The sequence below is a fragment of the Enterobacter cloacae complex sp. OE43NF genome (assembly GCF_023544405.1).
In the GTDB taxonomy this organism is placed as follows: domain Bacteria; phylum Pseudomonadota; class Gammaproteobacteria; order Enterobacterales; family Enterobacteriaceae; genus Enterobacter; species Enterobacter cloacae.
In genome coordinates this window covers 1-56,980 of sequence record NZ_JAMJFW010000010.1, presented here as the reverse complement: position 1 = coordinate 56,980, position 56,980 = coordinate 1, and the positions used below count along the sequence as shown (strand labels likewise).

56 protein-coding genes and 1 other RNA gene (1 of these 57 cut by a window edge) are annotated in these 56,980 nt (G+C 55.5%); 22 read left to right on the top strand and 35 right to left on the bottom strand.

Annotated features, from left to right (window positions below):
* A protein-coding gene (locus M8370_RS06875; protein WP_038420694.1) for a U32 family peptidase crosses the window boundary here: on the bottom strand, positions 1-187 show its 5' portion. Its footprint begins 692 nt before the window's first position; only the first 187 of its 879 coding nucleotides appear in the window; the start codon lies at positions 185-187; its stop codon lies beyond the left edge, outside the window.
* Between the two features lie 7 nt (positions 188-194).
* A complete protein-coding gene (ubiU, locus tag M8370_RS06870; protein WP_020687338.1) occupies positions 195-1,190 on the bottom strand; it encodes a ubiquinone anaerobic biosynthesis protein UbiU in 996 nt (331 codons plus the stop codon).
* Positions 1,191-1,401: 211 nt separating this feature from the next.
* Between ubiU and ubiT the strand changes: the two genes are divergently transcribed.
* Positions 1,402-1,926 carry a ubiquinone anaerobic biosynthesis accessory factor UbiT gene (gene ubiT / locus M8370_RS06865; RefSeq protein ID WP_038420959.1) on the top strand — a complete coding sequence of 175 codons (525 nt, stop codon included), beginning with the start codon at positions 1,402-1,404 and terminating at the stop codon, positions 1,924-1,926.
* Complete coding sequence (locus M8370_RS06860; RefSeq protein WP_020687336.1) at positions 1,920-2,423, top strand: GNAT family N-acetyltransferase; 504 nt, start codon at positions 1,920-1,922, stop codon at positions 2,421-2,423. The genes ubiT and M8370_RS06860 overlap by 7 nt, the downstream gene beginning before the upstream one ends.
* Here the strand turns inward: M8370_RS06860 and M8370_RS06855 are convergent.
* Positions 2,410-2,739 carry a GIY-YIG nuclease family protein gene (locus M8370_RS06855; RefSeq protein ID WP_020687335.1) on the bottom strand — a complete coding sequence of 110 codons (330 nt, stop codon included), beginning with the start codon at positions 2,737-2,739 and terminating at the stop codon, positions 2,410-2,412. The genes M8370_RS06860 and M8370_RS06855 overlap by 14 nt on opposite strands.
* 14 nt (positions 2,740-2,753) lie before the next feature.
* Here M8370_RS06855 and M8370_RS06850 point away from each other — a divergent pair, with 14 nt between their 5' ends.
* Positions 2,754-3,188: a YhbP family protein gene (locus tag M8370_RS06850; RefSeq protein ID WP_013098903.1), complete on the top strand. Its 435-nt coding sequence runs from the start codon at positions 2,754-2,756 to the stop codon at positions 3,186-3,188.
* Here the strand turns inward: M8370_RS06850 and M8370_RS06845 are convergent.
* Complete coding sequence (locus M8370_RS06845; RefSeq protein WP_013098902.1) at positions 3,168-3,686, bottom strand: type 1 glutamine amidotransferase domain-containing protein; 519 nt, start codon at positions 3,684-3,686, stop codon at positions 3,168-3,170. The two genes, M8370_RS06850 and M8370_RS06845, sit on opposite strands and share 21 nt — an antisense overlap.
* 128 nt (positions 3,687-3,814) lie before the next feature.
* On the opposite strand from M8370_RS06845, the gene M8370_RS06840 reads away from it, so the two are divergent.
* A complete protein-coding gene (locus tag M8370_RS06840) occupies positions 3,815-4,459 on the top strand; it encodes an NAD(P)H-binding protein (RefSeq protein ID WP_013098901.1) in 645 nt (214 codons plus the stop codon).
* Positions 4,460-4,499: 40 nt separating this feature from the next.
* A complete protein-coding gene (locus M8370_RS06835) occupies positions 4,500-5,537 on the top strand; it encodes a permease (RefSeq protein ID WP_045293581.1) in 1,038 nt (345 codons plus the stop codon).
* 49 nt (positions 5,538-5,586) lie between these two features.
* Here M8370_RS06835 and dolP read toward each other — a convergent pair whose 3' ends face one another.
* Genes dolP through M8370_RS06815 form a run of 4 tightly spaced genes read right to left on the bottom strand, consistent with a single transcriptional unit; the run spans position 5,587 to position 9,296 of the window.
* Entirely contained in the window at positions 5,587-6,162 is a 576-nt protein-coding gene (dolP, locus tag M8370_RS06830) for a division/outer membrane stress-associated lipid-binding lipoprotein (RefSeq protein ID WP_038420691.1), read from the bottom strand.
* Between the two features lie 9 nt (positions 6,163-6,171).
* On the bottom strand, positions 6,172-6,762 hold the full coding sequence (diaA, locus tag M8370_RS06825) for a DnaA initiator-associating protein DiaA (protein ID WP_003861754.1): 591 nt from the start codon (positions 6,760-6,762) through the stop codon (positions 6,172-6,174).
* Between the two features lie 21 nt (positions 6,763-6,783).
* The gene (locus M8370_RS06820; RefSeq protein WP_038983599.1) at positions 6,784-7,179 is read right to left on the bottom strand and encodes a YraN family protein; all 396 of its coding nucleotides are present in this window, start codon (positions 7,177-7,179) and stop codon (positions 6,784-6,786) included.
* On the bottom strand, positions 7,137-9,296 hold the full coding sequence (locus M8370_RS06815; RefSeq protein WP_250020698.1) for a penicillin-binding protein activator: 2,160 nt from the start codon (positions 9,294-9,296) through the stop codon (positions 7,137-7,139). The genes M8370_RS06820 and M8370_RS06815 overlap by 43 nt, the downstream gene beginning before the upstream one ends.
* 62 nt (positions 9,297-9,358) lie before the next feature.
* Here M8370_RS06815 and rsmI point away from each other — a divergent pair, with 62 nt between their 5' ends.
* Both rsmI and M8370_RS06805 read left to right on the top strand, forming a co-directional pair.
* Positions 9,359-10,222 carry a 16S rRNA (cytidine(1402)-2'-O)-methyltransferase gene (gene rsmI, locus M8370_RS06810; RefSeq protein WP_250020697.1) on the top strand — a complete coding sequence of 288 codons (864 nt, stop codon included), beginning with the start codon at positions 9,359-9,361 and terminating at the stop codon, positions 10,220-10,222.
* A 5-nt stretch (positions 10,223-10,227) separates the two neighbouring features.
* A complete protein-coding gene (locus tag M8370_RS06805; protein ID WP_250020696.1) occupies positions 10,228-11,208 on the top strand; it encodes a Fic family protein in 981 nt (326 codons plus the stop codon).
* Positions 11,209-11,228: 20 nt separating this feature from the next.
* On the opposite strand, the gene M8370_RS06800 is transcribed toward M8370_RS06805, so the two are convergent.
* The 9 genes from M8370_RS06800 to kbaZ all read right to left on the bottom strand — a co-directional run bounded on the left by M8370_RS06800 (position 11,229) and on the right by kbaZ (position 20,458).
* Positions 11,229-13,118, bottom strand: a complete 1,890-nt coding sequence (locus M8370_RS06800; protein ID WP_250020706.1) for an alpha-galactosidase — start codon at positions 13,116-13,118, stop codon at positions 11,229-11,231.
* Between the two features lie 20 nt (positions 13,119-13,138).
* Complete coding sequence (gene kbaY, locus M8370_RS06795) at positions 13,139-14,011, bottom strand: tagatose-bisphosphate aldolase subunit KbaY (protein ID WP_250020695.1); 873 nt, start codon at positions 14,009-14,011, stop codon at positions 13,139-13,141.
* A 12-nt stretch (positions 14,012-14,023) separates the two neighbouring features.
* Positions 14,024-15,172, bottom strand: coding sequence for an SIS domain-containing protein (locus M8370_RS06790; protein ID WP_023621075.1), 1,149 nt, complete (start codon positions 15,170-15,172; stop codon positions 14,024-14,026).
* A gap of 246 nt (positions 15,173-15,418) precedes the next feature.
* A complete protein-coding gene (nagA, locus tag M8370_RS06785; protein ID WP_250020694.1) occupies positions 15,419-16,552 on the bottom strand; it encodes an N-acetylglucosamine-6-phosphate deacetylase in 1,134 nt (377 codons plus the stop codon).
* Positions 16,549-16,983, bottom strand: coding sequence for a PTS galactosamine/N-acetylgalactosamine transporter subunit IIA (gene agaF, locus M8370_RS06780; protein WP_029883376.1), 435 nt, complete (start codon positions 16,981-16,983; stop codon positions 16,549-16,551). Before agaF ends, nagA begins: the two co-directional genes overlap by 4 nt.
* A gap of 16 nt (positions 16,984-16,999) precedes the next feature.
* Complete coding sequence (agaE, locus tag M8370_RS06775; protein ID WP_013098890.1) at positions 17,000-17,878, bottom strand: PTS N-acetylgalactosamine transporter subunit IID; 879 nt, start codon at positions 17,876-17,878, stop codon at positions 17,000-17,002.
* The gene (gene agaW, locus M8370_RS06770; RefSeq protein WP_250020693.1) at positions 17,868-18,647 is read right to left on the bottom strand and encodes a PTS N-acetylgalactosamine transporter subunit IIC; all 780 of its coding nucleotides are present in this window, start codon (positions 18,645-18,647) and stop codon (positions 17,868-17,870) included. The genes agaE and agaW overlap by 11 nt, the downstream gene beginning before the upstream one ends.
* 10 nt (positions 18,648-18,657) lie before the next feature.
* On the bottom strand, positions 18,658-19,131 hold the full coding sequence (gene agaV, locus M8370_RS06765) for a PTS N-acetylgalactosamine transporter subunit IIB (RefSeq protein WP_013098888.1): 474 nt from the start codon (positions 19,129-19,131) through the stop codon (positions 18,658-18,660).
* 19 nt (positions 19,132-19,150) lie between these two features.
* The gene (gene kbaZ, locus M8370_RS06760) at positions 19,151-20,458 is read right to left on the bottom strand and encodes a tagatose-bisphosphate aldolase subunit KbaZ (RefSeq protein WP_250020705.1); all 1,308 of its coding nucleotides are present in this window, start codon (positions 20,456-20,458) and stop codon (positions 19,151-19,153) included.
* A 239-nt stretch (positions 20,459-20,697) separates the two neighbouring features.
* On the opposite strand from kbaZ, the gene M8370_RS06755 reads away from it, so the two are divergent.
* Complete coding sequence (locus tag M8370_RS06755; RefSeq protein WP_013098886.1) at positions 20,698-21,507, top strand: DeoR family transcriptional regulator; 810 nt, start codon at positions 20,698-20,700, stop codon at positions 21,505-21,507.
* Positions 21,508-21,605: 98 nt separating this feature from the next.
* Here the strand turns inward: M8370_RS06755 and garD are convergent, their stop codons facing one another.
* Complete coding sequence (garD, locus tag M8370_RS06750; protein ID WP_250020692.1) at positions 21,606-23,177, bottom strand: galactarate dehydratase; 1,572 nt, start codon at positions 23,175-23,177, stop codon at positions 21,606-21,608.
* Positions 23,178-23,529: 352 nt separating this feature from the next.
* Between garD and garL the strand changes: the two genes are divergently transcribed.
* The 10 genes from garL to M8370_RS06700 all read left to right on the top strand — a co-directional run bounded on the left by garL (position 23,530) and on the right by M8370_RS06700 (position 36,292).
* Positions 23,530-24,300 carry a 2-dehydro-3-deoxyglucarate aldolase gene (garL, locus tag M8370_RS06745; RefSeq protein WP_013098883.1) on the top strand — a complete coding sequence of 257 codons (771 nt, stop codon included), beginning with the start codon at positions 23,530-23,532 and terminating at the stop codon, positions 24,298-24,300.
* Positions 24,301-24,321: 21 nt separating this feature from the next.
* Positions 24,322-25,212, top strand: a complete 891-nt coding sequence (gene garR, locus M8370_RS06740) for a 2-hydroxy-3-oxopropionate reductase (RefSeq protein WP_013098882.1) — start codon at positions 24,322-24,324, stop codon at positions 25,210-25,212.
* A 59-nt stretch (positions 25,213-25,271) separates the two neighbouring features.
* An RNA gene (gene rnpB / locus M8370_RS06735) (RNase P RNA component class A) lies at positions 25,272-25,650 on the top strand.
* Between the two features lie 797 nt (positions 25,651-26,447).
* Positions 26,448-27,368, top strand: a complete 921-nt coding sequence (gene tdcA / locus M8370_RS06730) for a transcriptional regulator TdcA (RefSeq protein WP_038983586.1) — start codon at positions 26,448-26,450, stop codon at positions 27,366-27,368.
* A 119-nt stretch (positions 27,369-27,487) separates the two neighbouring features.
* Positions 27,488-28,477: a bifunctional threonine ammonia-lyase/L-serine ammonia-lyase TdcB gene (gene tdcB / locus M8370_RS06725; RefSeq protein ID WP_161670284.1), complete on the top strand. Its 990-nt coding sequence runs from the start codon at positions 27,488-27,490 to the stop codon at positions 28,475-28,477.
* A 9-nt stretch (positions 28,478-28,486) separates the two neighbouring features.
* Positions 28,487-29,818: a threonine/serine transporter TdcC gene (gene tdcC / locus M8370_RS06720; protein ID WP_013098878.1), complete on the top strand. Its 1,332-nt coding sequence runs from the start codon at positions 28,487-28,489 to the stop codon at positions 29,816-29,818.
* Between the two features lie 30 nt (positions 29,819-29,848).
* The gene (gene tdcD, locus M8370_RS06715; RefSeq protein ID WP_250020691.1) at positions 29,849-31,057 is read left to right on the top strand and encodes a propionate kinase; all 1,209 of its coding nucleotides are present in this window, start codon (positions 29,849-29,851) and stop codon (positions 31,055-31,057) included.
* 15 nt (positions 31,058-31,072) lie between these two features.
* Complete coding sequence (gene pflB, locus M8370_RS06710; RefSeq protein ID WP_062728975.1) at positions 31,073-33,367, top strand: formate C-acetyltransferase; 2,295 nt, start codon at positions 31,073-31,075, stop codon at positions 33,365-33,367.
* Between the two features lie 270 nt (positions 33,368-33,637).
* Positions 33,638-34,969, top strand: coding sequence for an SLC5/6 family protein (locus tag M8370_RS06705; RefSeq protein ID WP_100168355.1), 1,332 nt, complete (start codon positions 33,638-33,640; stop codon positions 34,967-34,969).
* 21 nt (positions 34,970-34,990) lie between these two features.
* Positions 34,991-36,292: an L-cysteine desulfidase family protein gene (locus tag M8370_RS06700; RefSeq protein WP_250020690.1), complete on the top strand. Its 1,302-nt coding sequence runs from the start codon at positions 34,991-34,993 to the stop codon at positions 36,290-36,292.
* Positions 36,293-36,354: 62 nt separating this feature from the next.
* Here M8370_RS06700 and M8370_RS06695 read toward each other — a convergent pair whose 3' ends face one another.
* Complete coding sequence (locus M8370_RS06695) at positions 36,355-37,056, bottom strand: pirin family protein (protein ID WP_250020689.1); 702 nt, start codon at positions 37,054-37,056, stop codon at positions 36,355-36,357.
* A 104-nt stretch (positions 37,057-37,160) separates the two neighbouring features.
* Between M8370_RS06695 and M8370_RS06690 the strand changes: the two genes are divergently transcribed.
* The gene (locus tag M8370_RS06690) at positions 37,161-38,063 is read left to right on the top strand and encodes a LysR family transcriptional regulator (RefSeq protein WP_014885334.1); all 903 of its coding nucleotides are present in this window, start codon (positions 37,161-37,163) and stop codon (positions 38,061-38,063) included.
* 41 nt (positions 38,064-38,104) lie between these two features.
* Here M8370_RS06690 and M8370_RS06685 read toward each other — a convergent pair whose 3' ends face one another.
* The 11 genes from M8370_RS06685 to M8370_RS06635 all read right to left on the bottom strand — a co-directional run bounded on the left by M8370_RS06685 (position 38,105) and on the right by M8370_RS06635 (position 45,862).
* Positions 38,105-38,470: a DUF805 domain-containing protein gene (locus tag M8370_RS06685; protein WP_013098871.1), complete on the bottom strand. Its 366-nt coding sequence runs from the start codon at positions 38,468-38,470 to the stop codon at positions 38,105-38,107.
* 105 nt (positions 38,471-38,575) lie between these two features.
* A complete protein-coding gene (locus tag M8370_RS06680) occupies positions 38,576-39,562 on the bottom strand; it encodes a glutathione S-transferase family protein (protein WP_020689387.1) in 987 nt (328 codons plus the stop codon).
* A gap of 72 nt (positions 39,563-39,634) precedes the next feature.
* Positions 39,635-40,027: a DoxX family protein gene (locus M8370_RS06675; protein WP_013098869.1), complete on the bottom strand. Its 393-nt coding sequence runs from the start codon at positions 40,025-40,027 to the stop codon at positions 39,635-39,637.
* 687 nt (positions 40,028-40,714) lie between these two features.
* Positions 40,715-41,011, bottom strand: coding sequence for a YqjK-like family protein (locus tag M8370_RS06670; protein WP_013098868.1), 297 nt, complete (start codon positions 41,009-41,011; stop codon positions 40,715-40,717).
* Entirely contained in the window at positions 41,008-41,406 is a 399-nt protein-coding gene (locus M8370_RS06665) for a phage holin family protein (protein ID WP_013098867.1), read from the bottom strand. Before M8370_RS06665 ends, M8370_RS06670 begins: the two co-directional genes overlap by 4 nt.
* A 1-nt stretch (position 41,407) precedes the next feature.
* Positions 41,408-41,713, bottom strand: a complete 306-nt coding sequence (locus M8370_RS06660) for an ElaB/YgaM/YqjD family protein (protein ID WP_013098866.1) — start codon at positions 41,711-41,713, stop codon at positions 41,408-41,410.
* A gap of 29 nt (positions 41,714-41,742) precedes the next feature.
* On the bottom strand, positions 41,743-42,111 hold the full coding sequence (locus tag M8370_RS06655) for a DUF1090 domain-containing protein (protein WP_020689388.1): 369 nt from the start codon (positions 42,109-42,111) through the stop codon (positions 41,743-41,745).
* 142 nt (positions 42,112-42,253) lie between these two features.
* Positions 42,254-42,637 (bottom strand): EnvZ/OmpR regulon moderator MzrA, encoded by a 384-nt coding sequence (gene mzrA, locus M8370_RS06650; RefSeq protein WP_020689389.1) that lies wholly within the window; start codon positions 42,635-42,637, stop codon positions 42,254-42,256.
* Between the two features lie 2 nt (positions 42,638-42,639).
* On the bottom strand, positions 42,640-43,302 hold the full coding sequence (gene yqjA, locus M8370_RS06645) for a DedA family general envelope maintenance protein YqjA (protein ID WP_013098863.1): 663 nt from the start codon (positions 43,300-43,302) through the stop codon (positions 42,640-42,642).
* 343 nt (positions 43,303-43,645) lie between these two features.
* On the bottom strand, positions 43,646-44,422 hold the full coding sequence (exuR, locus tag M8370_RS06640; protein ID WP_013098862.1) for a transcriptional regulator ExuR: 777 nt from the start codon (positions 44,420-44,422) through the stop codon (positions 43,646-43,648).
* 141 nt (positions 44,423-44,563) lie between these two features.
* Entirely contained in the window at positions 44,564-45,862 is a 1,299-nt protein-coding gene (locus M8370_RS06635; protein ID WP_013098861.1) for an MFS transporter, read from the bottom strand.
* A 473-nt stretch (positions 45,863-46,335) separates the two neighbouring features.
* Between M8370_RS06635 and uxaC the strand changes: the two genes are divergently transcribed.
* The gene (gene uxaC, locus M8370_RS06630) at positions 46,336-47,748 is read left to right on the top strand and encodes a glucuronate isomerase (RefSeq protein WP_250020688.1); all 1,413 of its coding nucleotides are present in this window, start codon (positions 46,336-46,338) and stop codon (positions 47,746-47,748) included.
* A 17-nt stretch (positions 47,749-47,765) separates the two neighbouring features.
* Complete coding sequence (locus M8370_RS06625) at positions 47,766-49,253, top strand: UxaA family hydrolase (RefSeq protein WP_250020687.1); 1,488 nt, start codon at positions 47,766-47,768, stop codon at positions 49,251-49,253.
* Between the two features lie 93 nt (positions 49,254-49,346).
* Here the strand turns inward: M8370_RS06625 and sstT are convergent, their stop codons facing one another.
* From sstT to M8370_RS06605, 4 genes are all read right to left on the bottom strand, one after another.
* Positions 49,347-50,588 (bottom strand): serine/threonine transporter SstT, encoded by a 1,242-nt coding sequence (gene sstT, locus M8370_RS06620; protein WP_038985779.1) that lies wholly within the window; start codon positions 50,586-50,588, stop codon positions 49,347-49,349.
* 221 nt (positions 50,589-50,809) lie between these two features.
* Positions 50,810-51,778, bottom strand: a complete 969-nt coding sequence (locus tag M8370_RS06615) for a TerC family protein (protein WP_038985777.1) — start codon at positions 51,776-51,778, stop codon at positions 50,810-50,812.
* A 251-nt stretch (positions 51,779-52,029) separates the two neighbouring features.
* Positions 52,030-53,028: a Gfo/Idh/MocA family protein gene (locus M8370_RS06610; protein ID WP_013098856.1), complete on the bottom strand. Its 999-nt coding sequence runs from the start codon at positions 53,026-53,028 to the stop codon at positions 52,030-52,032.
* Between the two features lie 70 nt (positions 53,029-53,098).
* A complete protein-coding gene (locus M8370_RS06605) occupies positions 53,099-53,602 on the bottom strand; it encodes a YgjP-like metallopeptidase domain-containing protein (RefSeq protein ID WP_045902628.1) in 504 nt (167 codons plus the stop codon).
* A gap of 85 nt (positions 53,603-53,687) precedes the next feature.
* On the opposite strand from M8370_RS06605, the gene rlmG reads away from it, so the two are divergent.
* Positions 53,688-54,824 carry a 23S rRNA (guanine(1835)-N(2))-methyltransferase RlmG gene (rlmG, locus tag M8370_RS06600; protein ID WP_013098854.1) on the top strand — a complete coding sequence of 379 codons (1,137 nt, stop codon included), beginning with the start codon at positions 53,688-53,690 and terminating at the stop codon, positions 54,822-54,824.
* Here the strand turns inward: rlmG and M8370_RS06595 are convergent.
* Positions 54,821-56,842 (bottom strand): NADPH-dependent 2,4-dienoyl-CoA reductase, encoded by a 2,022-nt coding sequence (locus M8370_RS06595; protein ID WP_250020686.1) that lies wholly within the window; start codon positions 56,840-56,842, stop codon positions 54,821-54,823. The genes rlmG and M8370_RS06595 overlap by 4 nt on opposite strands.
* Between the last annotated feature and the right edge of the window lie 138 nt (positions 56,843-56,980).

Below are 56,980 nucleotides of genomic sequence, written 5' to 3'. Positions count from 1 at the left end.
GTTTGCCGCTCCCGGCCAGGCTTTTCGCCATCTCCAGCCAGTCGCCCACTTTGGTGGCACGGCGCTTGCTGCATACCGCTTCGCCAAGGTAAATCACATCGGCGCTGCTGGTCGCGGCCTGTTGATAAAAATCTTCCAGCGTCTCTTTTGGCCAGTAGTAGAGCACCGGTCCTAATGAATATTTCATGGTTATCTCACTGCCATTTACGGTGATACGCGCCAAGCGTGGTTTGGGTGCCTTCAGACATTGCGCCGAGCGTCTCCATCCAGGCCGATTGCGGGGCGTAGTTCTGCGGATCTGCCATGCAGCGGTCAATGGCCTGACGCCAGACTTTCGCCACCTGACTGACGTAGGCCGGGCTGCGCTGGCGACCTTCAATCTTCACCGAGGCAATATTAGCGGCCAGCAGTTCCGGCAGCAGTTCCAGCGTGTTGAGGCTGGTGGGTTCTTCCAGCGCGTGATAACGCTCGCCGTCAACCAGATAGCGGCCTTTGCACAGCGTCGGGTAGCCAGCGTTTTCACCGTCCTGATAGCGGTCAATCAGTACCTCATTCAGGCGAGATTCCAGCCCCTGTGGCGTTTGCTGCCAGCGAACAAAGCGGGCAGGCGAGCAGGCACCAACGGTATTAGGGGATTCACCGGTTAAATACGAGGAGAGATAGCAGCGGCCTTCAGCCATGATGCACAGGCTACCAAAGGCAAAAACTTCCAGCGGCACTGGCGTGACGCGCGCGAGTTGCTTAACCTGATGAATAGAGAGCACGCGCGGTAAAACCACCCGGGCCACGTCAAAGTTTTGATGATAAAAACGTATCGCCTCTTCGTTGGTGGCAGAGGCCTGAACAGAGACATGGCGCTCAATATGAGGATAGCGTTCTGCCGCATACTCTAGCATGGCGAGGTCGGCCAGAATCAGCGCATCGGCACCCAGCTGTGCTGCCATATCCACCGCGCGCTGCCAGCGGGCATAGCCATCAGGATGGGCAAAGGTATTGATGGCAATATGCAATTTGCGGCGGTGCTGATGTACGAAGTTAACGGCTTCCTGAAGCTTTTTCTCCGTAAAGTTGAGGCCAGCAAAATGGCGGGCGTTAGTATCATCTTTCAGCCCGATATAGACCGCATCGGCCCCATTTTCGATGGCCGCCTTAAGCGCCGGAAGGTTTCCGGCAGGGCAGAGCAGCTCCATAATTTATCCTGATGTCGTCGAGAGCAAAAATGTTAACGAGCTGGGATTTTAATTAACCCATACGCGACAATTTTTGATTTAAGGCAGCTAATGGCGTATTGATGGCACCAATAATGAGGTACACCGGACGACGGTTTGTTGATTTACGCCGCTATGTTCTCCTCCGGATATGGCAAAATACCCGGACTATCGCTATCAGGGAGTAAAGCTCGTGCTGGATAAACTGCGTTCACGTCTCGTACAATTTGGTCCATCAATGCTGAGCGTGCCGGTAAAACTGGCGCCGTTCGCGCTTAAACGTCAGGTGCTGGAGCAGCTCCTGAGCTGGCAGTTCCGCCAGGCGCTGCAGGAAGGCGAACTGGCGTTCCTGGAAGGCCGCTGGTTAAGCATTGAAGTGCGTGATATCGGTCTGCGCTGGTTTACCTCCGTCGAGAATGACCAGCTGATTGTGCGCCAGTCCGCCGACGCGGATGTGAGCTTTAGCGCCGACGCCTGCGATCTGCTGATGATCGCCGCGCGTAAGCAGGATCCGGATACCCTCTTTTTCCAGCGCCGTCTGGTCATTGAAGGCGATACGGAACTGGGTCTGTACGTCAAAAATTTAATGGATGCCATTGAGCTGGAGCAGATGCCAAAAGCGCTGCGCGTGATGTTAATGCAAATGGCAGATTTCGTTGAGGCCGGGCTGAAAACCCCGCCTGACAGTAAACACACTTCAGTAGGTGAGCCATGCTGATTCGAGTCGAAATTGGGATTGATGCACCGGGTATCGATGCGTTGTTACGCCGCTCTTTTGCGAGTGACGCAGAAGCCCAACTGGTCCACGATCTCCGCGAAGACGGCCTGATCACGCTGGGGCTGGTTGCCACCGATGACGAAGGTCAGGTGGTGGGCTACGTTGCCTTCAGCCCGGTAACCGTTCAGGGTGAAGAATTACAGTGGGTAGGAATGGCGCCGCTGGCGGTAGATGAACACTATCGTGGACAAGGGCTGGCACGTCAGCTGGTGTATGAAGGGCTGGACTCGCTCAATGAGTTTGGCTATGCCGCGGTGGTGACGCTGGGCGATCCTGCTTTCTATGGTCGCCTGGGCTTCGAGCCGGCGGCGCAGTACGATCTCCGCTGTCGCTGGCCGGGAACCGAAACTGCCTTCCAGGTGCACCGTCTGGCGGATGACGCGCTCAACGGCGTAAATGGCCTCGTGGAGTATCACGACCATTTTAATCGCTTCTAATCAGGCTTTCACACAGCGCCTCAAACGATCCGTCTCCGGTGACGAGGCGCTCTTTCTGGCGCTTCGTTAACTGCTTAATGCGGTATTCCACTCTTAACGCCAGCGATCTGTCACCCACGGGGGCAGAAAAGGCGAGCGTCAATTCTCCTTTCCCCCGCAGCGCTTTTGCCCCTTTTCCCGTTTGATGCTGAAGAAAACGCCGCGCCACATCGGTCGTGATCCCGGTGTAGAGAGCGTTATCGGCGGTACGGACAAGATAGAGAAACCAGCACACGGTAAACAGATTCAGTATGTTAAGGTGAACGCACCATAGCATGAGAGAGAACGAAAATGGAAACTCTGGCTGCCATTAACCGCTGGCTGGCGAAACAGCATGTTGTCACCTGGTGCGTGTATGACGACGGTGAAATGTGGTGCGCGAATGCGTTTTACTATTATGACCCTGAGCGCGTTGCGTTTTATGTGATGAGCGAAGATAAAACGCGCCATGCGCAGATGACCGGTCAGCAGGCGAAGGTGGCAGGGACAGTTAACGGTCAGCCTAAAACGGTGGCACTGATCCGTGGGGTGCAGTTTAAAGGGGAGATCCGTCGTCTGGATGGTGAAGAGAGCGACGCGCGCCGTAAGCACTACACGCGCCGCTTTCCGGTAGCCGCCGCCTTAAAAGCCCCGGTGTGGGAAATCCGCCTTGATGAGCTGAAATTTACCGACAACACGCTGGGCTTTGGCAAAAAGCTGCACTGGCTACGCGCCGAGCAGGCGTAGCGCTTCGCGGTTGAACGCCGGCAGATCGTCCGGGGTTCGGCTGGTGATCAGCTGGTCTTTGTCGTTGACCACCTCCTGATCGTAAAACTCGGCCCCCGCGTTTTTCAGATCGACAACGATCGGTTTCACGGCAGTGAGTTTACGCCCGCGCACCACATCCGCGCTGATAAGCAGTTGCGGACCGTGGCAGATAGCAAAGACCGGTTTTCCGGTGGAGACAAAATCGCGGGTGAACGTTACGAAGCGCTCGTCGCCGCGCAGGGAGTCCGGTGAATGACCGCCGGGTAACAGCAGGGCATCAAAATCAGACGGGCTGACGTTATCGATGGTCTCATCGATGGTCACGCTGGCCTCGCCCTTATGGCCTTTCACCGTTTTTCCCGCCTCTTTCTCAATGGTGATGACCTCATGTCCCGCCTTGCGGAACGCCTCAGCAGGTGAGGTGAATTCTGAATCTTCAAACTCGTCGGTAATCAGGACTGCGATTTTTTTACCCATGCTTCCTCCGTTGTTTTCGCTTCAGACTGTTTTTTTCCCGTTTGTGGTAAATACTTACCGGTAACAGACTTCTAAGTGTGGTTGACCATGCTGAGTTCGCAAACGGACTATTCTGTAAAGGGGATGAAATGAGTCAGGTACTGATTACGGGGGCAACCGGGCTGGTGGGCGATCATCTGCTGCGGCTGCTGATCCAGGATCGCAGGGTGAACTACATTGCGGCCCCGACACGTCGACCGCTGGCGGACATTTCTGGCGTTTTTAATCCTCACGATCCACAGCTGACCGACGCACTGGCGCAGGTGCAGGATCCCATCGATATCGCCTTTTGCTGCCTCGGGACAACGCGGCGTGAGGCGGGCAGTAAAGAGGCGTTTGTTCATGCTGACTATACGCTGGTGGTCGATACGGCGCTAACGGCGAAAAAGCTGGGTGCCACCCATTTTGTGGTGGTCAGCTCGCTGGGCGCCAGCGCCCGTTCGCCGTTCTTTTACAGCAAGGTGAAGGGCGAGATGGAAGAGGCCCTGATTGCCCAGAAGTGGGAGCGGTTGACAATAGTCCGTCCCTCCATGCTGCTGGGGCATCGCGACGAGCGTCGTTTTAACGAGTCGATGTTTGCCCCGTTGTTCCGCATTCTCCCCGGTAACTGGAAATCCATCGAGGCGCGCGATGTGGCGCGTGCGATGCTAAAAGAGGGGCTGTCACCATCGCAGGAGGGAGTGAATATCATCCCTTCGGCGAAACTGCGTGAAATCGCGCAGGGCGAGGCGTAAACTCCCCCGGCTAATTAAATAACACTCTCCGGGGAATGCTATGACTGGTCAGTCTTCATCTCAGGCGGCAACACCTGTCCAATGGTGGAAGCCCGCGCTCTTCTTTCTCGTGGTCATTATCGGCCTCTGGTATGTGAAATGGCAGCCGTACTACGGTAAAGCCTTCACTGCCGCCGAAACGCACAGCATCGGTAAATCTATTCTCGCTCACGCTGATTCCAGCCCGCTTCGCGCGGCGTGGGATTATGCCATGGTCTATTTCCTTGCCGTCTGGAAAGCCGCCGTATTAGGCGTCATTCTGGGCTCGTTGATTCAGGTGCTTATCCCGCGTCACTGGCTGGTGAAAACCCTGGGGCAGCCACGCTTTCAGGGCACCCTGCTGGGGACCATTTTCTCCCTGCCGGGCATGATGTGTTCGTGCTGTGCCGCGCCTGTCGCCGCCGGTATGCGCCGTCAGCGAGTCTCTATGGGCGGTGCGCTGGCGTTCTGGATGGGCAACCCGCTGTTAAACCCGGCAACGCTGGTGTTTATGGGCTTTGTGCTGGGTTGGCATTTCGCCTTTATCCGCCTGGTGGCCGGTCTGCTGACGGTGCTGGTGGTGGCAACGCTGGTGCAGAAATGGGTGAAAGATAACGCCGTTGAACCGGCCGCCATTGAGCTTGATGTCAGCGAGCCACAGGGAAGCTTCTTTGCGCGCTGGGGGAATGCTCTGTGGCAGCTTTTCTGGAGCACCATTCCTGTGTATATCCTGGCGGTGCTGGTGCTCGGGGCCGCACGCGTCTGGCTATTCCCGCATGCCGACGGCGCCATTGACAATACCCTTATGTGGGTCATTGCGATGGCCGTAGCCGGTTGTCTGTTTGTGATCCCAACGGCCGCTGAAATTCCGATTGTGCAGACCATGATGTTGGCCGGCATGGGCACTGCACCGGCACTGGCGTTGCTCATTACCTTGCCTGCCATCAGCCTGCCGTCGCTTATCATGCTGCGTAAGTCATTCCCGGCGAAAGCGCTGTGGCTCACCGCAGGGCTGGTGGCGTTGAGTGGGGTGATTGTGGGGAGTATTGCGCTTCTGTGAAAAAAGCCCGGTGGCGCGAGCGCTCACCGGGCTTACAGTCAGGTGGGAATTACTTAATGTAGGTAAATGCGGTGGTGACGTGTTTCACGCCGCTCACCCGGCTGGCGATATCGGCCGCCGCTTTCCCTTCACGGTCGGTAACCAGACCCAGCAGGAACACTTCGCCGTTTTCGGTCGTCACTTTCACGTTGGATGATTTCACCTGGTCTGAACCCAGCAGCTGGGAACGGACTTTGGTGGTGATCCACGTATCATTGGAGGCGGTACCAAGGCTGATTGGCTGCCCCTGACGGACTTCGTTGAAGACTTCCGCAGTGCCCTCTACGCCCATCGCGATCTGTTTTGCGCGGCTGGAGAGGTCAGTATTTGGCGCCTGGCCTGTCAGCAGCACTTTGCCCTGGTAAGCCGTCACGTTGATGCGCGCTTCTTTCTTAATTTGCTCGTCTTTCGACAGCGCACTGTTGACGCGCAGCTCCAGCGTGCCGTCATCTACCTGGGTGCCAACGGTGCGCGGATCGGTCGCTGCTTTGGTGCCGACGGCAGCGGTACCCACGACAGCCGCAGCGATACATCCCTGCAGCAGTAATGCAGACATAAGGACTGCGAGGGTCGATAAAGCCTTCATGAGAACTCCTTAATCATCCTGGTGAGGGAAAAGCGTGTTATCGATCAAATCACATAAGCAGTTCACCGTGAGCATATGCATCTCCTGAATGCGTGCGCTACGGTGAGACGGAATGCGGATTTCCACATCCTGCGGCCCCAGCAGGCCCGCCAGCTCGCCCCCGTCATAGCCGGTTAAGGCAACGATAGTCATATCGCGGGTAACGGCGGCTTCGACGGCTTTGACAATGTCACGGCTATTGCCGCGCGTGGAGATGGCCAGCAGCACATCGCCCGCATGGCCCAGGGCACGCACCTGCTTAGCGTAAATCTCGTCATGCAGACGATCGTTAGCAATCGCTGTTAAGACCACATTATCGGTATTAAGTGCAATGGCAGGTAAACTGGGGCGTTCTGTTTCAAAACGATTGATCATACTGGCAGCAAAATGCTGTGCGTTGGCAGCGGACGTGCCATTGCCACAACAGAGGATTTTGTTGCCATTGAGCAGGGACTGCACCAGCGTCATGGCGGCGCGAGAGATTGCGTCAGGGAGGGCTTCTGCCGCGGCAATCTGAGTCTGAATGCTTTCTGTGAAGCACACTTTAATTCTTTCGAGCACGTTATCCCTTTTAAATCTTAATTATGCGTCTTCGCCAAAAGCGTTTTTCAGCCATTCGATCTCGTTTCCGGTGAAGGCTAACACATCGAACCGGCAATCCACAGTATCAAAACTCCCATTATGGCGGGCAAGCCACAAGTGGGCAGTCTGTAATAATTTATGTTGTTTGGCGGGCGTCACGCTGGCGGCAGCACCGCCAAAACGGGAAGACTGTCGGTAGCGTACTTCCACAAACACAATGATCTGACCCTCTTTCATGATCAGATCGATTTCGCCGCCACGTCCGCGAACGTTAGCGGCGATAAAGCGCAGTCCTTTGCCCTCAAGCCAGCGACGCGCTTTTAATTCCCAGGCGTCGCCGGTCTCTTTACGGCTTAACTGGCCGGGACGATTTGTCCCTGCTGGTATTTGAGCCATGATAACTTCCTGTTAATCACGCAATCCTGAGTGGCCGTCAGATCGCCGGTATTGCCGTTTAGCTCAAAGCCCGGCACCTGACGCATTTGGGTAAAGTGGTTCGCCAGCGTCCAGGCATCGACGCCCATCGCGTACAGACGCGCCAGTGAGTAGTCGTTACGGACTGCGCTCAGCGCCTGCTGCATCAGGGCCGGATTGCTGCCCGCCAGCATCGGAATTTCGCTGTATTGCAGGCCGTCCATCTCCAGGCGGAAATCCGGGCCTGCGGTGCCTTGTGCGCTGCGAGAGCTGGCGTAGAGCGTGGCGCCGCTCTGGCTGCCGTTACGCATGGCGATCATCGGCTTGATGAAGGCAATCTCTTGTGGCGTAGCGACGATATAGGCCGCATCCACTTTACCGCCACCGCTAATCTGCGCGTCGGTAGGTGGGGCAGGGATGGTCAGACCGCCAATCGTCACGCTCTGCTGCTGTGGCAGGCTTGCACTCACCGGGCTGCCGTTAAGCGCAATACCCGCGCCGCCGTTAACGCCCGCGCGCAGTTCAGAGACGGAGCCGAATTTCTGCTGCAGCACGATGCCGCCGCCCAGCTTCTGCCACTCTTCGGCAAAGGCGTTGGCGACGCGATCGCCCAGCGTACTGCGAGGGATCAGCAGCAGCGGAGACTGTTTCCCCTGCTCGTGAATATGACGCGCCGCATCGCGGGCTTCATCTTCCGGAGAGAGGGCGAAATAGCAGATATTGGCGCGGTTCTGAACCTGTTCAGGCTGGTTGAGCGCCAGCACGTTCAGCGCAGTGTTGCTCTTCATCAACTCTTCGACGTTGTTTTTCAGCAGCGGACCCACAACGATGCTGGCACCGTCCTGTTGCACCTGCGCCAGAACCTGATCGAGCGGTTGAGAACTGGTGTCGTAGATTTTCAGCTCAGCGCCCGGGTTAGCGCTGGTGGTGGCTGCGGCCTGTGGCTGGGGAGCAGGCTGAGCGGCAGGTTGTGCTGCGGGCTCAGTGGTCTGCGGTTGAGGTTGCTCCGCTGTTGCAGGCTCCGTCGCCGGTGCGGATTGTGTCTCTACCGGAGTCGCAGTCGCGGGTGCTGCGGCCGCTGGTGTGGTCGGTGCCGTCACCGGGTTCTGCATCGTCCCCTGCGGCGGCGTTTGTGCTGTGGTCAGGTCGCTGGTTTCCGCGGCGGAAGGGCTGACAACGTCGTTCACGTTTGCCGCCTGAGCTGCCTGCGCCGGAACTGCACTGCCGGTCACTGGCGTGGTACCGTTCTTCGCCGCTTCAAAACCTTGTTGAATGGTGCGGCCAAATACCGCCGCCTGGCCGTTCAACGGCAGAAGCAGGGCGATTTTGCTGGTGGAGGCAGGCTTAAAGTTCTGCACGTTCACCAGCTGTGTCGGCAGCATTTTCGCGCCCGGGTTTTGTGGGTAGCGCGTTTGCCAGTCGGTAATACCGGCTTTCAGCATGTTTGGATCGCTGCGGTTGTTAAACCACATCTGTTGCAGATCCAGCCACCCCTGCAACACGTTTTCATCAGCATTGATGACCAGCGCTTGCGCCTGTTCCTGGGTCATTGAGGCGAGCGCCTGCCAGGTGGCATCAATATTTTTCTGCTTGTCCGCACCGCCGAGCAGCGGCTCCTGGGCGATCAGCGCCCGCAGCAGCGTCAGGGAAGGACGTCCCTGCTCAGCGGTGATACCCGCCTGCCAGAAACGGGCCTGCTGATTTTTATCCAGTGCGCTTACGTCGATGTCGCCAAGGATCTTTTTCGCGGCGGCATAATCTTTCAGCGCGACTTTCAGCTCGGCAGAGAGCAGGCTCTGCTCAAGACGCTGGGCATCGTTAAGCTCGTGCGGAAGCTGGTTGAACAGTTCGGCGGCCTGCTGGGTTTTGCCCTCTTTCAGCAGTGCACGAATGGCGAGTAATTGCCAGTTGATCCTGGTATCATTTGAGCTTTGCGACATTTGTTGCAGATAAAAGCCAGAATCAGCCTGAGCGGATCCCTGCAGATGGGCCGTGCTCTGGTCAGGTGCCTGGGTGCCACAGCCTGCAAAGATCAGGGCTGCCAGCAGAAGCGGCACGCTGCGCGTGGCTTTTTTTCGAAGAAACGTTAACGGTACCATACTGTATCCAGTGATTTTTTTTACGCAATGCTCAATATTAAATCGGCAATACGGACGAAACAATGAAACAACACGAAACGGCAGAGAATTCTCAAGGCCAGCTTTATATTGTACCTACTCCTATCGGGAATTTGTCTGATATTACCCAACGTGCGCTGACCGTATTGCAAGCTGTTGATTTAATTGCCGCTGAAGATACCCGGCATACCGGTTTATTGCTGCAACACTTTGCGATTAACGCTCGTCTCTTCGCCCTGCACGATCATAATGAGCAGCAAAAAGCAGAAACGCTGGTGGCGAAGCTCAAAGAGGGGCAGAACATTGCGCTCGTCTCTGACGCCGGTACGCCGCTGATTAACGATCCGGGCTACCATCTGGTGCGTACCTGCCGTGAAGCCGGGATCCGGGTGGTCCCACTGCCGGGGCCGTGTGCTGCGATTGCTGCGTTGAGCGCAGCGGGCCTGCCGTCCGATCGTTTCTGCTATGAAGGTTTCCTGCCCGCCAAATCCAAAGGCCGCCGTGACGTGTTAAAAGAGCTGGAAGCTGAACCGCGTACGCTGATTTTCTACGAATCCACGCATCGCCTGCTGGAAAGCCTGGAAGATATGGTGACCGTCTGGGGTGAGAGCCGCTACGTGGTGCTGGCGCGCGAGCTGACCAAAACCTGGGAAACCATTCACGGCGCGCCGGTCGGCGAACTGCTGGCGTGGGTAAAAGAGGACGAAAACCGTCGCAAGGGTGAGATGGTGCTGATTGTCGAAGGGCATAAAGCGGAGGAGGACGCACTGCCTTCCGATGCGCTGCGTACTCTGGCACTGCTACAGGCTGAATTGCCGCTTAAGAAAGCGGCGGCACTGGCGGCAGAAATCCACGGCGTGAAGAAGAATGCGCTCTATAAATATGCGCTGGAGCAGCAGGGGGAGTAAGTGATATGAGCCGCTACCAGCCTCCTTTCACGATCACACCATCGATACTCAATCAGGTTGTTGAGATTGGTGAGCTATTAGGGCACTGGGCGGCGCATTCAGGAAGAACCTCTCCGTTACTGCGTAAAGAGAACCGAATCCGCACCATCCAGGCTTCTCTGGCCATTGAACATAACTCTCTGACGACCGGACAAGTAACGGCAATCATGGAGGGTAAACGCGTGCTCGCACCTGAAAAAGATATTCAGGAAGTGCGTAACGCGATTCTGGCTTATGAGAAATTGCCTGAATGGAAGCCCTGGACGCTCAAAGACTTACTCAGTGCACACCGGTTATTAATGCTTGGTCTGGTTGATAACCCTGGCAAGCTCAGAATGGGGGACGTTGGCGTATATCGCGGGAATCAGTTGGTCCATATGGCTCCACCCGCTTCCCAAATTAACCGGCTTATTGCTGATCTGCTTGCTTGGTTAAAACAAACCGAACTCCATCCACTGATTACCAGCTCAGTCTTCCATTACGAATTTGAATTCATCCATCCATTTTCTGATGGGAATGGTCGTATGGGGCGGCTGTGGCAAACGTTGATTCTGAGTCAGTGGCGCTCTGAGCTTGCCTGGCTGCCAGTTGAGACACTGATTCATTTTCAGCAGGATCGCTATTATCAGATTTTGGGAGAGTGTGACCGGACGAGTGATTGCACCGCATTTATAGAGTTTATGCTTCAGAATATGGCTGAAGCGTTGCGGGAGGGCATAGGGGCACCGTCGGTTATGTCGGAAAAAATGTCGGAAGAGATGTCGGAAAAGGAAACGACTATTCTTGAGCTTCTTACCGTTCAACCGCAAATGTCCGCAGCGATGTTAGCATCCATGCTAGGTGTCACTTCCCGCACTGTGGAACGCTATCTCAGCGCCTTGCAAACAAAAGGGAAACTAAAGCGCCTGGGAGCCAGGAAAGGAGGAAGCTGGCAGGTCATGCCTTAACCTGCTCAGCCGATCGCGTTTTATTTTTCTGGCATCGCCTCAAACACCAGCGTTTCCAGCGGTTTGAGGGTAATCACCACCGCGTTTTTATACTCTGCCGGTATCGTGGCGTTACTGCCATAGACCGCTTTCAGGCTAAACGGCGTCGCATCTCCGGTCGGGATTTCGAAATCTTTCGTCAAATCCAGATAATAGCTTTGCGGCTTATCCGACGGGTTTCGTAATCCAAAAATGGCTTTGTCTTTATTCCACGACGCCCAGCCGTAGATCTCAAGCGCCGTTGGGTCTCCGCCAATCCAGTGGGTATCCACCAGCACACTGGCGTTATCCCGGGACCATTTGGCAGCCTGCGCCAGGGTATCCCACTTCGCCTTGTTGAGCATTGAAGGGGTGATATACAGCTCCTGCAACTGGGTGCCGGTGGCGAAGTAGCTCCAGACCTGGTCAGCAAAATCGCTGTCCGTTTGCACCTTCTCCAGACCGTAATACGCATTCTCCGCGCTGACGATCCCGTGATACATCAGGGAGTTCAGCGGGAATAGCGGACCTTTACGCACAATAGAGCGATACGTCTCCGCATCGCGATAGGTCATCCACTGCTGCACCGGTGTGCCGGGGCCGTACAGGTTGATGTCGTCTCCCTGACGCCAGATGGAATCGGCGTAGAACAGCCAGGATGGGCTGGCATTGGTACCGGTCGTCAGGTTAATAAACAGATTCGGATTGGCGCTGCGCATGTTATGCAGCAGTGCAATAGAGGCGTCAAAATCCGAGGCGAACGGGCTGCCCTTAATATGCGAATTGGCATTACCCATCCCGTCGAGCTTGAACGAGGTAATGTGCTCGTTTTTGATAAGCTTAACGATCTGCTCATTAAAATTTTTAAAATAATTCGGGCCTGACAGCGCCAGCTTCCCGTCTACCGTTTCGAAACCGTACTCTTTTGCATGCGAGACGCGCGTATCGCGCGGTTTGTTATATCCGCCCCATGGTGAGAGCCACAGGCCAACAAAGCTGTGCAGGCTGTCTGCTTTCTCCCGTACCTTGCCAAAACCTTTGCTGAAAGCCGGGCCGAACAGCCATCGCCCGGTAAGGTCATCCCAGCCATCGTCAAGCAGGAAAGCATCCAGCGCGACACCCCGCCCGGCAATAAACTCCTTGTTCCATTCGTCCATCCGCCCCAGCACATCCTGCTCGGAGTAAGGTGTAAAGAAGCCGATATCCATCCAGCTGTTGTAGTGTAAGTAAGGTTTATACGGACGCGGACGCACGGCATCGATAAACTGGTTTACGCTACGGCGCAGTTGGCTGGTCTCCGGGAAGGTACCGAAGTAGGTGGTGTAGCTGACCGGTGTTGCCGGCTGAATGGGGGTTTTCAGCTCCACATTGAGGTTAGTCGTCGCTTCATAGGCGTACGTGTTAACGATGGGTTTATCCGGCAGGATAAAGAACGAGTCTGCGATAATCGGCGAGCTGTTAATTGCCCCATCTACGTAAGGTGCCTGAGCCTGCTTTTTGGTCGGGAAGAAGGTGATTTTCGCCACATCCCGTGGCTGCCCGACGGCGGCGATGGTGTAGTCGATGCTGGCGTATTTGCCCTTCACCAGGTTCAACTTCACCGTCACGTTAAAGTCAGGATGGGTGAAGTCGACGACAATTCCACTGTCCTGTTTTTCGACATGTTTGACCTTAAAATCCGCCGTGTGAATTTTAGTCTCGTCCGGCAGCGTCAGAAAGAACAGCTCCTGCGGCGTCAGCGGATGATTAGCCCTGGTGTCCTTCACCACGACCGTCGAGTTCGCGTCATCAAATGACAGGGCAATGTTGTCGTTATTAAGGGTGTAATTCGCTGCTATCGCGCTATGGGAAACACACAGGGCAAGCATGGATAGGGTGAGGATTTTTTTCATCAGGGTAAGATCCTTTTTCATCAGGCTTCTGCCGGAAGCAGCAAGCGGTTTGCCGAGCCACACATGGTAATTTTGCTCCTGACCACCTCTTTCATGGCATCCATTCCGACCCGCATATAAAAACGCGGATCGTTACCCTGTGGGTTTTCAGCAAACCAGGCTTTCACTGCGTCAGAGAAGGCGATTTTCAGCTCGGTCGCCACATTGACTTTGCACACACCCAGCGCGATGGTGCGACGTACATCCTCATCCGGCACATCGCTCGCGCCATGCAGCACCAGCGGCACGGTGACCACTTCGCGGATCTCGGCCAGGCGCTGGATGTCAATTTTAGGGCGTTTGGTATACAGGCCATGTGCGGTGCCGATGGCGACGGCGAGGCTATCCACGCCGGTCAGTTCGACAAAGCGTTTCGCTTCCTGCGGGTCGGTGAGAAATGCACTCTCCGCGTCGACGCTCATGTCATCTTCCACGCCGCCCAGACGGCCCAGCTCAGCCTCGACGCTACAGTCGTTGAGGTGGCAGAAATCGACTACCGATTTCACCAGCTTTACGTTTTGTTCAAACGGATAGTGGCCGCCGTCGATCATCGCGCTACGCACTCCAGCGTTAACCTTGCGACGAATATCGTCGAGGGATTCGTGATGATCGAGATGCAGCGCCAGCGGCATGTCGTAAGTTAATGAATATGCGCTGCACAGGGCGTAGATCTCTTCCAGGGCAATGTGTTTGAACGTGCCCGGTGTGCCTGCGAGGATCACTGGCGATCGCATCTCGCTACACACTTCGAGGATCGCCTGGATCGTCTCTGCGTTGTGGATGTTAAACGCCGGTACGGCGTAGCCTTTTGCCTGTGCGTCCTGCAGAAGATATTTCGTTGAAATAATGCTCATGATGCGATCCTCTTAAGCCTGCCACGGGTGAATAACAACGCCCTGTACCACGCGGTTGACCGTGCCGCTGGCGGATGGCGTATCGGGTGTATTGCCCACGCTGAGGGACTGGGACAGCGCAAAGACCTGGGCGTACATCAGGAAGCAGAACGCCTGTTCCATATCAATAAACGGGCGTGAAGGCGGCAGCAGGATGTGCGGGCCCGCTTCAATCACCGGATTGTTTTCAGCGGCGATGGCGACAACGCGCAGGGCCTGGCGATCGCGACGCAATTCGGCCAGAAGATCCAGATCGTACTGACGCGTATATGGATGGCTGGAGATAAACACCACCACCAGCGTTTCGTTATCTACCAGCGACTTAGGCCCGTGACGGAACCCCGTTGGGGAATCGTAGAATGCCGCCAGCTTGCCCGCGGTCAGTTCCAGTACCTTCAGCGCCGATTCGCGCGCCGCCCCCTGCAGGCCACCGCTTCCCAGGTAGACGATCCGTTTCCAGGGCTCGTTACCAAATACGCCATGGCGGAAATCACCAAGTGAGGTGAGGATCGCCTGACAGCGATCGGCCACGTCGCGGAAGGTGTTGCTGTTGATCGTCTCTGGCGCGAATACGGCCAGGCAGCTTGCCATCATGGTGGTGATACTGCTGGTCATCGCGAAACCGCGATCGTGCGTTTCGGCAGGCATCAGCAGGGCACAGGCGTTATCACTGTCGATAGCGCTCTGATACAGGTTTCCCGCCTCGTTACAGGTGATCGACAGGTGGTAGCACTCCGGCACGAACTGATTGGCCAGCTCAACGGCGGCGACGCTCTCAGGGCTGTTACCGGAACGGGCAAATGAGATCAGCAGCAGCGGATGTGCAGGGCTGAAGTAATCCATCGGGTTTGTGACCAGATCGGTTGTCGGAACGGCGCAGATGTTTTTCCCGGTGTGGCTCGCAAGCCATGGCGCAATGATATCGCCTATAAACGCGGACGTGCCCGCGCCGGTCAGTACGATCCGCAGATCGTGCTTACGCAGCAGTGGCGTCAGGAAACTGTCAATCGAGGAGCGCAAATTATCGATGTTGTGGAGCGAGCGGATCCAGCTGGCAGGCTGCTGGCGGATCTCTTCTTCGGTCCAGGTGCCGGTTGTGGCGGTGGGAGTGATCTGTGGCATAACTCAGTCCTTAGTCGTGTGAATTCCACATCAGACGCTGGCAAATGTGTCGCTATCTTTCGTTTCGTTTCACTTTTTCACTTAAGCAGTTAAATAAAATCTATAGAAAAGAAATCGAAAGTTCAATGAAAGAAAAGAAATAAAACGAAAAGTGTGATCGCGAAAGGAAAGGATAATATTAAGGAAAGGAAAAGAAAGGCCTTACGGTTTGGCGCCGTAAAGCCAAAAGGAGACACAATAAAAGGGCTAAAGGGGGAGAGCCTGGCCCTGAATCCAGATCTGCTGAAGGTGTAAACCGTCATCCAGCGCAATAATATTGGCGCGTTTCCCTGGCGCTAAGGAGCCAAGCTGATGATCAATGCCCAGCAGGCGGGCAGGATGCAGCGAAGCCATATGAATAGCCTCTTCTGCTGTCACACCCGCATGTTCCACCATATGCCTGACGGCGGCATCCAGCGACAGCGTGCTTCCCGCCAGCCCGCCGGAGGCGGTTTTCACTACGCCGTGGTGCATTGTGACCTCTTCGCCACAGAGCATATACCGCCCGTCCGGCATACCTGCCGCCTGCATGGCATCGGTAATCAGCACCACGCGGTCCTTCGCACAGCAGCTGCATATACGCATGGCGCCCGGATGAACATGATGACCGTCGGCAATAAGCTCCAGCCACGCCCGTTTGTCCGTCAGCCCGGCACCGACCATACCCGGCGCTCTGTGATGCAGCCCCGTCATACCGTTAAAGCAGTGCACCAGTCCGTCTGCACCGGCGTCAAAGGCGGCGAGGGTTTGCTCGTACGTGGCGCCACTGTGGCCCAGCATCACACGGATACCCCGCTGCTTCAGGTGGCGAATGGCCTGTAGCGCGCCGGGCTTTTCCGGTGCCAGTGCCACCACCTTCAGCGTGTTTTGCGATACCGCAATCAACGCGTCCAGCTCGGCGATATCCAGTTCACGAAACAGTGCAGGCGGATGCGCCCCTTTGTTCTGCGGCGTAAAGTACGGGCCCTCCAGATAGCTGCCCAGAATCTGCGCGCCAGGGCCGCCTGACTGACAGCGTCGGGCGATCCGCGTGAGTGCGCCGTGAATCGCCTCCAGCGGCGCGGTGACGGTCGTGGGCAAAAATGCCCCGACGCCTTCACGTGCTTTATGAAGAGCCAAAACGTCCAGCGCATCGGGGGCGTCATCCATCACATCCACACCCATGCCACCATGAACGTGAATATCGATGTACGCCGGACAAAGCTGCCCGGCATCGCGAGCGTTAACCCCCGCAAGGACAGGTTCAATCGCCGTGATAACGCCGTTCTCGATACGAAGCTGGTGGTCATCCAGCCAGCCCTGTTCGGTCAGTACCCGCCGCGCGCGCAGTAGCTGACTCATATCCCTTCCTCAGCGGGCGCTTCCTCGCGACAGCGGCCAAGCTCATCTACCAGGCTCGTCAGACCGCGGTGACCACACTCCAGCGCCTGCCGACGAAACGCTTCGCTGCTCAGACCCTCACGTTCGAGCACCATCTCCAGCAGCAATTGCAGGTTGGTGCCGGTGATCACTTCGCTGCCCGGTCTTTTCATAGCGAGCGTAGAAGCAACGCGAAACGGCGTCCCGCCCAGCAGATCGGTAAGGAACACAATATCGTGCCGGGCATCGAGCTCGCTCACCGCCTGCTCAAGCTCCGCGGTCAGCCGCGCGGTGGTGGAGGTTTCCGGAAAATCGATGGCGATAAACTGCGGCTGCTCGCCGAGGATTTGCTTCATAGCCTGCTCAAGCCCGCTGGCAAATCCACCGTGACCCGTCAAAATAATGCCTAACATCGCAACCTCTTTGTTTTTACAGGAAGTGACAGAATTTACCGACAACTCCCAGCACCACGGTGATACCAATCAGCCGCAGCGGGCTCCAGCCACGACGCACTAACCAGAACATGGTCAGGGTGTAGACCAGCGGCAGAAACGCAGGCATTAGCTTATCGATAACGTCAGCCTGCAGTTTAACGACCGCATCCCCGGCTTTGATTTCGAGTGTGGTATTGAGACGAACATAGGTTGCCACCAGCGCACCGATTACCGTCATCCCGACGATGGAAGCCGCATGGCCGACCTTTTTAGTATTGGCTTTGATCAACGGAATGGCTGCGACGCCCATCCGGTAAGCGTAATGCGCCAGGCCAAAACGCAGGCCGAGATGCACCACGTTAAACAGCACGATAAACACCACCGCACCCAGAATCGAACCTTGCAGCGCCAGGCTGGCACCAATACCGCCGCAGATAGGCAACAGGGTCAGCCAGAACATGGCGTCACCAATGCCGCCAAGCGGGGCACCGACGGCAATTTTGGTGCTCTGAATACTGTTTACATCCTGTTTGGAGCGTTCCATCGCCAGAATAATGCCAATAACAAAGGTCACCAGGAACGGGTGGGTATTAAAGAACCCCATGTGACCTTTCATGGCGCGTGCCAGATCGCGCTTGTTGGTATGGATCTTTTTCAACGCAGGCAGTAACCCATAAAGCCAGCCGGAGGCCTGCATACGTTCATAGTTGAATGAGGCCTGCAGCAGCATAGAACGCCAGGCGACGCGGTTGATGTCCTTTTTGGTCAGTTCGGCACCGATGCTCTGGTCTTCGTAGACGTTTTCATTGACGCCGGTCAGCAGCGTCTCTTCGCTTTCAGACACGCCCGGTAATGTTGTGTGATTAGATGCCATCTTCGAATTCCTCTTTCTGGGCTGCAGGTGCTACCGGTTCAGGTGATTTGCGCATCAGGTCTATCAAAGCCATGACCAGCGCGGCAGCGGCAATCGCCAGAACCGGAAGCTTGAGCCAGGCCGCGGCGACAAAACCGATAATGAAGTAGGGGATGTAGACGTTTTTCATCATGATTTTGAGCAGCACGGCAAAGCCAATGGCAGGCATGATGCCGCCCGCGACGCCAAGGCCATCAATCAGGCGCTCCGGCAGCACATCAATGGCGGTTTTCGCGTGCTCCGCACCAAAGTAAATGGGCAGAAATGCGCACAAGAAATAGAAGAGGCCAAGTGCCAGCAGAGCCAGATAGTTAACCCGTTCAATGCCGTTGGTATCTGCATTAGCCGCCATGCGATCGCAGCGGGACATCACGCCGGACATTACCGAGAAGAGGAAGGTAATTCCCATCTGTACCGCGACGGCAAACGGCACGGCGACCCCGACGGCGACATCCGGTTTCACGCCTGTGGTGATGGCAAACGTGGTCCCGACGATGGTGCCGATAATGACGTTTGGCGGCTGTGCGCCCGCGAGCGGTGCCAGACCCATCCAGACCAGCTCTAACGTCCCGCCGGTTAAAATCCCGGTGTGCAGATCGCCAAGGATCAGGCCAACCAGCGGCCCGAGTACGACCGGACGGTGCATGTGTGTTAAGCCATTAAACATATCCAGACCCGCGATAAAGGCGAGAAGCCCCAGCGCGAAAGCCTGCAACAGACTGATTTCCATTGTGAATCCCTCAAAGCAGTTTAAAGAGATCCAAAGCAGTCTCTGTTGGAACGCCCTGAACGAAGCATTCCACCCCGGCCGCTTTCAGGCCGTTGAAGGCGGCGATATCGTCCGCGTCTACAGATACCGTTTTGGCAATTTGTTGTTTGCCACTGGCGTAGTGCATGTTTCCTACGTTGATACGGGTGATGGGCACGCCCCCCTCAACCAGCTTCAGAAAATCAGCGGGAGATTTACAGACCAGCAGAATTTTCTGGCGGTCAGCGGCGCGATGAATGTTGTCGATCACTTTTTGCAATGACCAGAAACGCACGGCGATCCCCTCCGCGAGCACCATTTCCATCAGGTTCTGTTGAACCGGATCCTCTGCCACCTCGTCATTCGCGACCAGTACCAGGTTCGCCCCCGCGAACCCCACCCATTGCACGCCCACCTGACCGTGGATCAGACGTTCATCAATTCGGCATAAGACAATGTTTGGCATAGCTTTTTCCTCTTTTTAATTATGCATGCTGAGTCGTTACGCCTTCGCAGGCGGCGTGGTACTGCTGAAGTATGTCCTGAATGTGGTTGATGATGAGTTCTCGCGGCGTTGACTTGAGAGCCCCCTCGCGAACTTTGCTGTACTGCAACGGCAAATACTGGCTAATCAGCGGCAACGGTAGCGGTTCGTCCGCCAGGTTACGCACCAAACGTTCAAAGGCATCGTCAATCTGGCTGTCCGGCCAGTAGTAGCGTACGCGGTCAGAGTAGCTGTAGCCACGCGCCAGGCGGCGTGCGTTGCTGTCGCCATGGTAGTGGCTTTGCCAGTATTCCGGCCGATCGAGCATCACGTTTTCCAGCACGTGACGCAGGCCCGAGCTGGCTTTCGCTGGCAGCAGCTCTTCTTCTATGGCAGCCAGCGCAAAGAGTGCCTCACGCAGAGCGAAGGTAAGGGCCGGGCCGACTTTTAAAATGGCGAAGTGATCCTTTACCAGCTGGCGAAGCGCCTGTGGCGTCTGGTAGTCGGTAGAGTGCGCTTCAAAAACCAGCGTATCGTAGTCTTCAACCATGGTGCTCAGGGCATGGGCTTTTTGCGGCTGGTAGTCACAGACGTGCGCATGGTCGAACTCCACGCCAGGCTGAACCACCAGGCCAATAATGCGTGGCCAGATGTCACCTAACCCTTCCTTTTCGAACGCATGACGATGCGCCTCAAGCGTCGCGCGAGCCGCGTCCGGCGTGGTGACTTCAAGCTCGGTAAGCGTTTCGTGTGCGCCACCCGGCACAGGGACTTCAGTGCCAATGACATAGACGAGATCGGATTCACCAGACTGTTCACGGCAGGTCTGTTCGGCGACTTTCGCCAGACGTACCGCGCGTTCGGCGACGATCGCGTCGGTCAAAGGAACCGGATCATCCTCGCAGGACATACTGCAGTCGAGGTGGATCTTTTTGAACCCGGCTGCGACATAGCTTTTGATAAGATGGTCAGCATTGGCCATCGCTTGCTGCGCGGGCAGGTGTTGCCAGCGGTTTGGCCCTAAGTGGTCGCCGCCGAGGATCAGCTGTGACGCGGGGAAGCCAAGAGAGTCCGCCAGTTTGCGGACGAACCCGTAAAAGTCGGCGGGCGTCATGCCGGTGTAACCGCCAAACTGATCGACCTGGTTTGAGGTGGCTTCAATCAGCAGCGGCGTTTGTTGCGAATGGGCGTAACGAATTGCAGCTTCAAGTACTAATGGATGTGCGGAACAGACGGCATAAATCCCGTTTGTATTCCCCCGTTTATGTTGTTCCACCATATCAGTCAGATGTTTCACTTTCCTCTCCATTTCGGATGGTGATGGCATTCATCTTTCGTTTTGTTTCATTTGATACTGCATTATGGTGGTATAAAAATAAAACGAAAGATAATAGTTTTCCGATCTGTTTCACAAAAGAAACGCAATGAAAGGTTTCAGCGTCGGGAAGGGGGGGGTAAGAACGGTAGATGGGGCTTGCATTCCCCTAAAAGAAAGGCCTTAATAGGCAAAACGAAATGAAACGAAAGTTTATTTATAAAGGATCGCGTATGAGCAGCACTGATTCCTCCGCGGAAAAGCGCATCACCGGCACCAGTGAAAGGCGAGAGCAGATCATTCAGCGGTTGCGGGCGCAGGGAAGCGTACAGGTTAACGATCTTTCCCATTTATACGGCGTGTCGACGGTAACGATCCGCAACGATCTGGCTTTTCTAGAGAAGCAAGGTATCGCCGTTCGTGCCTATGGCGGCGCGTTGATTTGCGAAGGCAATGTGCCGGGCGTTGAACCCTCCGTTGAAGATAAAAGCTCGCTGAATACTGCCGTGAAGCGCAGCATCGCGAAAGTTGCCGCAGAACTGGTAAAGCCAGGGCATCGCATCATTCTGGATTCGGGTACCACAACGTTTGAAATTGCCCGAATGCTGCGCCAGCACACGGATGTGATTGCCATGACCAATGGCATGAACGTCGCGAACGCTTTGCTGGAAGCGGAAGGAGTGGAACTGCTGATGACAGGCGGGCATCTGCGCCGTCAGTCGCAATCCTTCTATGGCGACCAGGCGGAGCAGTCATTGCAGAATTATCACTTCGATCTTTTGTTCCTGGGCGTTGACGCCATCGATCTTGATCGCGGTGTGAGCACGCACAACGAAGACGAGGCGCGCCTCAACCGCCGGATGTGCGAAGTGGCAGAGCGTATTATTGTCGTGACCGACTCCAGCAAATTTAACCGCTCGAGCCTGCATAAAATCATTGATACACAACGGATTGATATGATTATTGTCGACGAAGGCATTCCGGCGGAGAGCCTGGATGGGTTGCGTAAAAGCGGGATCGATGTGGTGTTGGTGAAAGGGTAGTTTCTCCCCTCACCCTAACCCTCTCCCCACAGGGGAGAGGGGACTGCTCGGTGCGGTTTTTACCCTCTCCACTGTGGAGAGGGCAGGGTGAGGGGCTATCACGTCACCGGTGCCGGGTTAAACACCGCCAGCTGATTGTGCAGCCCCCACTGGTCCGAGAAGGTTTTCTTCCTGCCGCTCGCCACATCCAGAATAAAGTGGAACAGCTTCCAGCCTACCTCTTCTATGCTCTCTTCCCCGGTGGCGATGGTGCCTGCGTTAATGTCCATTAAGTCATACCAGCGGTTAGCCAGCTCAGTGCGGGTCGCCATTTTAATAACAGGCACCGCCATCAGGCCGTACGGCGTACCGCGTCCGGTGGTAAAGACCTGCACCGTAATACCGGAAGCCACCTGCTGGGTGCCGCAAACAAAGTCACTGGCCGGGGTTGCCGCGTAGATCAGGCCGCGTTTCGTTGGACGCTGGCCCGGCGAGAGGACTTCTACAATGGCACTTTGACCGGATTTGGCGATAGAGCCGAGCGCTTTTTCCACCACGTTCGCCAGGCCCCCTTTTTTGTTCCCCGGGGACGGGTTGGCGCTGCGGTCGGTTTTTCCCATATCGAGGTAATTATCGTACCAGGCCATCTCTTCGAGCAGGCGTTTGCCCACCTCTTCGTTGATGGCGCGTGGCGTGAGCAGATGAATGGCATCTCGCACTTCTGTCACTTCAGAGAACATCACCGTGGCCCCGCAGCGAACAAACAGGTCGGAGGCATAACCCACCGCCGGGTTGGCGGTCACGCCGGAAAACGCATCGCTGCCGCCACATTGTGTACCAATCACCAGCTCGGAAGCCGGGCAGGTCTCACGTTGACGCGTATTGAGTTTAGCCAGATGACGCTCTGCAACCTCAAGGATATCGTCAACCATCGAACGGAAACCAACGTGGCGTTCGTCCTGCAGACGTACAATGCTGGCCTCGTCGGCCGGAATGGCTTTTACATCCTCGGTGCCCTGCAGCAGGCGCTCAGGCTGTAGTTTTTCACAACCCAGGCCTATCACCATCACTTCGCCACCAAAGTTCGGGTTCAGAGCGATATTGTGGATAGTTCGGATTGGCACCACGGCCGCAGGGGCATTGATCGCCACGCCGCAGCCGTAAAGGTGATTCAGCCCCACCACGCCATCAACGTTCGGGTACTTTGGCAGCAGATCGCGCTCAATGAGTTTCACCACGTAATCCACCACGCCTGCCACACAGTGAACGCTGGTGGTAATGCCGAGCAGATTCTTGGTTCCAACGCTGCCGTCTGCGTTGCGATAGCCTTCAAAGGTGTACCCTTCCAGCGGTGGCAGCGGCTCCGGGACGCGGGTCGCCAGCGGCAGGGTGTTCAACGGTGGGGCTTCTGGCAGCTCAACCAGAGACTCATCAATCCAGCTGCCTTGCGGAATGGCACGGACGGCATAGCCAATGACTTCACCATAACGCACGATTTCACCCTGGGCCGGGATATCCACCAGCGCCACTTTATGCCCCTGCGGAATATGTTCAATCAGCTCCAGACCATCCGGGAAGCGGGTTCCGGCTTTTAAGCCATTGTCGTTCACAATAATTGCCACATTATCCGTGTCGTGAACTTTTATATAGAACGCCGTCGGCAACGCTTGTCGAATTTCAATGTCGGCCATTGTTCAATATTCTCCAGCAAAGAATCTGATAATAAATACAGCCAATTTTCTTATGGCAAAAATAAAAACGCAGCTTGCGAAAATAGAGCATGTCAGGAGACAGAGCGTGAGAATGTGATCGCGATCGCTCCCGAACCAGTAATGGCTGATTCTGTGCATCAGCGCCCAGTGGTTTGTGCATATGCTCAAAATATTATTGAAAAAGAGCGTAACACTTGAGCATTAAAACAATGTGCTGCCGGGAAGTGGCCATTATACTGAATGACGATTTTATCACGCGGAAATAGAGAATAAATATAACGCTGGTAATAAATATACTGACCAGGGCTGCGGAATTAAAAAGGTAAATACGATGAATAACGCTATCTTCCCAAATAAATTTAAAGCGGCGCTTGCGGCGCACCAGATTCAAATTGGATGCTGGTCCGCACTGGCAAACCCAATCAGTACCGAAGTGCTGGGTCTGGCGGGGTTCGACTGGCTGGTGCTTGATGGCGAGCATGCGCCGAACGATATCAGCACCTTTATTCCGCAGCTGATGGCGCTCAAAGGCAGCCAGAGCGCGCCGGTGGTCCGCGTCCCCACGAACGAGCCGGTGATCATCAAGCGCCTGCTGGATATCGGCTTCTATAACTTCCTGATCCCGTTTGTTGAAACGCAGGAGGAGGCGGCACAGGCCGTGGCGTCAACACGCTATCCGCCAGAAGGGATCCGCGGCGTCTCCGTTTCGCATCGCGCCAACATGTTTGGCACCGTACCGGACTACTTTGCGCAGTCCAACAGCAACATCACCATTCTGGTACAGATTGAGAGTCAGCAGGGTGTCGATAACGTGGATGCCATCGCCGCCACCGAGGGCGTGGACGGCATTTTCGTCGGCCCAAGCGATCTGGCGGCCGCGTTTGGGCACCTGGGCAATGCGGGTCACCCGGATGTGCAGCGCGCCATTCAGCACATCTTTGCCCGCGCCAAAGCGCACGGCAAACCGTGTGGCATTCTGGCGCCGGTTGAAGCAGACGCACGCCGCTATCTGGAGTGGGGCGCGACCTTCGTTGCCGTCGGCAGCGACCTCGGCGTATTCCGTTCTGCGACGCAGAAATTAGCGGACGCTTTTAAAAAATAACCATCTTGAGGAAAACAGATTATGACGCTGAAAGTGGGTTTTATTGGCCTCGGCATTATGGGCAAACCAATGAGTAAAAACCTCATCAAAGCAGGATACTCCCTGGTGGTTTCAGACCATAATTCGCAGGCCGTGGCCGAAGTGATGGCGGCTGGCGCAGAAACCGCCACCACAGCCAAAGCCATTGCAGAGCAGTGCGATGTCATTATCACCATGCTGCCAAACTCTCCACATGTTAAAGAGGTCGCGCTGGGTGAGAACGGCATTATCGACGGCGCGAAGCCGGGCCTGGTGTTGATCGACATGAGCTCCATCGCACCGCTGGCCAGCCGGGAAATCAGCGAGGCGCTGAAAGCGAAAGGCGTCGAGATGCTCGATGCCCCGGTGAGCGGCGGTGAACCGAAAGCCATCGACGGCACGTTGTCGGTCATGGTCGGCGGCGATAAGGCGATTTTCGACAAATACTACGATCTGATGAAAGCGATGGCCGGTTCCGTGGTGCACACCGGGGAGATTGGCGCGGGTAACGTAACCAAGCTGGCAAACCAGGTGATTGTGGCGCTGAATATTGCCGCCATGTCGGAGGCGCTCACTCTGGCCACCAAAGCGGGCGTCAACCCGGATCTGGTTTACCAGGCGATCCGCGGTGGGCTGGCGGGTAGCACGGTGCTGGACGCTAAAGCGCCGATGGTGATGGATCGTAACTTCAAACCCGGTTTCCGTATCGACCTGCACATTAAAGATCTGGCTAACGCGCTGGACACTTCACACGGCGTAGGGGCCCAACTGCCGCTGACCGCCGCCGTCATGGAGATGATGCAGGCGCTACGTGCCGATGGCCTGGGCACCGCTGACCACAGTGCCATTGCGTGCTACTACGAAAAACTGGCGAAGGTGGAAGTCTCCCGTTAATTTCTGCTTCCCTACAACCAAGGGTGACAGCGGCGTGCAAACCCACTATACTGCGCGCCGAAGCTGACCAGACAGTCGCCGCTTCGTCGTCGTCCACCTTCGGGTGGAGACGGGCGGAGGGGAGGAAAGTCCGGGCTCCATAGGGCAGGGTGCCAGGTAACGCCTGGGGGGGAAACCCACGACCAGTGCAACAGAGAGCAAACCGCCGATGGCCCACGCAAGTGGGATCAGGTAAGGGTGAAAGGGTGCGGTAAGAGCGCACCGCGCGGCTGGTAACAGTCCGTGGCACGGTAAACTCCACCCGGAGCAAGGCCAAATAGGGGTTCACATGGTACGGCCCGTACTGAACCCGGGTAGGCTGCTTGAGCCAGTGAGCGATTGCTGGCCTAGATGAATGACTGTCCACGACAGAACCCGGCTTATCGGTCAGCTTCAACTTCTTAGAAAACCCCGCTTCGGCGGGGTTTTTGCTATCTGCGCTAAAAGAGATGAATGACTGTCCACTCCGCTTTCTATGAAAGAACGCGGCTTATCGGTCAGCTTCAACTTCTTAGAGAACCCCGCTTCGGCGGGGTTTTTGCTTAATGGGGCATGTACGCAGGTTAAGCGCAGCGCCACCCGGCCCCTCCCCAAACGACACCAATTCTCATATTTGCGACATTAAGCACATTTCACTGTTTTCTCCATTCATTGCCGCTCTGCTGTCTAATCCCGATCGTTATCACAAAATTTACCGCTAAAAAATCCTGAATTCTGAGTATGATTAATTTGTTATGAATGTTAACTTGATGATCCCGAATGTTTTCTTATTTGATATGCATATTTTGAAATTAAAAACATTCACCCTAAGAATGTGTGACGTATTCCACTCTTTCCCGAATCTCTGTCAAATTACGCCCGTAAATTTCAAAAAACTGAAAGAATGTTTCACATGAATAATGGTTATTTATTGTTCTTTAATTGCCTGAAAGATAGTCTTTATTGATTTTTTAAACGCAGCAAAATTTATCCGGGTTATCGCCATAAAATAAATTTATTACCACCATTTTTGTTGATCAATATCAGCGTAATAGCGTATTTGGTTGGTTGTATTTTATTGATTTAAAAGGTTTTTGATGGGGTTGTGTAGTTCCTGGTAAGGGTGCGAAAAGGCAAATTGTGAGTAACAGCACATACCCCCTGAAACAATATTGAGTAGAATCCACCCCGTCATAGGGAAATAAGCGCAGAATATTATGAACACTATTATTCTACCGAAAACACAGCACCTCGTGGTATTTCAGGAAGTCATTAAAAGTGGCTCCATAGGTTCTGCAGCAAGACAACTGGGTCTGACGCAACCCGCCGTCAGCAAAATTATCAGTGACATCGAATCTTACTTCGGTGTGGAAGTGATGGTGCGTAAAAACACGGGCGTAAAACTGACGGCGGCGGGCCAGGTTCTGCTCTCGTACTCAGAGTCGATCACCCGTGAGATGAAAAACATGGTGAGCGAGATTAACAGCCTCAGTTTCAGCACCGTCATGGACGTCTCGTTTGGTTATCCCTCGCTGATTGGCTTCACGTTCCTCTCTGAAATGATCAAAAAATTCAAGGAAGTATTCCCGAAAGCGCGGGTCTCCATGTATGAAGCGCAGCTCTCTTCTTTCCTTCCGGCCATTCGTGACGGGCGGTTGGACTTTGCCATCGGCACGCTGAGTGATGAAATGCTGCTGCAGGATCTGCATGTCGAGCCGCTGTTCGAGTCTGAATTTGTGCTGGTGGCCAGCAAATCACGAACGTGCACCGCCCCGACGACACTGGCATCGCTCACCCATGAGCAGTGGGTGATGCCGCAAACCGACATGGGCTACTACAAAGAACTTCTGACCACCCTGCAAGACAACCACATCAGTATTGAAAACATCGTCCAGACCGATTCCGTCGTCACCATTTATAACCTTGTCCTCAATGCCGACTACCTGACGGTGATCCCCCGCGACATGATTGCGCCGTTCGGTTCAGACCAGTTTATTGTGCTACCAGTGGAAGATGAATTACCGGTAGCACGCTATGCCGCCGTGTGGTCAAAAAATTACAGAATTAAAAAATCAGCGTCAGTGTTAGTTGAGCTGGCGAAACAATATGCGTCACTGACCAGTGAACGACGACGATGAATAATTAATTTCCAAATAAGTACTGCCTATTTTTTGAAAAACACCCCAGAGCTTATTTTAGCTGTGCTCTGATACCCTGACTTTGCCCGAAAAGAATGAATTATTATAACGAGGATATTATGCATATTACCTACGATCTCCCGGTAACCATTGAAGATATTCAGGATGCCAGAAAACGACTGACAGGAAAGATATATAAAACCGGCATGCCGCGCTCGAATTATCTCAGCGAACGCTGTAAGGGTGAAATCTTTCTGAAGTTTGAAAATATGCAGCGTACCGGCTCCTTCAAAATTCGCGGCGCGTTTAATAAATTAAGCTCGCTGACCGATGCTGAAAGACGTAAAGGGGTTGTGGCCTGCTCTGCGGGAAACCATGCGCAGGGCGTCTCCCTTTCCTGTGCCATGCTCGGCATCGACGGCAAAGTGGTGATGCCGATGGGCGCGCCAAAATCCAAAGTTGCCGCCACGCGTGACTACTCGGCGGAAGTGGTGCTGCACGGCGAGAACTTCAACGACACGATCGCCAAAGTGAGCGAAATCGTTGAGATGGAGGGGCGTATTTTTATCCCGCCTTACGATGACCCGAAAGTGATCGCCGGCCAGGGCACGATCGGCCTCGAAATTCTCGAAGATTTATACGATGTGGATAACGTCATTGTGCCGATCGGCGGTGGCGGGTTAATTGCTGGCATCGCAACGGCAATAAAATCGATTAACCCGACCATTAATATTATCGGCGTGCAGTCTGAAAATGTTCACGGTATGGCGGCGTCGTATCAGGCAGGTGAAATTATTAACCATCGGGTTACCGGCACATTAGCAGACGGCTGCGACGTTTCTCGTCCGGGTAAATTAACCTTCGAAATTGTTCGTGAATTAGTCGACGACATTGTGCTGGTCAGCGAAGACGATATTCGTAACAGCATGATTGCGTTAATTCAGCGAAACAAAGTGGTGACCGAAGGGGCGGGGGCGCTGGCCTGCGCGGCGTTATTGAGCGGCAAGCTCGACCATTATATTCAGGGGCGCAAAACCGTCTGCATTATTTCCGGCGGCAATATCGATCTCTCTCGTGTTTCCCAAATTACCGGCTTCGTTGACGCATAAGGATGACCTATGAGCAACACTGAAAGCATTATCGTTGGCCAGACAAAAACGTCCTCCTGGCGTAAGTCAGACACCACCTGGACGCTGGGATTGTTTGGTACCGCCATTGGCGCAGGCGTGCTGTTCTTCCCTATACGTGCAGGTTTCGGTGGCTTGATCCCTATCCTGCTGATGCTGCTTCTCGCGTTCCCGATTGCGTTCTACTGCCACCGCGCGCTGGCGCGTCTGTGCCTGTCCGGTAGCAACGTTTCCGGCAATATTACCGAAACGGTGGAGGAGCATTTTGGTAAAACAGGCGGAGTGGTCATCACGTTCCTCTACTTCTTCGCCATTTGCCCGCTGCTGTGGATTTACGGCGTCACCATTACCAACACCTTTATGACCTTCTGGGAAAACCAGCTCCAGATGCCGGCGCTAAACCGCGGCGTAGTGGCGCTGTTCCTGCTGCTGCTGATGGCCTTTGTGATCTGGTTCGGTAAAGACCTGATGGTGAAGGTCATGAGCTATCTGGTGTTCCCGTTTATCGCCAGTCTGGTGCTGATTTCCCTGTCGCTGATCCCTTACTGGAACTCGGCGGTGATCGACCAGGTTAACCTGAGCGATATCGCCTTCACCGGCCATGACGGCATACTGGTGACGGTGTGGCTGGGGATCTCCATCATGGTCTTCTCCTTTAACTTCTCGCCGATTGTCTCCTCGTTTGTGGTCTCCAAGCGCGAAGAGTACGAACCGGAGTTCGGTAAAGACTTCACCGAGCAGAAATGTTCCAGAATCATCGGCCGCGCCAGCCTGCTGATGGTCGCCGTGGTGATGTTCTTCGCCTTTAGCTGCCTGTTTACGCTCTCTCCGCAGAACATGGCTGATGCCAAAGCGCAGAACATTCCGGTGCTCTCTTATCTGGCGAACCATTTTGCGTCGATGTCAGGCACCAAATCGACGTTTGCGACGGTGCTGGAATACGGCGCCTCTATCATCGCGCTGGTCGCAATCTTCAAATCTTTCTTCGGCCACTATCTGGGCACGCTGGAAGGGCTGAACGGCCTGATCCTGAAGTTCGGGTACAAGGGCGATAAGAAGAAGGTCTCGGTGGGCAAACTGAACACCATCAGCATGGTCTTCATCATGGGCTCCACCTGGGTTGTCGCGTATGCCAACCCGAACATTCTGGACCTTATTGAGGCCATGGGAGCACCCATCATCGCTTCTCTGCTGTGTCTGTTGCCGATGTATGCCATCCGCAAAGCCCCGGCAATGGCGAAGTATAAGGGCAGACCTGAGAACATCTTCGTCACCGTTGTCGGCCTGCTGACCATCCTGAATATCGTTTACAAACTGTTCTAAATCAATGCTCAGGAAGAGCGGAGTCACACCATGATTGAGTTTCCGGTTGTACTGGTTATTAACTGCGGTTCGTCCTCTGTTAAGTTTTCAGTGCTCGATGCCAGCAGCTGCGATGCCCTGATGACGGGCATTGCCGACGGTATCAACACTGAAAAAGCCTTTATTTCCGTGAACGGGGGTGAGCCAGCCACACTGGCTCACCATGACTACGAAGGGGCGCTGGCTGCCATCGCCCTGGAGCTGGAGAAGCGTGACCTGATGAGCAGCGTGGCCTTAATTGGCCACCGCATAGCCCACGGCGGTGAACGCTTCAGCGAGTCGACCCTTATCACGGAGCAGGTTATCAACGAGATCCGCCAGGTTTCTTCTCTGGCACCACTGCACAACTACGCCAACTTAAGCGGTGTAGAAGCGGCGGAACGCCTGTTCCCTAACGTTCAGCAGGTGGCGGTGTTTGACACCAGTTTCCATCAGACGCTGCCGCCGCAGGCGTATCTTTACGGGTTGCCGTACCGCTATTTTGAGGAGCTGGGCGTGCGGCGCTACGGTTTTCACGGCACTTCCCACCGCTACGTTGCCGGGCAGGCGCATGCGCTTCTCGGACTTTCACCGGACGACAGCGGGTTAGTGATTGCCCACCTGGGTAATGGCGCGTCGATTTGCGCGGTTCGTAATGTCAAAAGCGTCGATACCTCGATGGGGATGACGCCGCTGGAAGGGCTGATGATGGGCACGCGCTGTGGCGACGTGGATTTTGGCGCGATGGCGTGGATTGCCCAGCAAACCGGCCAGTCGTTCGAGGATCTGGAGCGTGTGGTTAACAAAGAATCTGGCTTGCTGGGGATCTCCGGGATTTCCGCCGATCTCAGGACGCTGGAAAAAGCCTGGCGCGAGGGAAATCCGCGGGCGCAGCTGGCGATAAACACTTTTGTGCACCGCATTGCACGGCATATCGCCGGGCACGCGGCGTCGCTGCATCGCCTGGACGGGGTGGTGTTTACCGGAGGGATTGGCGAGAACTCTACGCTCATCCGCAGGCTGGTAGCAGAACACCTCAAGGTCTTTGGCATCATCCTCGACGAGACCCGCAACGCCCTGCCTGGCAGCGCGGGTGAACGCATCATCAGCGCCGATACGTCCCGCGTGGCGTGTGCGGTGATCCCTACCAATGAAGAAAAAATGATCGCGCTGGACGCCCTCCGTCTTGGGAAGGTTACCCCGGCTGCGGCTTACGCCTGACAGAGCGAGAATCTCATGAAAGTAACGATTGATACGCGCGTTGCGCCTTACAGCGACGCATGGGCCGGGTTTCGCGGTGAAGAATGGAAAGACGCCGTTAACGTGCGCGATTTTATTCAGCATAACTACACCCCTTATGAAGGCGACGAAACTTTCCTCGCGCAGGCGACGCCAGCAACGACGGCGCTGTGGCAAAAGGTGATGGTGGGGATTCGCCAGGAAAATGCCACCCACGCCCCGGTGGATTTCGATACCAACATCGCCACCACCATTACCGCTCACGGACCGGGCTATATCGACCGTGAGCTGGAGACCATCGTCGGCCTGCAAACCGATAAGCCGCTCAAGCGCGCCCTGCATCCGTATGGTGGGATCAACATGATCCGCAGTTCGTTCGAAGCCTACGGCCGCGAGATGGATCCGCAGTTCGAATACCTGTTTACCGACCTGCGTAAAACCCATAACCAGGGCGTGTTTGACGTCTACTCGCCGGAGATGATGCGTTGCCGTAAATCGGGTGTACTGACCGGGCTGCCGGACGGCTACGGACGCGGGCGCATCATCGGCGACTACCGCCGCGTGGCGCTGTACGGCATCAGCTATCTGGTGCGTGAGCGTGAACTGCAGTTCGCGGATCTGCAGCCGAGACTGGAACGCGGCGAGGATCTGGAGGCGACGATCCGCCTGCGCGAAGAGCTGGCGGAGCATAAGCGTGCGCTGCTGCAGATCCAGCAGATGGCGGCGAACTACGGCTTTGATATCTCGCGTCCGGCGATGAACGCGCAGGAAGCGGTGCAGTGGCTGTACTTTGCCTACCTGGCCGCGGTGAAATCCCAGAACGGTGGGGCGATGTCGCTGGGGCGCACCGCGTCATTCCTCGATATCTACATTGAGCGCGACATGCAGGCCGGGCGGCTGAATGAAGTTCAGGCACAGGAGCTGATCGACCACTTCATCATGAAGATCCGCATGGTGCGCTTCCTGCGTACGCCGGAGTTCGACACGCTCTTCTCTGGCGATCCGATCTGGGCGACAGAGGTGATTGGCGGGATGGGGCTGGACGGCCGCACGCTAGTGACCAAAAACAGCTTCCGCTACCTGCACACGCTGCACACCATGGGGCCTGCGCCAGAGCCAAACCTGACGATCCTGTGGTCTGAACAACTGCCGATCGCGTTCAAGAAATACGCCGCGCAGGTCTCGATTGTCACCTCGTCGCTGCAGTATGAGAACGACGATCTGATGCGTGCCGACTTCAACAGCGACGACTACGCTATTGCCTGCTGCGTCAGCCCGATGGTGATCGGCAAGCAGATGCAGTTCTTTGGTGCCCGCGCCAACCTGGCGAAAACGTTGCTGTATGCGATCAACGGCGGGGTGGATGAGAAGCTGAAGATCCAGGTCGGGCCGAAAACCGCGCCGCTGCTGGACGAGGTGCTGGACTACGACACCGTGATGGCGAGCCTGGATCACTTTATGGACTGGCTGGCGGTACAGTACATCAGCGCGCTGAATCTCATTCACTACATGCATGATAAGTACAGCTACGAAGCCTCGCTGATGGCGCTGCACGATCGGGACGTCTACCGCACCATGGCCTGCGGTATCGCCGGACTGTCGGTGGCCGCCGATTCCCTGTCGGCCATTAAATATGCGACGGTGAAACCGGTGCGCGACCATACCGGTCTGGCGGTCGATTTTGTCATTGAAGGGGATTATCCGCAGTACGGTAACAACGACGATCGCGTGGACAGCATCGCCTGTGACCTGGTGGAGCGCTTTATGAAGAAAATTCAGGCGTTACCAACCTATCGTAACGCGGTGCCGACCCAGTCGATCCTGACCATCACCTCGAACGTGGTGTACGGCCAGAAGACCGGCAACACGCCAGACGGACGCCGGGGCGGCACGCCGTTTGCGCCGGGTGCCAACCCAATGCACGGACGTGACAGAAAAGGGGCAGTGGCGTCGTTAACCTCGGTTGCCAAGTTGCCGTTCACCTACGCCAAGGATGGGATCTCTTACACCTTCTCCATCGTGCCGCAGGCGCTGGGCAAGGATGAGCTGGTACGCAAAACCAACCTTGTGGGGCTGCTGGACGGGTATTTCCACCACGAAACAGCCATCGAGGGCGGGCAGCATCTGAACGTCAACGTCATGAACCGGGAAATGCTGCTGGACGCCATTGCGCACCCGGAAAATTACCCGAACCTGACGATCCGCGTTTCGGGGTATGCGGTGCGGTTTAATGCCCTGACGCGTGAGCAGCAGCAGGATGTGATTTCAAGGACGTTTACGCAGGTAATGTAATCCAGGCTAAGGCGGGCCTCCCCTTTGGGGAGGCTTTTAATTTCGTGAATGCCATCACGTTTAGAAAATATCCACCTTATTGAGTATTTCAAAAGCAAATCTTCCTCCAGTATTAGAAAAGCCCTATTTATTTTGTGACTTTTTTCTCCCTCTCTCCGGCTATGATTTTCTCTCACTAACAACAAGCACCTGCACTCTCTGACTCGCCATCGCTGGCGAACGGAAACCTATAAAAATTAATCAGTTACCCTACAAAAAAGCGAGTGCCTTATGGATACGGCTACAAACAGCAGTGTGATTGTGAATGATTCCCCCGCGGCAAGGCGGGCGAGAATGCGTGAGAGCGAATGGCGCGAGGCGATCAAGTTCGACAGTACCGATACGGGCTGGGTCATCATGAGTATCGGGATGGCCATCGGCGCGGGGATTGTTTTTCTCCCGGTGCAGGTCGGATTAATGGGGCTGTGGGTCTTTTTGCTCTCGTCCGTGATTGGATATCCGGCGATGTATTTATTCCAGCGCCTGTTTATTAATACGCTGGCGGAATCACCGGAATGCAAAGATTATCCGAGCGTCATTAGCGGATATCTCGGGAAAAACTGGGGCATCTTATTAGGCGCACTCTATTTTGTGATGCTGGTCATCTGGATGTTTGTCTATTCCACCGCCATTACCAACGACAGCGCCTCTTATTTGCAGACCTTTGGCGTTACCGACGGGCTACTCTCAGAAAACCCGTTCTACGGGTTAGTGCTGATCTGTATTCTGGTGGCCATCTCTTCCCGCGGTGAAAAGCTGCTGTTTAAAGTCTCCAGCCTGATGGTGTTGACCAAGCTATTTGTGGTTGCCGCGCTGGGCTTGTCGATGATTGGCCTCTGGCATTTAGCCAACGTAGGCATGCTGCCGCCGATGGGGCTGCTGATTAAAAATGCCATCATTACGCTTCCCTTTACCTTAACCTCAATTCTGTTTATTCAGACCTTAAGCCCGATGGTGATCTCCTACCGTTCACGGGAAAAGTCCGTTGAGGTGGCGCGTCATAAAGCGCTGCGGGCCATGAATATCGCCTTTGGCGTGCTGTTTGTGACGGTATTCTTCTACGCCGTCTCCTTCACACTGGCGATGGGGCACGATGAAGCGGTAAAAGCCTATGAGCAGAACATCTCTGCCCTGGCGATTGCGGCGCAGTTTATCAGCGGAGAGGGTGCGGGCTGGGTCAAAATCGTCAGCGTGATCCTCAATATCTTTGCTGTTATGACGGCCTTCTTCGGCGTCTATCTTGGCTTTCGCGAGGCCACGCAGGGCATCGTGATGAACATTCTGCGTCGCAAAATGCCGGCAGAGAAAATCAATGAAAACACCGTCCAGCGTGGGATTATGCTGTTCGCCATCCTGCTGGCCTGGAGCGCGATTGTATTAAACGCGCCGGTGCTGAGCTTCACGTCTATTTGCAGCCCCATCTTCGGCATGGTGGGCTGTCTGATCCCTGCATGGCTGGTCTACAAGGTACCCGCCCTGCATAAATATAAAGGCGTATCACTGGTGATTATCATCATTACCGGGCTGCTGCTTTGTGTTTCTCCTTTCCTCGCATTCTCCTGAGGAGCAATTAAGGTCGTAACGATGTCTGAGCAAACTAACCCTTTATGGAATCATTTTATTCGCGCGGTGCAGGAAGAGGTTAAACCTGCGTTGGGGTGCACTGAACCCATCTCTCTGGCGCTGGCCTGTGCGATAGCCGCTGAGCACCTGCCCGGTGAGGTAACGCGCATTGAAGCATGGGTATCGCCCAATCTGATGAAAAACGGGCTTGGCGTAACGGTACCCGGCACCGGCATGGTCGGGCTACCCATTGCGGCGGCGCTGGGAGCGACGGGCGGGAATGCCCGCGCCGGGCTGGAGGTGCTAAAAGAGGCGTCAGCCGATGCGCTGGAACGCGCCAAAGCCCTGCTCAATGCGGGTCAGGTCCAGGTGAAACTGCAGGTGCCGTGCGAGGAAATCCTCTATTCGCGCGCCTGTGTTTATGCCGGAGAGGCCTCGGCCATGGTGACCATCGCAGGCGGGCATACTCGCGTGGTGGAGGTGGTCTGTGAGGGCGAAACACGCTTCATCCGTGATGAACAGCCGGGAGAGGCGGGTGACGATCCGCTGGAGGTGTTCTCTCACACCACGCTGTCGGCGATCCTCACGTTCGTGGAGCAGGTTCCGTGTGAGGCGATCCGCTTTATTCTGCAGGCGGGGCAGCTTAACGATGCCCTTTCTCGTGAAGGGCTGAGCGGAAAATGGGGGCTGCATATTGGCGCGACGCTGAATAAGCAGCGTACGCGCGGATGGATGGCGAAGGATGTTGGCTCGGACATTGTTATCCGCACCAGCGCGGCCTCTGACGCCCGAATGGGCGGTGCTACGCTTCCGGCAATGAGCAATTCAGGATCCGGCAATCAGGGGATCACCGCCACCATGCCGGTAGTGGTTGTGGCGGAGCACGTTCAGGCTGATGAGGAACGGCTGGCCAGAGCGCTGATGCTGTCCCATCTTTCGGCGATCTATATCCACGCCCAGCTTCCCCGCCTGTCGGCGCTGTGCGCTGCGACAACGGCAGCGATGGGGGCGGCAGCCGGCATGGCCTGGCTGATGGGGGGAAACTATCAAACGATCGCGATGGCCATCAGCAGCATGATCGGTGACGTCAGCGGGATGATTTGCGACGGTGCATCCAACAGCTGCGCGATGAAAGTCTCAACCAGCGTCAGCAGTGCCTGGAAAGCGGTGATGATGGCGCTGGATGAGTCTGCCGTGACGGGAAATGAAGGGATTGTGGCGCACGATGTGGAACAGTCTATCTCGAACCTGTGCGCGTTAGCGTGCCGCTCAATGCAGGCAACGGACCGGCAGATTATTGAGATTATGGCGAGTAAGGTGTAGCGAGTTCAGGGGCTCGATCGGTTCCCTCTCCCTGTGGGAGAGGGTTAGGGTGAGGGCATTCTCTACACCGGCAAATCAATCAGCAGCGCACGCAGCGGCGTATCGGCCACCAGCGTAATATTCGCTTCATCACGAATAAATGCCCCGTCGCCGCAGGTGAGCGCCTCTTTCTCTTCCGTGTGCGTTACCGCATGCACCGTACCGTGAATCGATTGCAGGTAGGCGCGCGGGCCATGAAGCTGAAAGCTCGCCTGTTCACCTTTCTTCAGTTCGATATGGTGCAGCCACACCTGCTGACGCAGTTGCAGGCTGCCTTTGCTCCCGTCCGGAGAAGCGATAAGCTGTTGCTTTTCGCTCTGCAGATCGATTTTTTGCACCAGCGGATTTTCCCGCTCAGGGCAGGCATCCAGCCACAGCTGCATGCGGGTCAGCGTTTTGTCTTTGCTGAGGTTATGCTCGCTATAGCTAATGCCAGGCTGCGTGGAAATTAACAGCGCTTCGCCAGCCTTTGCCTGGACATGATTGCCCTCGCTATCGCGGTATTCTGCCTCGCCTTCCAGGATCAGGTTCAGGATATCGACTTTCGGATACGTACGCGGCTGGAAGGAGGCGCCCGGGGCGAGTACTTCCTGATTTAACACGCGCAGTGAAGCGTAACCGAGGAGTTTAGGGTCAAAGTAGTGTCCAAAGGAAAAGGTGTAGCGGGCCTTCAGCCAACCGAAATCGGCTTGTCCGCACTGTTTAGCTGTTCTTGTCGTAATCATAAACTTGACCTCTCTTTACACTAAAACAATGGTAAAGGTATGGACGCTTCATTGTTAGCCAGATATTCTGCCCGGTATGTTCAAATTTCCTGAATGAGAACGAGATGGCTAAAGAGAGAGCATTGACGCTTGAGGCGCTTCGCGTCATGGACGCGATTGACAGGCGTGGCAGCTTTGCCGCCGCGGCAGATGAACTGGGGCGCGTTCCGTCTGCGCTCAGCTATACCATGCAAAAGCTGGAGGAAGAGCTGGACGTGGTGCTCTTTGACCGTTCCGGTCATCGAACAAAATTCACGAACGTTGGACGGATGCTGCTGGAACGTGGTCGCGTACTGCTGGAAGCGGCGGATAAACTGACGACGGACGCCGAGGCGCTGGCACGCGGCTGGGAAACCCACCTGACGCTGGTCACTGAGGCTCTGGTGCCTACCGAGGCGTTATTCCCGCTGGTGGACAGGCTGGCAGACAAAGCGAACACGCAGCTTTCAATCATCACCGAGGTGCTGGCAGGCGCATGGGAGCGTCTGGAGACGGGCAGGGCGGATATCGTGATTGCGCCGGATATGCACTTCCGTTCATCGTCTGAGATCAACTCCCGCAAACTTTACAGCGTGATGAACGTTTACGTTGCCGCGCCAAATCACCCGATTCACCAGGAGCCGGAGCCGCTTTCTGAAGTGACGCGCGTGAAGTACAGGGGCGTGGCGGTTGCGGATACCGCGCGTGAACGTCCGGTGCTAACGGTGCAGTTGCTGGATAAACAGCCGCGTCTGACGGTCACATCGCTGGAAGATAAGCGCCAGGCATTGCTGGCAGGATTGGGCGTGGCGACTATGCCGTATCCGTTTGTTGAAAAAGACATTGCTGAAGGGCGTCTGCGCGTCGTCAGCCCGGAGTACACCAGCGAAGTGGATATCATTATGGCGTGGCGTCGCGACAGCATGGGCGAAGCGAAATCATGGTGTTTGCGAGAAATTCCAAAGCTCTTTGCGCATCACAACAAATAAAAGAGTAAGCCCGATGTGCCTAAGCGCCATCGGGCATAAATTTACGCGCCGATCTTCGGATCCGGACCAAAGCGGTTTTCACCCGGCGTCCCGCTCTGACAGTTGAAGATTAAAATCACAATCCACCCTACTACCGGGATTAACAGCAGCAGTAACCACCAGGCGGAACGATCCGTGTCGTGAAGCCGGCGGAACTGTACGGCCCAGGACGGCAGAAGAATAAAGATGGCATAAATCGATGTAAGGACGCCTTCCCCACTCGCCCACTCCCAGCCCAGAATTTTATCCACGATGCTCAGCACCAGAGCAAAAATGAAGTTCACCAGAATGAACATCCAGTACTCTTTGCGGCGCGCGCGGCCACCAAATCCAATGTAGTTGCGCAGTACGTTTAAATACCAATCCATTTCCTTGCCTCATTTATCAGTCAATCACTTGTTTTCTAAGCGATCGAGGTAAGGATAGATGGAGATTGTGAATTAAAAAAGGGCATCTCACGATGCCCTTAATATTTATCCAAAACGAACGTCGCGCCCGTGGGGTTCATTCAGATCCTGCCACGGCCCGATGGAGATAATACCCGTCGGGTTAATGGTTTTGTGGCTGCGGAAATAGTGGGTGCGGATATGGTCAAAATCGACCGTTTCGGCAATTCCCGGCATCTGGTAGATGTCGCGCAGGAAACCATACAGGTTCAGATAATCGCTGATGCGGTGTTTGTCACACTTAAAGTGGGTGACATAGACCGGATCAAAGCGAACCAGCGTCGTCCACAGGCGGATATCCGCTTCCGTCAGACGATCGCCCGTCAGATAGCGGTGCTGGCCGAGGATCTGCTCCAGACGCTCAAGAGATTCAAAGACTTTTCCAACCGCTTCGTCGTAGGCTTCCTGGCTGGTGGCAAAACCGGCCTTGTAAACGCCGTTATTAACGTTGTCGTAAATCCAGCTGTTCAGCTCATCGATTTTGTCTCGCAGCTCAACCGGATAGTAATCCCCGGCGCGCGCGCCATGGGCGTCGAAGGCGGTGTTGAACATGCGGATGATCTCCGCAGACTCATTGCTGACAATCGTCTGGTTTTTCTTATCCCACAGAACCGGTACGGTGACGCGCCCGGTGTAGTGCGGGTCGGCGCGCAGATAAAGCTGGTAGAGGAAATCGTGATGATACAGTTCATCACCCGTCGCAGCAGGGAAATCACGGTCGAACGTCCAGCCGTTTTCCAGCATTAGCGGGTTCACCACCGACACCGGAATTAAGGATTCGAGGCCTTTCAGCTTGCGCACAATCAGCGTGCGGTGCGCCCACGGGCAGGCGAGGGAAACATAGAGGTGATAACGATCTTTCTCGGCCGCAAAGCCACCTTCGCCACTCGGGCCGGGAGCACCATCGGCGGTAAGCCAGTTACGGAAGGCCGAAACAGAGCGCTTGAAGCGTCCACCGGTGGATTTGGTGTCATACCAGACATCCTGCCAGACGCCGTCTACGAGTTGTCCCATTTTTTTCTCCTCCGTCAGATAGCAAAAGCGAGGAGAGGTCTCCTCGCTTTGTGTTTATTCAGTATAGCGTGCTTACCATTTCTTATTCAGAACGCGGTCGATGCTGTATGCGCCCGGGCCGGTGACAGCCAGCAGCAGGAAGCCACCCGCAATGGTCAGGTTTTTCATGAACATCAGGGAGTTCACGCCTTCAGCAAAGTTGCTGTGGAAGATGAACGCCGTCAGCAGGGTGAAGCCCGCAGTAAACAGCGCCGTGGTACGGGTCAGGAAGCCGAACAGTACCGCCAGGCCGCCGCCGAACTCAAGCAGAATGGTCAGTGGCAGCATGAAGCCCGGAACGCCCATGGCTTCCATATACTGCTGGGTACCCGCATAACCGGTGATTTTGCCCCAACCTGCAACGATGAACAGAATTGGCATCAGAATACGTGCTACCAGTACACCAACATCTTCTAATTTTTTCATTTTACTCTCCAGGAAACCACATCAGCGGCTGAACATTATTTGTCTGCAAATTCGGGTAGATACCGCGTCTTTGCTGTCGATGGAGAGCATCATAAACGTGACGGTTGGCGATTGTTAGCAAGGAAAACTGTCAATCTTTTTCAAAGATATTGAGTAAGGGCAGGTGCGCGCTGGTGCCCTCACCCCAACCCTCTCCCACAGGGCTGAGGGATCCCCATAAAATAATACCTGCACGGAGGACCCCCTCTCCCTTGAGGGAGAGGGTTGGGGTGAGGGGGAACATATGGCTGTAGAGGTCATTCCGTTCACTTTATGTTCCTTGCTACTCTGTAACGGCATGACTTGTGAACGTGCCAGGGCGGCTCAATCGCCGCCGCCCTGGCGACCCGGGCTCCCGGCGGTAAATCGCCGCTTCGCGGTGCCTTCGGCTTATTCCTTCCGGCTTATCGGGGACGGGCGGATGTAACGTCCCTGTAAAGCCGCCCTCTCGGCGCATCCATGCGCCTCGCCCCGGCCTGCAGGAAACGCCTCAGCGATTTACAGCCGGACCAGGGCGTCGCTGTAAGTCATTTATTTTCCTGAAACAACATTCGTCGCTTTCGGTAAAAAAATTACTGGGGAACCCTCTCCCACAGGGAGAGGGCGTAAAAACAAAAAACGGTAACCAGGGTTACCGTTTTGCTTTTATCACCGAAGCTGCTGCTGGCGAATCGTCGCTTTCACCAGGCGCCAGGCGCTCCAGGCACCAAAGCCGCGTCGGGCCCAACGGATCAGCATATTCGGATGACGGATCGTCCAGATTGCCATCACACTGCTGCCAACCAGAGCCCAGGAACGCAGGCTCAGGAAGGTGTTCCAGCCACGGTCAAACCGACGCGTCGCGTCAATCCAGTCGCGACGGCTGGCAGACAGATCCAGCCGTTGCTGCTGGATCTGACTTAACAGAAAGGCTTTTCGCTTTTCACGTTCGGCTTTATCGCTCACGGCTTGTCATCCTCCAGCAGAGCGCGATCGTTCGCCAGCTCCTGGCGCGTATGGCGCAGGAAAGTGGACTTACGCGCTTTGCGCATCGTCCAGATACCGCCAATCAGTGCTGCAACCAGCAAAACGACGGTGGTGGCAATCATCGCGTTGAGTCGATATTGCGGATCGATGGCCCAGATGATGAGTACCATCAGGCTCATCAGACCAAACGCGGCGAAGAGCATGGTCAGTCCGAGCATCAGCAGCATCTGGAAGAGGTTGGCTTTCTCCTCTTCCAGCTCTACCACTGCCAGCCGGACGCGCGTTTCGGCAATCCCGACCAGCGTCGTTAAGATACGCTGGCCGATGCCGAGGACGTTGTTAGCAGGCCCTTGTGCGTGACGAGGATCTTCCATATCAACGACGCGTCAGCAGTACGCCCAGTACCACACCGATTGCGGCACCAATACCGACACCCGTCCACGGATTATCGCGAACATATTCGTCAGCACGCGCTGCGGCTTCACGGGTCTGTTTTGCCAGCGCATCACCGGTTTCACCCAGGCGATAGCGGCTCTCTTTCAGCGCTTGCTCCGCTTTACTGCGCAGTTTGCTGACCTCTTCTTTTGACTTATCGGCGGAGGAGTTCAGCACCTCTTCAAGGGTGTCAGCCAGGGATTTCAGTTCAGCGCGCAGATGTTCAGACGTCGTATCTTTTGACATGATTTTCTCCTGTTGAGATTTCCGTTAACTCAATAATCGCGAGCTTCCAGCGCTTTCAGGTCGTCCTGCGCTTCTTTCAGCTTTCTCTCGCGCTTGGCAATTTTTTCCGCATCCCCTTTCTCTTTCGCTTCCTGCAGGTCGTGACGACGCTCGGCTATCTCGTCCTTCTGTTCAGCGATTTTTTTCTGGTGATCGGCACGCAGTTGGCTGTCTGAACAGTTCGCTTTCACTTCGCTCAGCGCTTTTTTCAGCCCCTCAACACGATGCTGATTGTTGTGCTTTTCGGCATAACCGATCTCACGCTGAATATCCTGCTCTTTCTCCTGACAGAGAGAAGTGGCGAAGGAGGCAGTGCTTAAAGATAAAAGGGCCAAAGCCAGAGTAATGCGGAATTTCATTATCGAAACCTTCCATTGTGTTGCGGCATACGCCGCTATCCAGACTAAGCGGAGAACATTTGAGGGGTGCTCCGCGTACTTAAGCATAGTAAGTAAACGGGGGATTCACCAAAGTGAGTGAAAAGATTCGGAATCCTGGTAATTATCCAAATCGATGCGACGTATCGCGAATCAGCGACAGCCAGGCCGCTGGCCGGCTGTCATCGTCCTGCTGGGCAATGATGTATCCCTGCGGCAGCGTGCGGTCAAGCACCACTTTCGCGGCCGCGCTCTGCGCACGAGAGTCAAACTTGATCAGTAACACATCGTTTTGTGGGGTGATACTTTTAAAGCGGATCCCGTTGGCATCCAGATGGTGCCAGACAGAAAACCCATCCGGTACGCTGACACCCTGATTAACCGGGCGAATGGCCAGCGTAGATTCCTGATGCGAAAGCGCGCTCCAGACCAGAAGCATGGCGCTGATAAGCACCAGGGCGATCAGTGCGTACGCACAACGACGCAGGGAGAGCGCTGAGATAACCATGGTTAGCTCCTGGCTCCGTATTTTTTCTTCCACAGGACAACCAGCGAACCGATCAGGCCGAAGACCAGCAGGACGACAGGCAGCAGCATCAGGCATGACATCAGCTGATCTTCATACTTCATGAAGACCGGCGTTTTACCCAGCGCATAGCCCAGCGTGGTGAGGATCAGCACCCACAGCAGGCCGCTCATCCAGTTAAAGAACTGGAAGCGAGTGCTGCTGAGACCTGACAGACCCGCGATGGTCGGCAACAAAGTACGTACAAACGCAATAAAGCGGCCAATCAGCAGTGCGGAAAGGCCGTGCTTATGGAAAAGATGGTGCGCCCGCTGGTGATAATGCGCCGGAAGGTGCGAAAGCCAGTTCTGCACGATCCGCGTATTGCCAAGCCATCGTCCCTGGATGTAGCTCACCCAGCAGCCGAGGCTGGCGGCGACGGTCAGTAAAAAAATGGTTTGCGGAAACGCCATCGCCCCTTTGGCACACAGCACGCCGACCAGCACCAGCAAACTGTCGCCGGGCAAAAAGGCCGCAGGCAGCAGACCGTTCTCAAGGAACAGGATCATAAACAGGACAAAATAGAGCATGCCAATCATGGAAGGGTTGGCCAGCGTTTCGAAATCCTGAGCCCAGAGGGCATTCAGTAGTTGGGTCAAAAGTTCCATTCAGTGTTCCTGGAAATCGGTTAACGTCACGCCTGTTATCCGGGACAAACAGCACGGCGACATTGTTGTGATTTCATTATGGTCGCTCGCGGACACATTGCGGTGTGGCCAACACTGTTCCCTGTTAATTGGCTGGTTAGCAAGCACTAACTTACAAAATAAGGAATTGAATCCAATTGTAACAAAGCCCAACGTTCTGCGTCACAGAATTTGCAGGGTGTGATGATTTTGGCGTAAGCCCTGGAAGTGAGCGAGGGGATTTACAAAGGCTGACACTATATATGTTTTGCTTACCCATAAGCGTGGGAAGGCGCAGCGAAGCGCCTGCCAGCACGGAGGCAAACTATTTTGCCTGACTTGACGCGGTATCGAGGTGAACGACAGGATTATCCGCAAAAAGATAACGGTCGGCGTTAAATTCGAAGTCGTCACTGGTCTCATTGAACAGCATCTGCTTGGTGTTCTCGAGGTGCTGCCACATGGCCAGTTTTGCGGCGTGGGGATCTTTACGAATCAGCGCCTTGAGGATTTGGTCGTGATCGTCACACCAGTTATCCACCGTACGTGAATCGATATGATCGTGCAGTTTTTTCCAGTACGGGTTGTGAACGCGCTGAGTCCACATTTTTTCTACAATTGCGGCCAGCGCGGTATTTTGCGTTGCCAGTGCCACCTGAACGTGGAACTGCAGATCCCACTCCGAATCGCGGAAACATTTTTCCTTGCGGGCGTTCTCCTGGATCTCCATCAGTTTCATGATGTCCTGCTTGGTCACCTGGGTTGCCGCAAATTCCGCAATGTTGCTTTCAATGAGCTGGCGGGCCTGGAGCAGCTCAAACGGACCATAGCTGGCAAATTCCAGGCTTTCGTCCGCAACAGGAGAGTGTTTAGGCTGATTAGAAATCACATGAATGCCGGAACCTTTGCGAACCTCAACGTAACCTTCCACTTCGAGCATGATGATCGCTTCACGCACCACGGTGCGGCTCACGTTTTTTTCATCGGCTATGAAGCGCTCAGCGGGGAGTTTGTCACCGACAAGATAGACCCCTTGCTCGATGCGATCTTTCAGCTCGGCAGCAAGTTGTTGATATAAACGACGTGGTTCGGTGATTTCCATATGCGCTCCAGGCAGGGTACGGCGGATGATTTGTTATACCACTTTTGCATGCCACTCTCCAGATTTTGCCATTAAAAAAGCCGCCCGGAGGCGGCTGGTTTTATAGCTCGGGTAAGCGCAGCGCCACCCGGCACAGCAATGCTAACTCTGCGTCGCCGGTCCCCCGAGGGACTCTTTCGCCAGTTCGTCGGCAGATTTGCTTTTCAGCACCGTCCAGATAACGACTGCCCCCATCAGGTCGAAGATAGCCAGTACCGCAAACAGCGGGCTGAAACCGATGGTATCCGCCAGCGCACCCACCACCAGCGCAAACAGCGTACTTGCGGTCCAGGCGGCCATCCCGGTCAGGCCGTTGGCCGTTGCCACTTCGTTACGGCCGAACACGTCAGACGAGAGGGTAATCAGCGCACCGGAGAGCGACTGGTGAGCAAAGCCACCGATGCACAACAGGGCGATAGCCACGTACGGGCTGGTGAACAGGCCGATCATCCCCGGGCCAATCATCAGCAGCGCGCCCATGGTCACGACCATCTTACGGGAAACAATCAGGTTCACCCCAAACCAGCGCTGGAACAGTGGCGGCAGGTAACCACCCACGATACAGCCCAGGTCAGCGAACAGCATGGGCATCCAGGCGAACATGGCGATCTCTTTCAGGTTAAAGCCATAAACCTTAAACATGAACAGCGGGATCCAGGCGTTAAAGGTGCCCCAGGCCGGTTCAGCCAGGAAACGTGGCAGCGCGATACCCCAGAACTGACGGGTCCCCAGGATCTGCCAGACGGACATTTTTTTGCCGTTGTTAGTCTGGTGCTGCGCTTCCTGACCGCCAATGATGTACTCGCGTTCTTCTTCAGACAGTTTTTTCTGGTCACGCGGGTGTTTATAGAACACCAGCCACGCCATGGCCCAGGCAAAGCTCAGTACGCCAGAGATAATAAACGCCATCTGCCAGCTGTGCATGACGATGGCCCACACCACCAGAGGAGGGGCAATCATCGCCCCGATGGACGAGCCGACGTTGAAGTAACCGACCGCAATAGAACGCTCTTTTGCCGGGAACCACTCAGAGCTGGCTTTCAGCCCTGCCGGGATCATCGCCGCTTCCGCCGCACCTACCGCGCCGCGTGCCAGCGCCAGGCCACCCCAACTCCCTGCCAGCGCCGTTGCACCGCAGAATACCGCCCAGGCGATGGCGAAGAAGGCATAACCGATTTTGGTACCGAGAATGTCCAGCACATAGCCTGCAACAGGCTGCATGATGGTATAAGCCGCGGAGTAGGCGGCAATGATGTAGGAGTATTGCTGCGTGGAGATGTGCAGCTCTTCCATCAACGTGGGCGCGGCGGCTGCCACGGTGTTACGCGTCAGGTAGCCCAGCACGGTGCCGAGCGTCACCAGTGCGATCATATACCAACGTAACCCTTTAATTTTACGCATCTAAAACCTCATCGTTATGTTATTTCCGTGCCAGGGCACGGCAACCTCTCACCGGTTTGGGGGAGGGCTGTGTAACGGGAGGGGCGTAACCGGGAGAACGTCCCGGAACGGCCCGAACCTTGCCATAAATAAGCGTGCATAAGTCGGTTTCCGTACCGTTAAATCCGATGTCTGACACCGGTAATGCATTCCGTCGGCTGCGTGTTTGCGACGGCGAAAAGATAACTTGTCATACAACTTTAAAAGGTGAGTGACATCACAAATGTATGATTCTTTGTAGGGGCATTATCTGGCGCAGGCGAAGCCAGTTCTGACGCGGCCTGCAGAAGGGTTTACCTCATTCGGGGTAATTTTTTTGTCCGGGTTTATTGATCCAACTCACGAAAAAAACCTCAGGCTCTGGAAATTGGTGTGATAACTTTGCAGCATCTGAACATAAGCTTTCTGCCGCTCCCGTTACGAGGAAGACGATAATGACACCGTTTATGACCGACGATTTTCTGTTAGACACTGAATTTGCCCGCCGCCTGTATCACGACTACGCAAAAGACCAGCCCATTTTTGATTACCACTGCCATTTACCGCCGCAGCAGGTTGCCGACAATTACCGTTTCAAAAACCTGTATGACATCTGGCTGAAGGGCGATCATTATAAATGGCGCGCCATGCGCACCAACGGCGTCGCTGAACGCCTGTGTACCGGCGACGCAAGCGACCGCGAGAAATTTGATGCCTGGGCGGCTACCGTGCCGCAGACCATCGGTAACCCGCTCTATCACTGGACGCACCTCGAACTGCGCCGTCCGTTTGGCATTACCGGTAAGCTGCTTTCACCGGCTACGGCGGATGAGATTTGGGAGCAGTGCAACGACTTGCTGGCACAGGATAACTTCTCCGCGCGCGGCATCATGAAGCAGATGAACGTGAAGATGGTGGGCACCACCGACGACCCGATCGATTCGCTTGAGCATCACGCGGTCATTGCAAAAGACACCGCGTTTGATATCAAAGTGCTGCCAAGCTGGCGTCCGGATAAAGCCTTTAACATCGAACTCGACACCTTTAGCGACTATATAGTGAAGCTGGGCGAGGTTTCTGACACCGACATCCGTCGTTTTGCGGACCTGCAGAGCGCGCTGATCAAACGTCTGGATCACTTTGCGGCACACGGCTGTAAAGTCTCTGACCATGCCCTGGATGTGGTGCTGTTTGCAGAATCTAACGAAGCCGAGCTGGATAGCATTCTGGCGCGCCGTCTCTCCGGTGAAGCCCTGAGCGAGCATGAAGTCGCCCAGTTCAAAACTGCGGTACTGGTCTTCCTTGGCGCTGAATATGCCCGTCGCGGCTGGGTGCAGCAGTACCACATTGGCGCGCTGCGTAATAACAACCAGCGTCAGTTCAAACTGCTGGGCGCGGACGTGGGCTTTGACTCCATCAACGACCGTCCGCTGGCCGAAGCGCTCTCTAAACTGCTGAGCAAACAGAACGAGCAAAACCTGCTGCCCAAAACCATCCTCTACTGCCTGAACCCGCGCGATAACGAAGTGCTGGGCACCATGATCGGCAACTTCCAGGGGGAAGGGATGCCGGGCAAGATGCAGTTCGGCTCCGGCTGGTGGTTCAATGACCAGAAAGATGGCATGGAGCGTCAGATGACGCAACTGGCGCAGTTGGGTCTGTTAAGCCGCTTTGTCGGCATGCTGACCGACAGCCGCAGTTTCCTCTCCTACACCCGCCACGAATACTTCCGCCGCATTCTGTGCCAGATGATTGGCCGCTGGGTGCACGCGGGCGAAGCACCGGCGGATATCCAGCTGCTTGGCGAGATGGTGAGAAACATCTGCTTTAACAATGCGCGTGAATACTTCGCCATTGAACTGAACTAAGCCCGTTTGAGGTTGATATGCACTACATCAAAATCCATTCGCTGGATAACGTCGGCGTCGCGCTGGCAGATCTGACCGAAGGAACAGAGGTCACTTTCGGTAATCAATCGGTCACGTTGCGCCAGGCCATTGGACGTGGACATAAGTTTGCCCTGATCCCCATTATGAAAGGGGAGAACGTGGTGAAGTACGGTTTACCGATTGGCCATGCGCTGGCGGATATTGCGCCGGGTGAATACATTCATTCCCACAATACCCGCACCAATCTGAGCGATCTGGACGAGTACAGCTATCAACCTGATTTCCATGCGCAAGAGGAGCAGGCGGCGGATCGTGAGGTGCAGATCTACCGCCGCGCCAACGGTGAGGTAGGGATCCGCAACGAACTCTGGATCCTCCCGACAGTCGGTTGCGTGAACGGGATCGCGCGTCAAATCCAGACGCGTTTCCTGAAAGAGACTCACGATGCCGAAGGCATTGACGGCGTGCACCTGTTCAGCCACACCTACGGCTGTTCACAGCTGGGTGACGATCACATCAACACCCGTACCATGCTGCAAAACATGGTGCGTCATCCGAACGCGGGAGCGGTGCTGGTGATTGGCCTAGGCTGCGAGAACAACCAGGTGGATGCCTTCCGGGAGACGCTGGGCGAGTTTGACCCTGAGCGCGTGCACTTTATGGTGTGTCAGCATCAGGATGATGAAGTGGAAGCGGGCGTTGAGCAACTGCACCAGCTGTATGAGGCGATGCGCCACGATAAACGTGAGCCGGGCAAGCTGAGCGAGCTTAAGTTTGGGCTGGAGTGTGGAGGCTCGGACGGTCTTTCCGGCATCACCGCGAACCCGATGCTGGGCCGCTTCTCGGACTATGTGATCGCCAACGGGGGAACGACGGTGCTGACGGAAGTGCCGGAGATGTTCGGTGCCGAGCGTATCCTGATGAGCCACTGCCGTGATGAAGCGACGTTTGAGAAAACGGTCACCATGGTGAATGATTTCAAACAGTACTTCATCGCTCATAACCAGCCGATTTATGAGAACCCGTCGCCGGGTAACAAAACAGGTGGGATCACCACGCTTGAAGAGAAGTCACTGGGTTGTACCCAGAAAGCGGGCGCCAGCCAGGTGGTGGATGTCCTGCGCTACGGCGAACGCCTGAAAACCCACGGTCTGAACCTGCTGAGCGCCCCGGGGAACGATGCGGTTGCCACCAGCGCGCTGGCCGGTGCCGGCTGCCACATGGTGCTGTTCAGCACCGGCCGCGGTACGCCGTACGGCGGGTTTGTCCCGACGGTCAAAATTGCCACCAACAGTGAACTGGCGGCGAAGAAAAAGCACTGGATCGACTTTGATGCCGGTCAGCTCATTCACAGTAAAGAAATGCCGCAACTGTTGACGGAGTTTGTGGATACTATCGTGGCGTTTGCCAACGGCAAGCAGACCTGCAACGAGAAAAACGACTTCCGCGAGCTGGCGATCTTTAAGAGTGGGGTGACGTTGTAAGTTGGGTGCGGGCTGGTGCCCTCACACTGACCCTCTCCCACGGGAGAGGGGACAAACACTAAAAACGGCAACCTCAGGGTTGCCGTTTTGCTGTTAACCTCGTAATGCGTTCTTCGCTAAACGCGCATCTTCCGCCTGACAGGCCGCAGCGGTGAACAGCACGTCGGTAGAAGAGTTCAGCGCCGTCTCACAGGAATCCTGCAGCACACCGATAATGAAGCCGACTGCGACCACCTGCATGGCAATTTCGTTCGGGATACCAAACATATTGCACGCCAGCGGGATCAACAGCAGAGAGCCGCCCGCCACGCCGGATGCGCCACAGGCACACAGCGAGGCCACCACGCTCAACAGCAGCGCCGTAGGCAGATCCACCGCGATACCCAGCGTATGCACTGCCGCCAGGGTCAGCACGGTGACGGTGATCGCCGCGCCCGCCATGTTCACGGTTGCACCCAGCGGGATAGACACGGAGTAAGTATCACGATCCAGATTCAGTTTTTCCGCCAGCGCCATGTTAACCGGAATGTTAGCTGCAGAGCTGCGGGTAAAGAAGGCGTACACGCCGCTCTCGCGCAGGCAGGTCATTACCAGTGGATACGGGTTGCGGCGGATCTGCCAGAACACCAGCAGGGGGTTAACTACCAGCGCCACCAGCAGCATGCAGCCAACCAGGACCATCAGCAGCTGTGCGTAGCCCCACAGCGCGTCAAAACCGGTGGTTGCCAGCGTAGAGGAGACCAGACCAAAAATACCGATTGGGGCGAAGCGAATAACGATTTTCACCATGAAGGTCACGGCGTTCGAGACATCGTTAACCAGGTTTTTCGTGGTCTCATTACCATGACGCAGCGCGAAGCCCAGCCCAATTGCCCAGACCAGGATGCCAATGTAGTTTGCGTTCATCAGCGCCGTGATTGGGTTAGAGACCATGCTCATCAGCAGGCCACGCAGCACTTCCACAATCCCGGATGGCGGCGTGACATCACCGGCCGCGCTGGTCAGGTGCAGCGTAGACGGGAACAGGAAGCTAAATACCACGGCGGTTAAGGCAGCGGAGAAGGTGCCCAGAAGATACAGGAAGAGGATCGGCCGAATGTTGGTTTTTTGTCCGTGTTGGTGGTTGGCAATCGACGCCATGACCAGCATCAGAACCAGTACCGGTGCCACGGCTTTCAGTGCGCCAACGAAAAGGGTTCCAAGCAGTCCCGTGGCTTCTGCAGCAGGTTTTGACACCATAGCCAGCAGAATACCCAGTACCAACCCGACCAGAATTTGTTTTACAAGGCTGCCCTGCGCCAGGCGCGCGAACAGACCGCGTGATTGTGTGCTCATACGTTATTCCTGAGTGAAATTGCGTTCCATCCTGGCTGTGCTCTAAGGCACATTTATGTCCGGATGTAAGTATTTGTTTGCCTGGTTGAGTATCAGGGAAAGCGAGGAAAGGCGGAAGAGTAAAATGCTGGATTTTACGTGTTGCATCATGTTTTTTAACTATTGCTTAACGAAAGTGTGTTCACCCTCTCCCCTGTGGGGAGAGGGCCAGGGTGAGGGGATTACTCCACCTGCTGCTTTTTATCGTGCTGGCGGTTAACCCAGGTATTGATAATCAGCGTTACCAGCAGAATGCCAAACACCACGCCGAGCGAGATGGCAATCGGGATATGGTAGAAATCGACAATCAGCATCTTGATACCGATAAACACCAGGATCACCGACAGACCGTACTTCAGCATTGAGAAGCGCTCAGCCGCGCCTGCCAGCAGGAAGTACATCGCACGCAGACCGAGAATAGCGAACAGGTTAGAGGTCAGCACAATGAACGGGTCGGTGGTGACGGCGAAGATAGCCGGGATACTGTCCACGGCGAAGATCACATCGCTCAGCTCCACCAGAATCAGCACCAGCAGCAGCGGGGTGGCGAACAGCAGGCCATTCTTGCGGACAAAGAAATGCTCGCTCTCGATTTTGTCCGTCATGCGCAGATGACCACGGATCCACTTCACCAGCGGCTTATCACCAATACCGGTTTCGTCTTCTTTCGCCAGCGCCATTTTAACCCCGGTGAACAGCAGGAACGCGCCAAAGACGTACAGCAGCCATTCGAACTGGGTTATCAGCCAGCTACCGGCGAAGATCATGATGGTACGCAGGACGATTGCCCCCAGCACGCCGTAAACCAGCACGCGACGCTGCAGGGCAGCAGGCACGGCAAAGTAGCTGAACAGCATCAGCCAGACGAAGACGTTATCAACCGCCAGCGCTTTTTCAATCAGATAACCGGTGAGGAAGGCGAGCGCCTGAGGATCAGCCACCGCACGGCCTTCGGTCGAGGCCAGATACCACCAGAAGGCGGCGCAGAAAAGGAGTGAGAGGGATACCCACACCAGCGACCAGACGGCGGCTTGCTTGACGCTCATACCGTGCTCGCCGCGACGGCCCTGCAAAAAGAGGTCGATTGCCAGCATGATGAGCACGACAACCGCGAATCCGCCCCACAACATTGGAGTGCCGACAGAATGCATACTATTTTCCTTACACATAAAAAACAAAAACGGCCATGGTCAGAAGACGATAGCCGTTAGCTTTTTATGCATAGACCTCGCCTTCCGGCAAGGTCTCACTTACAACCACGAAGGTTGCCCGGCGACCGGATGCGGTTTTGCACGCATCGTAATGACGATCCACCGGCAAGGAAGTTACTCCCCTTTGCTCGTAACAAAATATGTCAGACCATCAGTTTCGTCAATGGTCCTCAGTCATTCATTACACAGCTTTACGCGATAGCTTCTGTACTCACGCCGTCAGCCGGGAAAACCACGCCGGTCTGGCGACGGATTTCCGTTTGCAGCTTCGCCGTGGTGCGGCTTATCGCAAGCCCCGGGTGATTCACTTCGTTGTCTTCCACCAGACGGGCGAAGACCTCTGCCTCATAGAGCATAGTGTTAATATGCTGAGGCTGCGTCAGCTCCTGCGCTTTACCGCCGCGCGGCACAAAACTCAGCTTCTGGCATTCGGAGATCTTCTCGATAACCAGCGATCCGTTTTCACCCTGAATTTCACTTGGCAGGACGGAGTCACTCACTTTGGAGTGCTGCAGCGTGACGCTGAAATCACCGTAATCCAGCACCACGACACCGTGCGCATCCACACCGCTCTCCAGCAGGCTGGCAGTGGCCGTTACGCCGTGCGGCTCGCCCCACAGGGCAACCGCAGAGGCCAGGCAATAGAAACCGATGTCCATAATCGAGCCGTTGGAGAAGGCCGGATTAAAGGTGTTCGGGTTCTCGCCGTCCAGATAACGCTGGTAGCGCGACGAGTACTGACAGTAGTTAATAAAGGCTTTGCGCACTTTGCCCACCTTCGGCAAAGACTGCTGTAGCAGCAGGAAGTTCGGCAGGCTGGCGGTTTTGAACGCTTCGAACAGCACCACCTGGTTGTCGCGGGCGCACTGAATGGCGGCTTCCACTTCCTCGATATTCGAGGCCAACGGCTTCTCGCAAATGACATGCTTTTTATGGCTGAGGAAGAGCCGGGTTTGCGGGAAGTGCAGGGCGTTCGGGCTGGCGATATAGACCGCGTCAATGGCGTCGCTTTGCGCCATCTCATCAAGCGAGGTGAACAGATGTTCAACCAGATAATCATTCGCGAAGGCCTGCGCCTGTTCAAGGCTGCGGGAATAGACGGCGGTGAGCTTAAGTTTGCCGGTTTCGTGGGCGGCGTCGACGAACTGGCGCGTGATCCAGTTCGTACCAATGACTGCGAAACGTATCATAAACGTTTACGTACTCCATAGCGGGGAACCTTTAGCCACTGTAGCACGTGATTGTTGCAAAACCAGTGCGCTACTGCGCATTACTCTTTAACGATAAATGCGTAAGCCACAAACGGGTATCAAACTCCAGCTGATGGTACTGTGGCTCCATATGGCAGCACAGGGAATAGAACGCCTTGTCATGCTCTTTTTCCTTCAGGTGCGCCAGCTCGTGCACCACGATCATCCGCAGAAAGGCTTCCGGTGCGTTGCGAAAGACGGTGGCGACGCGGATCTCGGCTTTTGCTTTTAGCTTACCGCCCTGTACGCGTGAAATGGCGGTATGCAGGCCGAGCGCGTTTTTCAGCACGTGGATCTTGTTGTCGTACATCACTTTATTGATGGGTGGGGCACTCTTCAGATACCGGTTTTTGAGATCCTGCGTATACTGCCAGAGGGCCTTATCGGTCGCGACATCGTGCATGCCGGGATAACGTTTTTCCAGCACCGCCCCCAGTTTTTGCTCGGCAATTAACGTGCGTACCTGGGAGAGCAAATGCTCCGGGTAGCCCTGGAGATAAGTCAGCTGGTTCATCAAAACCCCAAAATAAGTTGAAAACGGGTATACTCACGCACCCTTTTCAGGGATAACGCCGAAATTTTACCATTCAGGAGGGCCGATGAGCCACTTAGACAACGGTTTCCGTTCACTCAACCTTAAACGTTTCCCGGAGACGGACGACGTTAACCCGCTTCAGGCGTGGGAAGCGGCGGATGAATATCTGCTGCAACAGTTGGATGACACTGAAATTCGCGGCCCGGTTCTGATCCTGAATGATGCCTTCGGAGCGCTGGGCTGCGCCCTGGCGGCGCACACGCCTTACAGCATTGGCGATTCATACTTAAGCGAGCTGGCGACGCGTGAAAATCTGCGTCACAACGATCTCGATGAATCCAGCGTGAAGTTCCTCGACAGCACCGCAGACTACCCGCAGGCGCCGGGCGTGGTGCTGATCAAAGTGCCAAAAACCATGGCGTTGCTGGAGCAGCAACTGCGTGCATTACGGAAAGTCGTCACGCCAGAGACGCGCATCATCGCGGGCGCGAAGGCGCGTGATATTCATACCTCAACGCTGGAGCTGTTCGAGAAAGTGCTGGGCCCGACCACCACGACGCTGGCCTGGAAAAAAGCGCGCCTGATCAACTGTACCTTCAGCGCGCCGGAACTGGCTGACGCGCCAGAGACGCTGAGCTGGAAGATGGAAGGCACCGACTGGACCATCCACAACCATGCGAACGTCTTCTCACGTACCGGCCTTGATATCGGCGCACGTTTCTTTATTGAACATCTGCCGGAAAATCTGGAAGGGGAGATTGTGGATCTCGGCTGCGGTAACGGCGTGATTGGCCTGACGCTGCTGGCAAAGAACCCACAAGCCAGCGTGGTCTTCAGCGACGAATCGCCAATGGCGGTGGCGTCGAGCCGTCTGAACGTGGAAACCAACATGCCAGAGGCGCTGGATCGCTGTGAGTTTATGATTAATAACGCGCTGTCCGGCGTAGAGCCTTTTCGCTTCAACGCCGTGTTCTGCAACCCACCGTTCCATCAGAAGCACGCCCTGACGGATAACGTCGCGTGGGAGATGTTCCACCATGCGCGCCGCTGCCTGAAAATCAACGGCGAGCTGTATATTGTGGCGAACCGTCACCTGGACTACTTCCACAAGCTGAAGAAGATTTTCGGTAACTGCGTCACCATCGCCACCAACAACAAGTTCGTGGTGCTGAAAGCGGTGAAGCTGGGACGTCGTCGCTAAATAACCAGTGCAAGCTGGGTGCCCTGCGCAATGGCCCGCCGCGCATCCAGCTCCATTGCCACATCGCATCCGCCGATCAAATGCACCGTTTTACCTGCCTCACGCAGCGGATCCGCCAGATCGCGCTTCGGCTCCTGCCCGGCACATAAAATCACATGATCCACGCGCAGCAGCTGTGGCTCACCGCCGATCGTGACGTGCAGGCCGTCGTCGTCGATCTTCTGATAGCTCACCGCCGGGATCATCTTCACGCCACGCGAAAGCAGGGTGGCGCGGTGGATCCAGCCGGTTGTTTTCCCCAGTCCTTCACCCGGTTTACTCGCTTTGCGCTGCAGCATGACGATCTGCCGTGGGCTTTTTGGCAGCTGTGGCCCTTCCGGGCGCAGGCCGCCGGACTGGCTCAGGCTGGTGTCGATGCCCCATTCCACGCAAAATTCGGCAATGTTCTGGCTGGTGGCCTCGCCCGGCTGGCTTAAATACATGGCGGTATCAAAGCCGATCCCACCGCAGCCGATAATGGCGACGTTTTCCCCAACCGGCGCTTTATCGCGCAGCACATTGAGATAGCTCAGCACCTTAGGATGATCGATACCCTCGATCGCAGGCGTGCGCGGGGCGATCCCGCTCGCCAGGATCACCTCGTCGTAATCCAGCAGATCTGGCGCACTTACCCACTGGTTGAGCCGCAGATCCACACCCGTGAGCTCGATCATCCGGCGGTAGTAGCGCAGCGTTTCATAGAACTCCTCTTTGCCGGGGATCTGTTTGGCAATATTAAACTGCCCGCCAATTTCGCCTGCGGCATCGAACAGCGTCACGCTGTGCCCGCGCGACGCCGCATTTACCGCAAACGCCAGCCCCGCGGGGCCCGCCCCGACAACCGCCAGGCGTTTTGATTTGTCTACCGGGAGCACCGGCATTTTGGTTTCATGGCAGGCGCGGGGGTTAACCAGGCAGGAGGTTACTTTCCCGACGAAGATCTGATCCAGACAGGCCTGATTACAGCCGATGCAGGTGTTGATCTCATCCGCACGCCCGCTTTGCGCTTTGGAAAGCAGTTCTGCATCTGCCAGGAACGGACGCGCCATCGACACCATATCGGCATCGCCGCGTGAGATGACATCATCCGCCACCTGCGGATCGTTAATACGGTTAGTGGTCACCAGCGGAACAGACACTTTGCCTTTCAGCTTGCGCGTAACCCAGGTGAATGCTGCGCGCGGTACCGGCGTGGCGATAGTCGGGATACGCGCCTCGTGCCAGCCAATCCCGGTATTGATGAGGGTGGCACCGGCGGCTTCAATCGCCTGCGCCAGCTGGACGGTCTCGTCAAACGTCCCGCCGCCTTCCACCAGATCCAGCATCGACAGGCGGAAGATGATAATAAAGTCAGCGCCCGCACGTTCGCGCACGGCGCGTACCACATCGACGGCAAAGCGCATACGTCGCGCATAATCGCCGCCCCATTCGTCGTCACGCTGGTTAGTGCGGGCGGCGAGGAATTCGTTAATCAGATAGCCCTCGGAGCCCATTACCTCGACGCCGTCATAGCCTGCTTCACGCGCCAGCGCCGCACAGCGGGCGAAGTCGTCAATCAGCGCCAGCACTTCATCGTGGCTGAGGGCATGCGGCTTGAAGCGGTTAATCGGTGCCTGAATGGCCGACGGTGCCACCAGATTGGGCTGATAGCTATAACGCCCGGTATGCAGGATCTGTAGGGCAATTTTACCGCCTTCGCTGTGAACGGCATCGGTCACAATGCGATGGTGCGGCAGTTGTGACGCATCGTTAAGCACCGCTCCGCCTTCCATCCCCACGCCTGATGGCGCGGGAGCCACACCCCCGGTGACGATCAGCGCCACCCCGTGGCGCGCGCGCTCGGCATAAAAGGCCGCCAGACGCTCGGCCCCGTCCGGATGCTCCTCCAGCCCGGTATGCATTGAGCCCATCAACACGCGGTTTTTGAGCGTTGTGAACCCCAGATCGAGGGGGGCGAATAGCGACGGGTAGCGGCTCATAGTCTCTTCCAGTGTAAAATTATTGTTATGTGGTCGGATGAGTTACTAATTTAGCCAGCACGAAGTAAAAGGGAAAAGGGGAATGCAGTGATTGTGATGGGATTCAAATATTGGTGTGGCCTGATGCCCTCACCCTAA

Bases quoted from the DNA above. Each gene is read 5' to 3' on its own strand.
- kbaY (WP_250020695.1), bottom strand. From the start codon at position 14,011: ATGAGCATTATTTCAACGAAATATCTTCTGCAGGACGCACAGGCAAAA.
- uxaC (WP_250020688.1), top strand. From the start codon at position 46,336: ATGACACCGTTTATGACCGACGATTTTCTGTTAGACACTGAATTTGCC.
- M8370_RS06615 (WP_038985777.1), bottom strand. From the start codon at position 51,778: ATGCATTCTGTCGGCACTCCAATGTTGTGGGGCGGATTCGCGGTTGTC.
- rsmI (WP_250020697.1), top strand. From the start codon at position 9,359: ATGAAACAACACGAAACGGCAGAGAATTCTCAAGGCCAGCTTTATATT.
- M8370_RS06855 (WP_020687335.1), bottom strand. From the start codon at position 2,739: ATGCTATGGTGCGTTCACCTTAACATACTGAATCTGTTTACCGTGTGC.
- M8370_RS06635 (WP_013098861.1), bottom strand. From the start codon at position 45,862: ATGCGTAAAATTAAAGGGTTACGTTGGTATATGATCGCACTGGTGACG.
- M8370_RS06805 (WP_250020696.1), top strand. From the start codon at position 10,228: ATGAGCCGCTACCAGCCTCCTTTCACGATCACACCATCGATACTCAAT.
- M8370_RS06665 (WP_013098867.1), bottom strand. From the start codon at position 41,406: ATGGAAGATCCTCGTCACGCACAAGGGCCTGCTAACAACGTCCTCGGC.
- yqjA (WP_013098863.1), bottom strand. From the start codon at position 43,302: ATGGAACTTTTGACCCAACTACTGAATGCCCTCTGGGCTCAGGATTTC.
- M8370_RS06685 (WP_013098871.1), bottom strand. From the start codon at position 38,470: ATGGATTGGTATTTAAACGTACTGCGCAACTACATTGGATTTGGTGGC.
- tdcD (WP_250020691.1), top strand. From the start codon at position 29,849: ATGATTGAGTTTCCGGTTGTACTGGTTATTAACTGCGGTTCGTCCTCT.
- M8370_RS06860 (WP_020687336.1), top strand. From the start codon at position 1,920: ATGCTGATTCGAGTCGAAATTGGGATTGATGCACCGGGTATCGATGCG.
- exuR (WP_013098862.1), bottom strand. From the start codon at position 44,422: ATGGAAATCACCGAACCACGTCGTTTATATCAACAACTTGCTGCCGAG.
- M8370_RS06625 (WP_250020687.1), top strand. From the start codon at position 47,766: ATGCACTACATCAAAATCCATTCGCTGGATAACGTCGGCGTCGCGCTG.
- M8370_RS06850 (WP_013098903.1), top strand. From the start codon at position 2,754: ATGGAAACTCTGGCTGCCATTAACCGCTGGCTGGCGAAACAGCATGTT.
- M8370_RS06680 (WP_020689387.1), bottom strand. From the start codon at position 39,562: ATGGGACAACTCGTAGACGGCGTCTGGCAGGATGTCTGGTATGACACC.
- kbaZ (WP_250020705.1), bottom strand. From the start codon at position 20,458: ATGGAGAGGAAAGTGAAACATCTGACTGATATGGTGGAACAACATAAA.
- M8370_RS06755 (WP_013098886.1), top strand. From the start codon at position 20,698: ATGAGCAGCACTGATTCCTCCGCGGAAAAGCGCATCACCGGCACCAGT.
- M8370_RS06790 (WP_023621075.1), bottom strand. From the start codon at position 15,172: ATGCCACAGATCACTCCCACCGCCACAACCGGCACCTGGACCGAAGAA.
- M8370_RS06660 (WP_013098866.1), bottom strand. From the start codon at position 41,713: ATGTCAAAAGATACGACGTCTGAACATCTGCGCGCTGAACTGAAATCC.
- M8370_RS06845 (WP_013098902.1), bottom strand. From the start codon at position 3,686: ATGGGTAAAAAAATCGCAGTCCTGATTACCGACGAGTTTGAAGATTCA.
- nagA (WP_250020694.1), bottom strand. From the start codon at position 16,552: ATGAGTCAGCTACTGCGCGCGCGGCGGGTACTGACCGAACAGGGCTGG.
- M8370_RS06605 (WP_045902628.1), bottom strand. From the start codon at position 53,602: ATGAACCAGCTGACTTATCTCCAGGGCTACCCGGAGCATTTGCTCTCC.
- M8370_RS06835 (WP_045293581.1), top strand. From the start codon at position 4,500: ATGACTGGTCAGTCTTCATCTCAGGCGGCAACACCTGTCCAATGGTGG.
- M8370_RS06655 (WP_020689388.1), bottom strand. From the start codon at position 42,111: ATGAAATTCCGCATTACTCTGGCTTTGGCCCTTTTATCTTTAAGCACT.
- M8370_RS06705 (WP_100168355.1), top strand. From the start codon at position 33,638: ATGGATACGGCTACAAACAGCAGTGTGATTGTGAATGATTCCCCCGCG.
- M8370_RS06815 (WP_250020698.1), bottom strand. From the start codon at position 9,296: ATGGTACCGTTAACGTTTCTTCGAAAAAAAGCCACGCGCAGCGTGCCG.
- M8370_RS06700 (WP_250020690.1), top strand. From the start codon at position 34,991: ATGTCTGAGCAAACTAACCCTTTATGGAATCATTTTATTCGCGCGGTG.
- sstT (WP_038985779.1), bottom strand. From the start codon at position 50,588: ATGAGCACACAATCACGCGGTCTGTTCGCGCGCCTGGCGCAGGGCAGC.
- garR (WP_013098882.1), top strand. From the start codon at position 24,322: ATGACGCTGAAAGTGGGTTTTATTGGCCTCGGCATTATGGGCAAACCA.
- dolP (WP_038420691.1), bottom strand. From the start codon at position 6,162: ATGAAGGCTTTATCGACCCTCGCAGTCCTTATGTCTGCATTACTGCTG.
- rlmG (WP_013098854.1), top strand. From the start codon at position 53,688: ATGAGCCACTTAGACAACGGTTTCCGTTCACTCAACCTTAAACGTTTC.
- tdcC (WP_013098878.1), top strand. From the start codon at position 28,487: ATGAGCAACACTGAAAGCATTATCGTTGGCCAGACAAAAACGTCCTCC.
- agaW (WP_250020693.1), bottom strand. From the start codon at position 18,647: ATGGAAATCAGTCTGTTGCAGGCTTTCGCGCTGGGGCTTCTCGCCTTT.
- agaF (WP_029883376.1), bottom strand. From the start codon at position 16,983: ATGTTAGGCATTATTTTGACGGGTCACGGTGGATTTGCCAGCGGGCTT.
- tdcB (WP_161670284.1), top strand. From the start codon at position 27,488: ATGCATATTACCTACGATCTCCCGGTAACCATTGAAGATATTCAGGAT.
- tdcA (WP_038983586.1), top strand. From the start codon at position 26,448: ATGAACACTATTATTCTACCGAAAACACAGCACCTCGTGGTATTTCAG.
- M8370_RS06800 (WP_250020706.1), bottom strand. From the start codon at position 13,118: ATGAAAAAAATCCTCACCCTATCCATGCTTGCCCTGTGTGTTTCCCAT.
- M8370_RS06595 (WP_250020686.1), bottom strand. From the start codon at position 56,842: ATGAGCCGCTACCCGTCGCTATTCGCCCCCCTCGATCTGGGGTTCACA.
- M8370_RS06690 (WP_014885334.1), top strand. From the start codon at position 37,161: ATGGCTAAAGAGAGAGCATTGACGCTTGAGGCGCTTCGCGTCATGGAC.
- pflB (WP_062728975.1), top strand. From the start codon at position 31,073: ATGAAAGTAACGATTGATACGCGCGTTGCGCCTTACAGCGACGCATGG.
- garD (WP_250020692.1), bottom strand. From the start codon at position 23,177: ATGGCCGACATTGAAATTCGACAAGCGTTGCCGACGGCGTTCTATATA.
- M8370_RS06675 (WP_013098869.1), bottom strand. From the start codon at position 40,027: ATGAAAAAATTAGAAGATGTTGGTGTACTGGTAGCACGTATTCTGATG.
- M8370_RS06610 (WP_013098856.1), bottom strand. From the start codon at position 53,028: ATGATACGTTTCGCAGTCATTGGTACGAACTGGATCACGCGCCAGTTC.
- mzrA (WP_020689389.1), bottom strand. From the start codon at position 42,637: ATGGTTATCTCAGCGCTCTCCCTGCGTCGTTGTGCGTACGCACTGATC.
- ubiU (WP_020687338.1), bottom strand. From the start codon at position 1,190: ATGGAGCTGCTCTGCCCTGCCGGAAACCTTCCGGCGCTTAAGGCGGCC.
- agaE (WP_013098890.1), bottom strand. From the start codon at position 17,878: ATGGCATCTAATCACACAACATTACCGGGCGTGTCTGAAAGCGAAGAG.
- garL (WP_013098883.1), top strand. From the start codon at position 23,530: ATGAATAACGCTATCTTCCCAAATAAATTTAAAGCGGCGCTTGCGGCG.
- agaV (WP_013098888.1), bottom strand. From the start codon at position 19,131: ATGCCAAACATTGTCTTATGCCGAATTGATGAACGTCTGATCCACGGT.
- M8370_RS06840 (WP_013098901.1), top strand. From the start codon at position 3,815: ATGAGTCAGGTACTGATTACGGGGGCAACCGGGCTGGTGGGCGATCAT.
- M8370_RS06820 (WP_038983599.1), bottom strand. From the start codon at position 7,179: ATGGCTCAAATACCAGCAGGGACAAATCGTCCCGGCCAGTTAAGCCGT.
- M8370_RS06695 (WP_250020689.1), bottom strand. From the start codon at position 37,056: ATGATTACGACAAGAACAGCTAAACAGTGCGGACAAGCCGATTTCGGT.